Source organism: Synechococcus sp. MIT S9509 (genome assembly GCF_047303035.1).
Classification (GTDB): domain Bacteria; phylum Cyanobacteriota; class Cyanobacteriia; order PCC-6307; family Cyanobiaceae; genus Synechococcus_C.
Genome location: NZ_CP138940.1, coordinates 170,292 through 226,852, shown reverse-complemented (window position 1 = coordinate 226,852; position 56,561 = coordinate 170,292). Strand labels below are relative to the sequence as shown.

Sequence of the window (56,561 nt, the reverse complement as noted above, 5' to 3'; positions counted from 1 at the left end):
CCGAACCAGTGCTCACCACCATCGAGGTGCCAGAGATTGAACGCGCCATCGGGAGCACGGCCGATACATCCAGACCCGAAGCCACCCAACGGCATGCCGTGGTTGGGGCCGTCATCAAGATTGCTGGCATAACGAACCGTATAGGGGTTATCCCAATCCAGTCCGAACGGCCTGCTCCAGCTGGCTTGCGGCACACTCCAGGCTTCAGGACGGGGACTGCGACGCAGCAGCGAACGCAAAGCAGTCAGTCCAAGCGGGGCCATGGAGAGGCGGAAATTCGACCCAGCCTGCCAGACCTCAACCGTCTGTGCCCGTCACCCGACTAAATCGGCTCAGAACTCCCTGGAGGGCAGAACCTGTTCTGCGTCCAGCAGGGCATCCAGTGCCACAGCGGTGCGCACCAGTGATTGATAGTGCTGCAGCACCCGTCGGTTGCGGTCCAACCAGCGCGCCGCTTCCGATGCGCCCTCAACAGCACCGGAGCTGGTGAATCCGGAGGGAGCATCAGCATCCATCAGCGCCAGATCCTCCTGGCGCGCGATCAGCGCAAGCAACAGCTCATGCAGTCTTTGCCGGCGCTCAGCCTGTGCATCATTCCCAGCCACGTCCACACCGGTTGCGTTCAAAGTCTTCCCTCAGGTCGCGGTAGTTACGGGTCTGCCGCGCGAGCAGTTCACTGGCTTGCTCAGCCTGAGCCTTGTTGTCTCCGGTCTGTTGCGAAGCCGCGATCAACATCCGATTGCGAGCCATGGAGGCACCGAGTGTGTTCATCAGTCGTTGAATCAGGCTGCAATCCTCAAGACCCCGGGCGGGAGGGGTTGCAGCCAGCGACAACAGCAACGCAACAACAACGGAGCGGAGCACAATCAAAGGACGGTTAACAGCGTCAAGGTAACTCCTGCAAGCCGAACTGATCCCGATCAGGCAGAACCACGGTCTGTTGATCGATTCATGGTCATGGTGACGCAATGGAGGAGTGCAATCCTCCGCGACCCCCTACACCCATGCACAGCTTGTTTCGCTGCAGGGTGCTGACGGGCCTCACGGTCTTGCTCGGCAGCCTCAGCGCATCCGCAGCGGTGGCCCAGGAGCTCTACACCCTGGATACCACCTGTCGCAGCGGAGGGAAAACCCACTCCTGCAAAGTCGTGGCATCCAATGTCGACGACACCACTGAATACGTCCACACATTTGGCTCAAATATCGTCAGCTATCGCGTGATCGACGATCCCTATGTACGCATTGAAGGTCGTGCCAGCGAGACGAAACCGTGGGTCTCGGTGAAGAACGCCACCATCGATTTCCAGAAAGAGGAGCTCTGTTTCAACAGCGAAGCCTTCTGCGTGAAAAACCCCACTTACCTCGCCGACGTTCTGGTTGGCAGCGGTGATGCCATGCAGGGTCGCACCAAGGCTGGAATGGTTTTCGCTGCCAATGGCCGTGTGGATGTGGCGTGTTTCGACAACGGCTGTACTCGACTCAAGGAGGCCATCAGAAAATGACAATCCATACTCGCCAAGCACCCAGCCGTCGTCTCGCCGGATTACTGGGCCTGGTTCTGACGCTGCAGCCGGCGGCAGGCCTTGCAGCCATCGGCACCGAATCAGCAGCCACCACCGGCTCCAGCGAGGAGATTCAGCTGGCCCAACGCCGCGGCGGTGGCGGTGGCGGATCACGCGGCAGCTCCAGAAGCAGAAGCAGTTCCCGTGGCTCTCGCAGCAGCTCCAGAAGCAGTTCACGCGGCTCTCGCAGCAGCTCGAGAAGCGGAGGGCGCACCGGCTTCAGCAACTACAGCGGCAGTCGCTCGGGTAGCCGTTCGAGCAATCGCGCGAGCACACGCAGTAATCGTTCGAGCACGCGCAGCAATCGCCAGGGCAGCAGGCAAAGCACCCGCTCCTCGCGTCAGGGGCAGGCACGCACCAATACGGCCAACCGCCAGAGCAACCGCCAGGGCAACAGGAGCAACCGCCAGAACCAGGTGCGCAACAACAGCTCCAACCGCCAGAACAATCGCAACGATCGCTTCAACACGCGCCAGAACAATCGCAACGATCGCTTCAACACCCGCGCAGACAATCGGCGTAAGGCGATCAACAACTGGGATCGTTACGGCCGCGGCTGGTACAGCGGCAACAACTGGTACAACAACCGCCCCTGGAACAGCGGTTGGTACGGTGGCTCCTACTGGAACAACTGGGGTTGGTATCCCGGTAGGGCAGCAGCCTGGGGCGTTGCAAGCCTGGCAACCTTCGGTGTGATCAACAGCCTGGTCAACACTGCCCAGAGCAACGAGGTCAGTTACATCGTAGTGCCCGATTCGGAGTACTCGCTCTACTACCCCAGCGTCACCGCCACCGGTGACACGGTAACCTTCGAAGCCGACGACGGCGGTTCCACCGCGAGGTTCTATGCCGATTGCCGGCAGGGAACCCTCAATGGAGGCACACCAGGCAGCAGCAACGAAGCCCAGCTGCTCAATGCTGCCTGTCAGGTGGCGTTTGGTCAGTAGGTCTGATCAGCAGTAGAGGCGTCTGCAGGGGGCAAAAGCTCCTGCAGACGCCTTTCGGCCTGAATCTCCAGCATCACCTTGTCAGGGCTGTAGGTTCGCGCCCGTTCAGCCCTGGCTTTGATGGCGTCACGCGCCTGGTTCCAACCATCAATGGAAAGTTCCCGATAGATCCTTTCAACCGCGGCCAAGGGTGAGCTGATCAAATCATCAAACTCCACCTCCACAAGCTGACCTGCAGGAATCATTGGGCGCGCTGATTCGAAGGCTTCCAGCAGCAAGCGGTGCGCCATCGCCGTTTCCTCCACCTGCCGGTACTGATCAGGAGCCGGCTGCAACCCAACCAGATCCGCCAGTTTCTGCTTCACCAGTGTCAGCGAGCGCACTGCATCGGCAGGCTCGCGTTTCATCAAGACAAAACGCGCCCGAGGGAACAGATCCAGCAGTAAGGGAACCCGTGCTGAATGGGCCGGATTCTTGATCAACAGGTGGCGCTTCCCTTCTCCATCGTGGGCCCAGGTGATCCGGGTGAAGTGGAGCAGCTGTTGTCGAAAATGGCGTGTGGTTGACAGCGTGCAGCGATGAAAATGTCTGAGATAGTCCTGCGGAAAAGCCACTCCTGCCATGTGGGAATCAACCGTGAGGCGAGCCAGACCGATTTCGTCTTCCTGTGGGTCGCAGGCACTCCACGGCACCGCATCAATTGGACGTGTTGCGGTCATCACAGGGCCAAGAACGTGCCCGATCAGCGGCTTCAGCACAAGAGCCGCCTGGGGAGCCACTGTGAGAACGTTTCTGGCCGTGGCTGCGCCAGGATCCGCGCTCATCAACTGGTGCAGATAGGTCGTGCCGCTTCTCCAGTGACCGATCACAATGACCGGGTCATCGGGCAACTCCAGTCGGCTCAGAGCCCGGCCCCACAACAGGGACTGAAGCCAGGCGAACGGCTGCAGCACCAAACCACCCAGACCGAGCTGCAGTCCGCACAACAGCCTGTCTGGCCTAGGCCTGGTTATCGCCAAAGCCGAAACCAGAGTGAAAGGAGTAATACATCCACCGGCAATTTGCCGATCGACGCAGCGCTGCATTGGTCTCCTGCACGCGATTAATTATTTAGGCTAGCCGAAAGAAAAACACATATGGTGGTCGTCGATCTTGACGTCCTGTGACCACTTCCATTGCCAGATCTGGAATAAGCCCCCAGCTGTCAGTGGCTGGTGAGTCGCAGCAATGTATCAACGCGGTTTTTCAGTCCGCCACTGAACTCAAACATCTCTTCAGTCTGATCGGCAAGTCCTTCGATGCTGTTCAGCTCAGCCACGGGCGCTTGCGAGGGAACTTCAAAGTCGCCAATCTCGGCAACATTGTGCTGCTTGAGCTGCAGACCAACCAGCACTTGCTGCTGAATGGAGAGAGGGGGCCCGACTGCATGAGTTTCTGCCTCGAAGCATCAGGCAGAGCTGATGAATGTCGATTGTTTAACATCCCAATCGCACCATTCTCCCTCAACGGCTTTCGTCAGGGGCAAATTGAATCTCATTTTCAACTCTCAGCAAACACCACAACATTTCTGGCGATTTTGTCAACAAGACGCTTCAATGCATTTTTAAGTCATTGCGATTCAGAGCACATTATAGAGAAGCTTCAAAGCAACAACGCCTTGCAAATTGACCCCTCACTGCATGCAGATTTTCGCAAAAAATTCCAATACTTGCTCGAGTGCCAACCTCGCACGCCTCAACAACGCAGACAAATAACCAATCACTTGTATACTGCATTTTTGAATGCTATTACCGAAAAATCAAAACCAAAATACTTAACTTTTTCCCCATCACCCCGGCAAAAACTTGCCAAGGAATTTGTGGATTGGGGATTTAAAAACGCTGATCAGAACTTCAATCTCGATCAAATCAGCGAATCTCTGTTTGCCTCAAGGCGCACATTGATCCAGGGAACCAAAGAATCATTCAACATGGGGCCGATGGAGATGATGAAGAGGGTGCGGCTTGAACAGGTGAATTGGATTCTCCGAACACCGGAAGCAAGGTTGGAAAAAAATTTCAGAACGATTTCCGAAATTGCCCAGTTCTACGGCTTTCAGAGTCGGGGTCATTTTGCCAAGGCTTATCAGCAGGCTTTCGAAGAAAGTCCAAGTGAGACCTGGTTGAAGTCAGCAAGTTAGTAGCAATTGTTTCAGATCCCCTTTGTGCACATTTTCAATCCGGATCAAGTGCTCTGACAGAGAGAATGGCTATTAACGAAGGGTTGGTCCTACCACCAAAACCCTCACATTCATGACAACAAGCCAACAAGTCGACGGGTCGATCCTGCCCTTCCCCGCCAAACCGTCGGGGAGCAAGGCTGGCACGACGATGCAGGACTCGACGTACAGCCCACTCCCCGATCCCAGGTACCTTCCAGACGATGCACCCAACATTCTTGTGGTGCTGATCGACGACGCCGGTCCAGCAATGCCGGAATGCCTCGGCGGTGAGATCCACACGCCCACGCTTCAGGCGGTCAAAGACGGTGGCGTTGGCTTCAATCGCTTCCACACCACAGCGATGTGTTCTCCGACACGCTCTTCGTTGATGACCGGTCGCAACCACACCTTCGTGGGTAACGGCCAGATCTGTGAATTAGCCAACGACTGGGATGGTTACTCAGGCCGGATTCCTGAAAGCTGTGCCCTGCAGGCCGACGTTCTGCGCAACTATGGCTACGCCACCGGAGCATGGGGCAAGTGGCACAACACACCTTCGACGGAAACCACGGCTGCAGGTCCTTTCGAAAACTGGCCAACCGGACTCGGCTTTGAATACTTCTACGGCTTCCTCGCCGGCGAATGCTCCCAGTACGAGCCCCATCTGGTGCGCAACACAACAGTCGTATTGCCTCCGAAACAAGAGGGCAAGGAATACCACGTCAGTGAAGATCTGGCCGATGACGCCATCACCTGGCTGCAGACCCACAAAGCTCTCCGCCCGGACGCACCCTTCTACATGTACTGGGCATCCGGCGCCCTGCATGGTCCTCACCATGTGAACAAGGAGTGGGCTGATAAGTACAAGGGCAAGTTCGACGAGGGTTGGGATGCCTATCGCGAGAAGGCTTTCAAAAATGCCAAAGCCAAAGGCTGGATTCCCGAGAACGCCCAGCTCACGCCACGCCACCCCCGCTTAGCAGCTTGGGATTCCATCCCCGATCATCAGAAACCCTTCCAGTCGCGCTTGATGGAAGTGCTGGCTGGCTTTGCCGAACACACGGATCATCAGGTTGGTCGCATCCTTTCCGAGATTGAACGACTCGGATATGAGGAAAACACCCTGGTTGTCTACATCTGGGGAGACAACGGATCCTCCGGTGAAGGTCAGGATGGCACCATCTCAGAGCTGCTTGCTCAGAACTCCGTGGCCACGGAGATCGATGAGCACATCAAGGTGCTCGACGACCTGGGAGGTCTCGATGCCCTTGGCTCCGATCTGGTCGACAACATGTACCACGCAGGCTGGGCCTGGGCGGGGAGCACGCCTTATCAAGGCATGAAATTGATGGGGTCTTACTTCGGTGGCACCCGTAACCCCATGATGGTCAAATGGCCCAAGGGCATCAAGCCGGATCCCAAGCCTCGTGCTCAGTTCCACCACTGCAACGATCTGGTGCCAACGATCTACGAGCTGGTGGGAATCACGCCACCCAAAATGGTGAACGGTGTCACGCAGGATCCCATTCACGGCACCAGCTTTGCCTACGCCTTCAATGCACCAGATGCACCGGGTGAACTGAAGACCCAGTTCTTCGACATCTTTGGATCACGGTCCATCTATCACGAAGGCTGGATGGCTGGCGCCGTTGGTCCTCGCCTGCCCTGGGTGAAAGGCGTCGACCCCGACATCCTCACCTGGTCGCCGAACACTGACGAGTGGGAGCTTTACAACCTCGAGGAGGACTGGAGCCAGGCCAATAACCTCGCAGATCAGCATCCCGAGAAGCTGCAGGCGATGAAGAATCAGTTCCTGGTGGAATCGGCCAAATACAAGAATCTTCCCATCGGAGGAGGACTCTGGACCGTCATCTTCCACCCGGAACTGAAGGTTGCACCCGATGCCAAGTCCTGGGAACTTCCAGGCAACATCACCAGAATTCCAGAGCCCTGCGCACCTCGGCTTGGTTGCCTCAACAACAAAGTTGTGCTCGACCTTGAGATTCCAGAAAATGGAACTGGTGTGCTCTACGAATTCGGTGCCAATTCAGGTGGTCTCACCCTGTACATGGATCAGGGAGTGCTCATCTATGAGTACAACCTGTTCATCATTGAACGCACCAAGCTGCGCTCCAGCCAGCCGCTGCCAACCGGTCGCCACAAACTGGAGATCATCACCCAGCACACCGACGACAATCCAAGGGGCGCCATTTCCATCAAGGCATCCCTCAATGGCACACAGGTGATCGACGGCATTGTGCCCCGAGTGGCTGCGTTGCTGTTCACCGCCAACGATTGTCTTGATGTCGGTCAGTCACTGGGCTCGGCGGTTTCCATGGACTACCGCAAGCGTGCTCCGTTCAAGTTCAACGGCACCATCCATCAGATGAACGTGGACTACACCGACTGAGACAGCCAGTCACGATCGCTCAAACGATCAACAACGGCAGCAAGCAGACTTCATCACGGAGTCTGCTCTTTTTCTTTGAGCTCCAGGCTCAAAAAGTAATTCAGAAATGTACGCACCAGTGCCACTGCACCCAGCTGAATCAATGCCGATGCTTCACGGCTGATGGTGGTCTGCACCACATCGGCGCCAAGCTGAAACTCCAGAGCCAGAGCCACCCATCCACCGAAGGTCAGGCGTGCTGCGGTCAGCGGTCCCCGCTGCATGAGATGCGGTGGAATCGCCCGCAGGCGCAGCGGCCCACCGCGACTGAATACCGCAACCAGGCCAACCGCAACAGAGAGCACCGAAAGGCACTCAAGAATCAAGCGCAATCCGTTTGCTGAATGTGTCAGCAGATGTTCAGCCCATTCCATCAATCCTCGAATGCAGAGATCCGATGATTGTGAATGGAGGCTTAGAGAATGGCCAGGCTTCGAACTTCCAGACACTGCAATTGAGCACGATCGGGAGCTTTCAGGGGTGACTAAATCAGCAGCGATTTCTACCCTGTCTGCAGTGGTCAGGCCTTCCACTTCGGATGAGCAATCCCAATACGGAACTGGCCAAAACGCGTAATCGAGCTGCAGCGGAACGCACAACCCTGGCTTGGATCCGAACGGCCCTTGCCTTGATCAGTTTCGGATTCGGTCTCGACAAAATCATCAGCGCCATCCGGGTCGCTGGCGGCGACGCCGACTCCAGTAACGACATGGGTCTGCAACTGATGTCGATGGGATTCATCGGCATCGGGATCTTCACGCTGCTGATCGCCATGCGTCAGCACAAACGCGAACTGATCAGGCTCCGTAACGACCCCTATCTCTACCGCGAAGAGCCATCGCTTTCGATTGCGGCCGCATCAGCTGTGCTGGTGATCGGAGTGATGGCCTTTGGGCTGTTGCTGGCCGGATTCATCTGAGCCCCACTCCATTGTCAGCTCACCACCGAATTTTTTCATGTTCCGATGTCACTCCTGATTTCACTGGCCCTGTTTTTCATCATGGTGTCGCTGGGCCTCAATCTGCCCAACCTCGAGTTTGGGGTGCTGCGACACAGACCGGCACTTGTTGTTCGCGTTTTGCTGGCGACCTGCGTCGCCATGCCGCTTGCCGCACTGCTGTTGCTGCGAACTCCGATCGGCCAGAGCCTTCCTGCCTCCATTGCCACTGCAGTGATGCTGATGGCAATCTGTCCCAGCGCTCCAATGATTGCTCTGAAGAGCAGAAAACTGGCGCAAAACCCCGAACTGGCAACCAGACTGCAGTTCTGGTCAGCCACTGCCGCCATCATCAGCGTGCCGCTGTGGGTCAGTCAGCTACCGGTGGAAGCCGGGGAAACCATCTGGAGCGTTGCCGCCAAAGACGTTGCCTATCAGGTCTTCACCGTGCAGCTGATTCCGCTGCTGGTCGGCGTGTCGTTGCGGCGTTGGTGTACGGAGTGGGCTGAACGCTGGAATCCGGTCATTCAGAAAGGCGCGAGCATCCTGCTTCTTGTGCTGCTGGCCCTGATCCTGATCGTGGCCCTGCCGAAGGTGACGCCGATGCTGATGGCCAATCTCAGGGGTGCGCTGGTGATGTTCATCCTCACCTGGATCGGCCTGGGGCTTGGATTCGTCGTCGCCGGCGATGACAGCGAGGAACGCAGCACTCTGCCGCTGGTGCTGTCCATGCGCAATCCAGGCCTTGCACTGCTCATCATTGAAGGCATGGCTCCTGATGCGATCGACCTCAAAGCCGCCGTGGTTGGCTATGTGGTCGTGACGGCGATCGGGTCTGCTCCGTTTATGAAATGGCGCCAGGCCAATCCATCCCTGAATGCAATCACAGGAGAGAGCTAAACCGAGTCAATGGAGAACCCATCAGATCCGAGGCAGCTGCTGAAACAGAACCCTCGCAAGGGGTCCGATATGGCTTCCTTGCTGCTGGGAGCTGGGCTTGGTTACGCCATCAATATGCACTTACCGCTGCTCGCGGACGTCACGATCAGCTGCATCTTCCTGATTCTGCTGAGCCGATTGCGCAATCGTCTCAAAACACCAGCGCAGTGGTGGGGAAGCATCGGGCTCTGCTCTGGAAGTTACCTGGGAACGGCATCCGCGATGGTGAAGCAGATGCAACTGGCCGGCGAAACTGCAGCCGCCTATTCACCCTGGGAACGACTGGCTCTGGTGGTGATTCTGGGAATCACAGGTGTTCTGGCGGGGCGCCACATCGGCATCGATCCCGATGCTGTGGAAGGCCGCTCGATCGGCGACCTGCTCAAGTCACTCAGCGGAACATTCACCGGTGTCTTCGGAGTTTTGGTCTCCATCGCTTTTGTGTTCAACGGACTGGAGGAAGCAAGAGCACTCTCCAGTCGTCTCACCACAACACTCACGATCATCATTCTCGGTCTGGTGGGTCCTGGCTGGATCAGCCATCGATTGAAAACCTACCAACGCAATCAACCGCATTAATCCGTTCAGAAGCCCACAAAAAAATGGTGATGCCGCTTTGAAGAGCAACATCACCATCCAACAGTGAGCAACTCAGATCAATCAGCCCTGCTTGGCATCAGTCTCCTTGGGGTAGATCTCAAGGGTGACCTTGTCAATCTGTCCGCCATAGGCGCTGTAACGACGCGGACCAATGGTCTTGACCGTAACCGCCGAGCCACGGTCAAGACCAACATCAGCACCTTCATCAATCGAGAATCGTGAAGCAACGGTCTGATCAATGCGACCAACGGCAACCACCTGATCGTTGATCTTCATCCGCACATCGGCACCTTTGCCTGGACCGCCACCGTCGTAATCAATCTCAAAACGAAGTTGTGATTGGCCGACTGGCAATGGCTGGTTACTGGTGAAGGTGTACAACTTACCCATATAATTGTAGGTGTAAGCAGGCACATTGTTCTCCACGTAGAGAGACCAGCCACCAAATCGACCGCCCTGGGAGAAGATCACTCCGTTCTCTTTCTCACCAGGTTTCACATCCAACTGAGCCGTGATGCTGCTGGACGTGTTCTTCACGTTGAGGATCGAATCCTCGACCATATTCCAGGAATAGGGATACAAATCCATCGATGTCCGATCACCTAACAATGTGGGGCGACCGGCAACAGAAGGGACAAGACGCTCGAGAAGACGATCATCCAGCGGTAACACCTGATTTTCAACGGCCTCCTCCATGAACTTCTTCTTCATGGCCACAAGACGTTCCGGCTCCTGATCGGCAAGATCATTCGAGAGGCTGAAATCCTTGGTGGTGTCATACAGCTCCCAACCAGAGTCGTCTGCAACCGGATTCATTCTTTCCGGCGCCATCCAGGGATACATCACTGTTGTCCGCGCCATCCAGCCGTTGTGGTAGATGCCACGGTTGCCGATAATCTCAAAATACTGGGTATTGTGCTTTTCTTTGGCATCTGGATTGTCAAAGGTATAGATCAGACTGGTCCCCTGCATGGGAATCTGGGGAACGCCATTGATTGTCTTGGGCATCGGCAGATTGGCCGCCTCAAGAATGGTTGGAGCCACATCATTCACATGCGAGAACTGTGTGCGTAGACCGCCACCTTGCTTGATGCGTTTCGGCCAATGAATCACCGTGCCGTTACGTGTTCCGCCGAAATCACCGGCCACTTGCTTGGAGAGAGCAAAGGGTGAATTGAAGGCGATCGCCCAGCCCATGTGATACATGGGATAAGTGGTAGGCCCTCCCCACTCCTCAAGCTTGGCCTCCTGTTCGTCAGGCGTTTCTTGAACGCCATTGAGGTAGTGATTCCAATTCCACTGACCAGTTCGATCCCCTTCGGGACTTGCACCATTATCACCAGTGATATAGATCACCAGCGTGTTATCAAGCTCGCCAAGATCGTCGATCGCCTGAACCAACCGGCCAGCCTCATAATCTGAATACTCGGTGAAGGCAGCAAAAACCTCGGCCTGACGTGCATAGATCTTTCGCTGTTGTGGCGTAAGGCTGTCCCATTTCGGAATACTGTCTGGCGCCTCAGCCATCTGAGTGCCTTCAGGAACCACGCCGGCCTTGATCTGATTCTGAAGATTCCGCTCTCGCAGAACATCCCAGCCTTCGTCGAACTTGCCTTTGTATTTAGCAATCCATTCCTTGCTCACATGGTGAGGGGAGTGGGAACCGGCAGATGAGTAATAGATAAAGAACGGTTTGTCAGGTTTGATCGCTTTCTGCTGCCGCATCCAACCGATCGCCTGATCGGTCATGTCTGCAGTGAAGTGATACCCCTCTTTCTTCGGTGCATCCACAACGGTGACACCATCGTGGATCGTTGGATCCCACATGTTGTCTTCCGCGCCAACAAAGCCGTAGAACTTCTCGAATCCCTGCCGTGTTGGCCAACGGGTCTGAGGGCCGGCTGCCGTGGTCTCCCGACCCGGCGTTTCATGCCACTTGCCGAAGGCCGCCGTGTTGTAGCCATTGAGCCTCAGAATCTCTGCAACCGGCTGGGCATAGTCCGGCACCACGGTGGAATTTCCCGCGTAACCGGTTGCGATCTCTGGGATCGAGCCCATATTCACCTTGTGGTGATTGCGGCCGGATTTCAAAGCCGCCCTGGTCGGCGCACAGAGGGCTGTGGTGTGGAATTTGTTGTAGCGCAGTCCATTATCAGCCAGCTTTTCCGCCGTCGGCATGTTCACCGCACCACCAAAGGCGGAGGGTGATGCAAAGCCCACATCATCGAGAAGGATGATCACCACATTGGGGGCATCGGCAGGTGCCGTCACCTCCCACTGCGGAGGCAATGGAACCTCTGAAGGGAGAGCCTTGGTGACCTTTTCAGGCTTTGGCTCGGCAATCGGCAAATTGGTGCGATCCAGGCTTCCGCTTAAGGCCTGCTTTTGATCCGTACAGGAGGTGGAAAGGCCAGAGAGCAACAGCAATCCACTACCCACAGCGAGATGGCGGATCAGTTTGGACACGTTGACTTGATCAAGCATGCTGATAACGCGAATGAAGAAGTGAACAGGCGAACAAGTCAATGAATGACTCGCCTTCAACTCAACGGACACAGCCGGTTGGAGGAACCTCTAAGGAGGCGCGAATCACAAAAGTCACATAGCGATAGAGACAACACCCTCTGCTAGCTGCAGTAGCGAATGGTGAACCACTGACAACGCAGAACTGCACAATCGGTACCAGCTCACCGGTCCATGAGTCGGCGCAGGTCTAACTTTCCGAATGATTGTTGATTGAGGCTGATGCCTTGACCACTCGCTCCACGCTCTACCGCCTCTCCAGTGCCATTGAACTGATCACTGGCATCACGCTGCTGTTGCTTCCGTCTCTGGTGGTGCCTTTGCTGTTCAACGCAGCATCCTCTGCAGCCGCTGAAGCACTCATGCAGCTCTACGGCCTGGCGCTAATCGGACTTGGCGTGGCCTGCTGGGAATCTCCCTGTGCATTACCAGCAAAACGTGGACTGCTGGTTTACAACTGCAGCGCCGCAGTGTTTCTGATCATTCTTGGCTCTCAGGAGCTATCGGGCGGGGCGGCCGTCTGGGCCGGTGCCCTCATTCACCTGGTGCTCGGCGCACTGATGATTCGCGATCAGACCAGCCATGCCTCAGGCTGAATCGGCTGCACAACGGAACCCCATGTGACAGGTTGCCGTATCGGTGGTCTGCCCCATCAAAGCCGCCGGCCTGAAGCGGTGGCAGTAATTCTCAGCGCAGAGAAAGGATCCACCCTTGATGATGCGGCGTTCCTGTTCACCTTTGGCAACAGGGAACACAGTGGAGGTCCACTCCCACACATTCCCGCACATATCAACCAATCCGTAGCCGTTCGGGGGGAAGCTTCCCACCGGAGATGTCCAGAACCAGCCATCGACCTGTTCATTCGACCAGGGGAACATGCCTTGCCAGACATTGGCCAGCCACTGACCATCAGGCGTCATATCCTCACCCCAGGAGTAGTCCTGCTGCACCAGGCCACCTCTGGCCGCCACCTCCCATTCTTCGGCGGTCGGCAGGCGTTTACCAATCCACTGGGCATAGGCAAGCGCATCCTCGTAGGCCAGATGAACCACAGGGTGATCCATCAAATCGTCAATGCCGGACTGCGGCCCCTGAGGATGTCTCCAGTCAGCGCCTTCAATCAAGGCCCACCACGACATGGGTTGATTGCGATCAACGGATGCCGGAGGCGGAATGAAAACTGCGGATTCAGGCTTCTGCTGATCGGGTGGAAGATTCGGATACAGAACAGGATCGGGTGGCTTCTCCGACACCGTGAGATATCCGGTCTCAGAGACAAAACGAGCGAATTCAGCGTTTGTGATCGGCGCTTGATCGATCGCAAATGATTTGATTTCAACAGAGCGCACAGGCGCTTCCTCCGGATAGAAGGAATCAGATCCGAGCGAGTATTCACCTGCGGGAATCGTGATCATCTGATCGCGTTGGTCAGTCATATCAATCGATTAATAAACAGAGGATATTCAAAAGAAGAGCCTTCGACGTTGAGGATCACGAACTGTGATCAGTTTGAAAACATTGAACATAAAAATAAACCCATTGAAGCCATTAAGGCTTCGATGGGTTGCTTGATTCAACTGAATTTCACTTCGGCAGTGATTCAACCACCGGTGGGGAACAGGAACTGCGCCTGAAGCCTGAATGTCCAGTCACCGGTCAGGGTCTGGCCAGCAATTTCAGGCTTGACAACGTTGTAATAAGCGCTGAGAGAGGTGTTGATCGGCTGTGTCCCCAGCGTGAAGACACGTCCTACGCCCGCACCGATGGGTACTGTCCATCCCTTGTTGTCTTCATTCATCCAGTTTGCGGTGATGATCGGCGCACTGGTGAGATACCAACCCTTCGGCAAGTTGTAGTTCAGGAATGGTTGAATCAACATCTTGTTGACGTCTTTTTTTCCTCCTCCGGCGAACGACCAGACGTTATTGATCAGACCACCTGTCACAACCTTGCCTTTGCTGTAGACGATCACTCCCGTAGGCCCTGCACTCCAGCGACCGGAAGCAAGCCGGTTATCGGTCGCAGAAGGGATCACCAGTGTCGGACCAAGGCCTATGGTCCAGTTCCCCTTCATGGTGGGCACGAAGAAGACAGAGGGGTTGATGTCCCCAAGCGCCTGAATGTTGGTTCCACGAGCCCAAGGCTGGGAGATGAGAGGAACAATCGTTCGCGTCACCAGGGTCAGGCCTTCGCTCACCTTGAAGGGAACGACGGGCTGAATGTTGACAACATTCTGCGTCTGATTGCGCTTGAAATTGGTGTAACGCGTTGGCTGATCAGGATCCGCTGAGGGAATGGCAACGTTGGGTGCCCATTGAGAATTAGGAGTGCTGTTCCACTGAATGGGCAGGCTGATCAAACTGGCGATCGGGTTCTGTGCCGCCTTGGCCAGTTCAGCATCTTCCTGGGCGGGGGATTCACCGGGAGTGACTGTGACCGGTTGGTTGTCCGTGCCGGGCTCCTGAGAACCTGATTGAGCCTGAGCGACTTCAAGTTCGCTCAAGACCAGCGGTGTGAAATCAAAGTCGACCGCTTCATCGACCAGAAAACCTGATTGATCTCGCGCCTCAGCAGTCGAGGGGATCAGAAGGGCCGCGAAGCTCATCAGCCCGACAAAGCGGAGGCTTGCACGGAAAATTGATCCCATCAATCTGAAACAAAAACAGGCGATCTTTAATCCCTTTCATCAACAAGGCCAAGGCTGCGCCGAAAAAGTCCGCACGATCGGGATCAGATCGAGCTGCACGACTTCGGCCATGCCACTACGGTTCGCCCAATCTCCATTTTTCCTGTGGTTCGGTATTTGCCTCTCGCATTCCTCACACCGCTGAGCGTCCTTTGCGTCGAGGCCGTCGCACATCCTCAGGGTGAAGCTGCAGAAGTTCACATCAACGACTCCGGTGTGTCTGAGCTGATTGAACACGGCAACAGAGCCGAAGTCAGCGCTGACGATGCTTCGGCCAATCAAGTTGAAGATGAGCTTCCGGCTGTGAGCATCAGCGATGAAAGCAATTCTGAGGGTTCGATGGCTATGGAACCCCTGGTTCTGAGTCAGTCAAATGACAGCGCTTCCGAAAGCGCTGACGATGAAGAGGATGAGGAAGATGAATGGCGCTTTTATCTTGACCTCTATGCATTTGCACCACTGTCAACCGACACAACTACTCAACTCAATGGCGGAGATCCTATTAATGCGAATTCATCCCTGGCGGATGTCTTTGCTACGACTAGAGCAGGACTGACCTTTAAAGCTTCTGCTGAATATGGGCGATTCGGTATTTATTCAGGAGTCAACTATGGCGCCGCCTATCAATCAGAAACCGTCGCCAAATGGAAATCAACCAATCGCGTCCGTAACGCACTTGGTTTCTCGTCTGATCGGATCAGGGTTGATACAAAGAACAAAATTGATGCCACCGTCGAGACCAGTCAGTTCATCTACGACCTGGCTGTTCGCTACCGGGCAGGCGACATCCAGAAACCAAAAATGGAAAAAGGCAGTGCCAGTTTCGTGGGTTTCGTAGGCGCCCGATTCATTGATGGCTGGATGACCACAACGATCGATGTGGAAAGAAAAACCAAACTTTCCGCAGACGGACGCTTCCTCAACAGGGAAGAGACCAGGAAATTTGAAAAATCAGCCAGTGGAACATGGGCAAACACCTGGGTGCAGCCTCTGATCGGCATGCTTGCCACCTACGCACTCAGCGAAGACTGGCAGGCCTTTGCCTATCTCGATGCCGGTGGTTTCGGGCTGGCCGGCGAACGTGATCTGACAGGCACAGCACAGGCAGGAATCGCTTATGCCCTGGGCAACTCTGCCCAAGCATCACTGTCCTACAAGTATTTCGGACTCGACTATGCCGGTGGATCAGGGAATGGGTACACCTCCAGGCAGAGCGGCATCAATTTCGGCCTGCGCTGGCTGTTCGATTGATCAAGGCTGTTGATCGTTCAGGGCTTTTGATCGGTCAAGGCTGTTAACTCATTAACAACCCTGCAATGATTGGTGATTTCAGTGGTTGAGGCTCGCTGCCACAGCCACTGCGGTCTTGGACCCGCTGGAAATCGCTCCTTCGATGAAGCCGCGCCAGCCTTCACCGTGGTCACCGGAGGCGAAGTACAGATTGCTGTCGTGCTTCGGTAGTTCATCCGCGAACCGAACAAAAGTGCCTGGTCGATAGGTGCACCAACTCCCCTGGGAGAGAGCGTCATCGCCCCAGTCGTGCCCGAATGTGGAAAGCAGCCGAATCCCGGGCACAAACTCCTCAAGAACCGGTTGCCAGTATTCAACGGGTTTCTCAAGTGCGCCTGGTTCCAGACTGAAACCGGCCAACACCGAACGCTGCTCACCGCGTTGATAGGTGAAGCTGCCGATCAGCGCAGAGTCGGTTGATCTTGACAGGGTCATCACCGCACCTGGATCACCCTCCACTTCGAAAAAGACCTTGGCTCCACCGCCCACATGCTTGAGCTTGGAGGCCTCCACTTTCACTGGCTTCAGCGGTGGATCGAACTCCACACTGTGCAGCACATTGAGCGGCACGGTGACCACGGCGCGCTTGGCGGTCAGCTGCTCACCAGTGGTCGTCGTGACGGAAACACCATCGGCCGTCTGCTGAACAGACGCCACAGTGGTGTCGAGCATCACATCAAAACCACCATCACTGACCATCGCCTGCAGCAGAGCGCCGGTGCCACGCTTGAGCTTGTAGCGGGCTGCAGAGTCGTTGAACAGTGAATAGTTCCAGCCTGTGAGCGACCAGCAACGCATCATCTCCAGATAGGAGGCGTTCTCGGGCTGATTCATCGACAGAATCTCCAGAAAGCCGCCAATACTGGTGCGCTGCAATGGGGTGAGATCCAGGGAAGCGAGACGATCGGCCACACTCAGGGAATCGCGTTGCTCAATCGCGGGCCAGTTGTAATGGGAGTCGTAGGGGCGCTCCCACACCTGTTGAGCTTCAGCGAAGAACTGCTCAAAACCAGACACAAACTCAACGAGTTGATCCTCACGCAACTCCTGAACCTGCCCATCCACTTTGATCGCCACCCGCTCAGCGACACAGCCGGGGGTTTCCTGAATCTCGAGGCCGTAGCGTTCCTTTTCGGCCCACACAAAGGGCTGAGTCCAGTGAATCCAAGTGCCACCAAGCTCCACATGGAATCCATTGCGATCGGTGCTCCAGGTGCGACCACCCAAACGATCGCGCGCCTCAAGCACCAGCACCTTGAATCCACGCTTCTGCAGATCCCGGGCAGCGGTGACGCCGGCAAAGCCGCCACCGATCACCACAACATCAACGGTTTTCATCGTTTTCATCCAACAATCAGAACAGGGTTCTGACTGAATCCCCTCGGGCGATAGGCATTCACCCGAAAGCATTCAGTTCAGAGTGTGAACAGGAAAGCAGCTCAGACCTTTTCGATGTCGCCGAGTTTCCAGGTGCGATCAAACCACTCCTGCCCAGGGCCGTAGAGACGGAAAATGCCGAACCATCCCTTGCCAGGAACGGTCTTCACCCAGTTGGCCTCCATCCCAGCCGGTGCTTCCGGGCCGAAATAGAGGTCAATGCTGCCATCGGCGTTCTTGACCATATCGGTGTTGCGCTTGTTGTTCTTGCTGGGATAGGGCATGTCGCCGCTCTGCAGCATCGAACGGGTCTGCGGGTCATAGACCACAAATGACCAGAATTTCTGTGCTGGCGGATTTGCCGGAATATTCAGTTTGTAGGTGTTGGAACCATTGAGATAGGCGCCACTGCCGTCCCTTGAACTGAAGGCGTACTGGGACCCCACACCCGGAATTTCCAGAGCCATGGCCGGTGTATTCACCGTCGCCAGGTAGAAGAACAACGTGCGGCCATCCATGTCACGACCACCATTGCCCTGATTCACCAGGTACTCATGACTGCCCCCGGGGAAGCCGGTTTGCCAGTAACCCGCCTTGCCGGGGTAGATGAAGTTCTTGGGATCCTGAGGCCCGAACAGAATCGAACGGGCCGTGGCGTTGCCGATGGCAACAGCTTCAGTCAGCAGTGCCTTCTGCTCCGGTGAAGGATTGAAGGGCTTGCCTTTCTCAATCCCGATCGACGATGCCATTCCCAGCAGCTCAGGCGAGAACAGATCGGAAGGCTCGCGTTGAATCACCTCATCAAGTTCCTCGAAGAACTTGAAGTTGTTGGCATGAATCGTGTTGGTCTCCCAGTCTGTGAGGTTCTTGAAGTTGTTGGCTGGTGGATTGGCGCGCTGTGAGTAGGGATAGACCTTCAAACCACCCTTGAAGGCATTTCTAGCCGTGTCAGTTTTGCCCTGATCGTCGAGGAAACCACGCAGGATCAACCAGTTGATCTTGCTCGGTGTATTGGCAACGAAATAGCCATCGGTGTTGGAGGGAGCAGTCTGCCCAGGTCCGATGATCAGATATTTACCTCCCTGACCTTTGTCGGGCCCGGGGCCACCCATATCCACCACAAAGCGGAAAAAGGCATCGTTGACCGTACCGGGGCCCGTGCCAGCAGGAACCTCAACCACAACCGGACCATTGGAGAGATCCAGGAAGGCAGTAGCGTAGACGGTGTCGGTATTGCCGGTCAGCCAGAGTGATTTGGAACTCATCAGCTCTTCAAACAAGCCGATATCCAGGTTCTCCCGCATGCCGTAGCCATCACGGTGCCCCACGTAGAGCATCTCGAGTGATGCCGCCGGCATGAAGTTCAGGAAGGTCTGCACACCGCGGCCAAGATCCACCTGGCGGCGGGCTTTGACCATGGTGTCGTCATCGGGGAAACCATCGAAATACTTGAATGTGCCGATCCGGGTCTTCACCCTGTCGGGTGTCAGCACATCTTCAGGAATGGTGGTGTTGTAACCCTTGGGGCGCACATCAGCGGCCTGCAATGCTGAACCACTGACAGCGAGAAACAACGCGGAAAGGAGAACAGAAGGGAAGCGGGTGAAAACAGTCATGGCTGAGAATGAATCGTGGTGTTGATGGGTTCAGGTCTCAACCGAGAGGCTGAATGTCGTTGAGCTGCCAGGTCTTGTCGAACCATGGCTCCAGCGGCCCGTAGAAGCGGAAAATTCCAAACCATCCCTTACCGGGAACGGTCTGGATCCAGTTGGCTTCCTTGCCCTGCGGTGCAGTCGGCCCGAAATAGAGATCGATGCTGCCATTGGCGTTCACCACCATGTCTTGATTGCGCTTGCTGTTTTTGCTGGGCAGCAATTGACCGGTCTGCAACTCGGAGCGCGTTTGAGGGTCGTAGACCACCATCGACCAGAAATCCTTGGCGGGCACGTTGGCATCCACTGTGAACTTGTAGTTCTTGCTGCCATCGAGGTAGACACCGTTGGCATCGGTGGCCACAACGCCGTACTGAGACCCTGCTCCGACCATCTTCAACACCATGGCCGGCGTGTTGACGGTGTAACCCCAGAAAAAGTTGCTTCTGGCATCAAGATTGCGGCCACCTCTGCCGCCATCCACGAGCCATTCATGGCTTCCACCGGCAAATGGACTGAACCACTGCTTGTCGTCGTAGAAGTAGACGTCGCGATTACGAGGCTTACCCATATCGGAGCGCACGTAGGCGACTCCCACCTGAACAGCTTCTTCCAGGATCTCCCTGTCCCGAGCACTGGGATTGAAGGGTTTGCCTTTCTCCAGACCGATCGCCGAAGCGAGACCGAGCAGTTCAGGGTCAAACAGATCGAGTGGCTCCCGCTGAATCACGGTGTTCAACTCTTCAAAAAAGTGATAATTATTGGCATGCACCGTGTTGAAAACGCGATCACCTCCCTGCACAAAGGTCATTGCCGGAGGATTGTCTTTCATTGAGAGGGGATAGAGACGCACCCCGTTCTCATAGTTGGCAATGGCCTGGTCAGGCTTGCCTTGATCATCCAGAAACGCTCGCATGATCAACCAGTTGGAGTAACTGGGTGAGCGAAACACGAAATATCCTTCGGTGTTTGAGGGCTCTGCGTCGTCAGGGCCGAGGATCAGATACTTGCCGCCTTTGCCCCGATCCGGACCGGGAGCACCCGTATCGGCCACAAATCGGAAATAGGCATCGTTGATCGTGCCCGGGCCCAGCCCTGCAGGGATTTCGATCACCATCGGACCCGTGTCCTTCAGATTGAAGAAGGCAGAGCCATACACCGTGTCGGTGTTTCCGGTCAGGAACAGAGGGTTGGAATTCAAAGGGGCCATCAACATGACCTTTGTGTAGTCGTCGACCCCTTGCTGAGCATGCCCAACGCGCATCATCTCGATGCTGGCGGCCGGCATCAGCGTGAGAAACGTTTCATAGGCGCGAATGAATTTGAGGTAATCAAAACTGGCATCAACCGTGTCGGCATCCGGCATGCCGTCGAAAAAGCGGAATGTGCCAGCGCTCGTATCAACCCGGTCAGGAGTCAACAGCTCCGCAGGAATCGGGGTGGTGTAGCCCTTGGGCACAGATTCTGAGGAGCTCATGGTGTTCTGCGCCAATACCGGAGCACAGAGGCTGGTCGCCATCGCTGAAGCGAATAAAACAGCGGAGGACCTTTTGCGCAAAGTGCTCGTAAACCCTTTCATTGACTGCGGTATCAAGCGTTCTTTTTTTGTTTAAAGAAAATAGAGTCGAGCGACTGCGCGGAAAAAAGAATTTCGCCCAAACGGGACCAGCCGCATCGCCACTGCATTGCGATTGACCTGTTAAAAACCATAAAAAACGTGCTGATCTTGCCAGCACGCGCTTCAGTCCAATGATTGTTTTCAGCACAAGAAAGACTTACCTCATCCAGAATTCCGTCTGACTCGGCGAAGAACTTGGCCGCAAGGGCACGAGAGAACGTTCATTGGGCCGGCTTGAATTGAGGGGGAGTCCATGAACCATCAAAATATGCCTTCGTTGGCGAATAAATACGAATCGCCGCATTCCAGCCGGGATAAATATCAAGATAATTATCCTGATTTTTATCGCCACCCAGATGAATCACATAGTCACCCTGCTCATTTTTTTTGGCAAAAGCGCTGTTGATATTATAACTTTCACCAACGGCAAATCCATCCCGATCGTAAACAGTGACCGACCAGAATGCTCGGGGGTCAATCGGAACATCCGTGAGCGTCAATGTCTGCGGCTCTGTTGAATCGACAACCCTGGGAAATGGATAAACAGCGCCTTCCTTGGGAAGACCGCCCCAGCCAATGGCCACCCCGAAGTTGCGCATCTCGGAACTGATTTGCCCTTTTTTGCCAAAAGCCATTTCCGACGTAATCCCCTCCGGTTGACGTCGCGCGTTGTAGTCAGCGCGCAAGGCCAGGATTTGCTTCATGTCGTACTTGTTGCCGACCACAAAGGTTCCTTTGGCGTTCTGCTGGAGCTTGATCTGGTCCTGCACAGCTGCCGCCTGCTTGAGATCCTCAGGATCCTGCATGTTCACCTGTGTTCGCACGAAGGCAAACACATAGCGACTACCCATGGAGTCTTTGGTGAGGGTGTATCGCCCAGGCTTGTCGGTGACCAGAGGGATCCAGTGTTCATCATCGACCACCTGGAGAATCTGATAACGATTGGTGTTGGGCAACACCACAGTGGCCGGATTGTTGAGATCCAGCACTGCGAAGGAATACAGCGTGTCGAAATTCGGGCGCAGAATGGAACGCTCTTTGGGGTCCATGGCGGTCCTCTGGTGGAGGAAGACACCCATGCCATCACTACAGGTTCCTTTGGCGATCTTGCGAACGTAGTCAGCGAGGATCACCTCCGTTTCTGCAAAGGCATAATTGGCCTTCGACACTGGGGTCACCGCCGTGGCGGTCTGTTCAATCCCCGCTGCAGGGCAGTCCTGAGCATTGGAAGCCAACCTGAGGCTGTCTGCTCGTCCGCTGAGACCCGACAAGGCAGCGCACCCGATTGCTGAAACGAACAGACAGGACACTCCCAGACGAAATGGTTTGCTCACAGCCAACGTTCAGGTACTAAGCAGCTCCTAGCAATGCGGCTCAGACACTGCAATACAGGCCGCGACCTGAAAACTCAAAGAATGGAGCGATGAACTTTCCGATACACGATTCAGCAGAAACCGGAAACCAGCAACATCAGCCAACCACGCACATCAACCAAAACTGTGGCAGAAATGCCCTCTGGGACACTTGAAACGGCTGGATCAATCCAACGAAAACTCTTTCACGAGACTGAGCAGATCTCGCATATCTCTTTCCGATAATCGGCAGACATTTTCAACCCACTGTTCCATCATGTCTTGAATTTCCTGTCCCTGGAAATCATCACTGAAGGTGGAATGCGCTTGTTTCAACATCGCGCCGATATCCTTATGCGGCAACCACCAGTGGACGCTGGAGATTCGATCGACCCGTCCCGAGGTCATTCATGATCATTCGTGTAAATTTATCGTATGCAGTTTTAGCATGCGTACATACATGAATGCGTCAAAAGCGAGTAGTGATTGATGCCAACAGTGATGACACTGTTAACGAAGCGCTCCACGTCTAGTGATCATCGGTTGACCACACAACTCTTCTTCAATAATTCCGTGAAGTCCACTCACACCGCAGGAGTCTGGCGACAAGCGATCAGTTGACAGCAATCAACTCATCAACAATCAAGCACTGTTGGCAGCAGATTCCGTTGTTCCCAGCAGCTCAGCCAGGCGCGTTGAGCCCCTTGCAAAATTCATTGCACCAGCCATCGTCATCGAAATTGGCTGAAAAGCTCGAATCCAACGATCACTCGCTTCATATTCTTCATCGCGACATTCAGATAGAAATTGAATTAATCTGAGATCCATTGCCGTAATAAATCTCCGGAAATAATGCAGGCAACTCTCAGCGAACCCTGATCAATTGTTGCTGCGCAGAAGCCCAAAATGTATCCGAATGAAGTGATTGAGTATTAGTTTCCCAAAACCATAAAAACCGCGTCAATGCCCCGATCAATCTGCCCCGTTCAATCGATCTCATCTCCGGTTCTGGGCATCACCGTGACAACAGCAGGATCAGACCATCAGGTGTGCTGAACTGAGCTGAGCAGGCCCGCAGCCTTCGGTGCCAGAGGGAGAACGAGACAATGATTGACGTGATCGGCACCGATGCCGGAGCTCCTGACTCGCTTTCTGAAGCTCTCCAGACTGTGCTGCAACAAGCCGAACTGATCGCTGCACCGCAACGCATGCGGCCGGCACTCAGGCAATGGCTGCAAGATCACCGCAGCTCGGCCAGCTGCATCAACAGTGACGATCCAATCGCTCTCTGCCAGAGCCTGACAGTTCTGAGCCCTGAGCAGAACACCGTGGTTCTGGCCAGCGGCGATCCTCTCTGGTTCGGCATCGGCCGGATTCTGGTTGAACGCCTGGGAACACAACGCCTGCGCTTTCATCCAGGCCCTTCATCACTGCAACTTGCTTTTGCACGACTGGGGAGACCCTGGCAAAACGCTGAATGGATCAGCCTTCACGGACGGGATTGCGCACCACTGACGCAACGACTGCAACAACGCCCCTCAGCCCTGGCCGTGCTCACAGACCCCAGTCGCGGCGGCGTTGATGATGTGCGACGGATCCTCAGCAGCAGCGGACTTGAGGCCACCTATGCACTCTGGCTGTTCGAGGCTCTGGGCCACAGCGATGAGCGCGTCCAGTGCCTCAGCCAGGCAGATCCCACTCCTCCGGATCTCAACCCTTTGCACCTTGTCGTGTTGCTGGCGGTGCCTCCGGCCGACCCCAGCCCTGAAAGCTTGCCTCTGTTTGGACTGGACGATGGCCTGTATCTGCAACACCGGGACCGTCCAGGCCTGATGACCAAGCGGGAAGTGAGAATCCAGCTGTTAGCTGATCTGCAGCTGCCGCGACAGGGAGTGCTCTGGGACCTGGGCGCCGGAACCGGCAGTGTGGGGCTGGAAGCCTTAAGGCTGCGACCGCAGTTGCAGCTGTTTGCCGTGGAGCAGCGCAGTGGCGGCGGCACGCTGATCGAGGCCAATGCCAGACGGCTTGGTGTGCAGCCAGCCGCCGTGATCGAAGCCGATGCACTGACTGCTCTTGGGCAGATGCCGAGACCCGATCGCGTGTTTCTGGGTGGAGGTGGTCGACAGAGAGCCCAGTTGCTGCAGGCTGTGATCGATTGCATGAACCCTGGTGGGGTGGTGGTGATCGCCATGGCCAACGTTGAAGCACTGGCGGAGTTGCGGCCACTGCTTACCAACGCCGGATGGTCGATCCAGATCAGTCAGCAGCAGGCTTGTCGGGGTCAACCTCTGGCCGACGGCACACGACTGGCACCGATGAACCCTGTGATGATTCTCAGCGGCAGCAAAGCGAAAGGCTGACCTGCAGAATCAAGGCCGTTCCAATCCCGAACAATGCCGGTCCAGAAGGAGAAGCAGGTATCGCCCCTGCGGATGAAAATCACACTGCTGATCGCTGGATTCGGTCCGCTGCTGGCCGTTGGACTGTTTCTACAGTCCAAGGGATTTTTTGGTTAATCAGAGACCGAAACACCACGCTTCACTGTCAATCAGGATTTACCAATAGCAATTGATGATATTTACCTGATTTCATCACTCTCAGGTTTAAGAATGGTCAGCTTACGCTCGAGTTCAAAATCCTCAAAAAGCGCTGCAGCGTCATAGGCCTGTCCATTACCGATCAGATAACGGATCCTTTCCTGCCACCACTGCTCTACTTCACGGCAATAATGATCATCCGCTTCGTAAAAATAGGATGACATAGGAGATGCCATAGCAGTGACGCTATGGCAGATACAAGCCCGGCCGGCATGCCAATCAGGCATGATTTGTCACAGAAGCAAATATCACATGACGCAATTCTATTTTTAATTGTTATTCATCGAAGTGTCGATCGGCTCGATCAATACGCTTTATCGCGCGTATCGATTAATCAACAGGGTCATATTCGAGCTGTAAAGCCTTGGAAGTTTATTGTCGTGAATAAGACCTTTATCAATCGCTTTCTTATAAGCAGCGGCTTGTCTTCTGTAGCGATCTTCAAGAGCCTGAACTTTTTTGAGGCAATATTTGGTTTTCCGACCTCTTGAGGCCGCTTCAAAATTGATTTCAAGGTCAGAAGCGAGAGAGGCCACTTCTTGAAGCCAGGCTTCTAAGGCCGCATCTCCGCCAAACTCAATGACGTCCTTGAGGCGGAACCACTCTTCATTGGGTTTCGTTTTGATTTGTCCAACGAGCTTCTGCAAATAACAGGAAATCATTTTTTACGTCTCCGATTGATTTCAATATAGCCCTGCCACCCAAAATCCGCACCATCTGATTCAAGAAGTGAAGTGATTGATGCAATTCGATGGGAGCCGAAAGATCGACAATGGCACAACAAACTCCTGTCAACCTGAATTACTCAGCCAGCTCTCAATTGAGCGGGGCAATAAGGAACAAAACTTGCTTTTGTGACTCCACAGATTGGACAACACCAATCATCAGGAATGGCTTCAAAAGGAGTGCCGGGAGCAATGCCTGAATCAGGATCACCGGTGTCAGGATCATAAATCATCGAACATTTTCGACAGATCCATTGATCAGAAGCTGGTTGATCCGATCTACCCCATTCTCCATCGCCGTTCAGTACGGAAAGAGCCACTCCGTAGCACTCAGCATGATGTTTTTCGATCGCAGTCAGCAGTCCAAAATTCCTGGCAGCTGCATGAAAACTGATTGCGTGGTCTTTGGATTCGCCAGCCTGCTCGTTGAATTCATCAGCTGCAGCGTGATCTTCTTCGTTCAACGCATCAGCAGCAAATTCTGGATACATCGTGGTGAATTCATACACCTCTCCTTCGATCGCCAGCTCCAGACATCGAGCGAGCAACATCTGTTTGAAATCTTCACTGAGAGACTCCGGATGATCAAACACCAGCTCTGGATGCAAAAGCCGAAAATGTGCAAACGCATGCTCTGTTTCCTGCGCTGCAGTCTCTCGAAATAAACGGGCAAGGTCTGGATTGCCAAGCTGTTTCGCAACGTCTGCAAAAAACAGATATTTGCGGCTCGCCATGCTCTCACCAGCAAAAGCCGCCTCCAGATTGGTCTGAGTCGACGATTGAATGTTCAGTCCGTTCATCAACACCTCGATGGGGGACCTTTTTGGTCTATTGCGCTGATATCCACCGCTAAAGGGAGGGAAACCGTCATCGAAGGTTCGGCTAAAGGAACAGGTCTTTCAAGATCTCATCAGCAGCAATCAATCAATGCTTCCAAGCTTTGTGATCAGCAGGTTTGATCCACGCAAGTAATTGGAAAACCGTTATTTGCCCTTCAGGGATTCAATCGTCACGGCATCACCCACTCGAACACCCAGGCGCAACGCTTCACCCGAACCGATCTCGATCACACCATCGGCAAAATCAGCGCGACCGTTGCCGTCGGCATCAGCCCAGTAGGACGGACAGGGCAAAGCTGGACAAACAGGCACATCCGAGGCGATATCGAGCACCGTGCCGTCGCGGATGAACACCATGTCCAATGGAGCCAGCGTGTTGTGCATCCAGAAACGCAACGGCCGGGAGGGGCGTGATGGAAACCACATGCCACGGAGCGGCGGCAGAGCAGGGCGTTGCATCAGTCCGAGTCGCTGCTCATCAGGCTGATCAGCCACCTCCAGCTCAATGCAGAGCGAGTCACGCTGCGTCAGGCACCAACGCGCCTCGATCGGCAGGATCTGGGGAGGCAGCGGCGGCTGGTCCATCAGTGAATCCCAGGCCCGGGGATGCCGTCATTGAGGCAATAGCCACGTCCGCGGATCGTGTGGATCAAACGCGATTCCCCATACTCCTCGAGCTTCTGACGCAGATAACGCACATACACCTCGATCACATTGCTGGAGGAACCCTGGTCATCGTTCCAGACATCCCGCAGGATTCGCTCTCGGCTGACGACCCTGCCCCGCTCTTCCAGCAGCAGCACCAACAGCGCATACTCCCGTGCGGTGAGAGCCAGCGAGCGATTCCCGCGACGAACCTGCCGGCAGCCGATGTCGACGCTGAGATCGGCAAGCTGGAGTAGTGGAGGTCTCAGGTCACTGCGCGATTGAATCGACAGATGCAAACGCAGACGCTGCAGCAGATCGCTCGGGGCACTGAAGGGGAACCAGAAATCATCAGCGCCACAAGCCAACACCGACTCCCGGGCGGCAACGCTGTCGTCGTTGACTCCGATCAGCATGGGCAGTGCACCGAAACGGGAACGCAGTTCAAGGACCCGTGCTCCCTGATCGCTGGCCAGGATCACTGCAACAGGAGTCGGTTCAGAGCCTCTCGCCATGCTGCTGTCAGCGCCGCTGCTCCACTCAAGCGGTACGTATCCGGAAGCCCTCAGACGATCCCCGAGTGCCGCGGCCTCCTGGCCCACCAGGAGCACAACAGCATCCTGCGGGCTGCCTGCCATGGAGTCAGGCCCGACGGTCATGATCGATCGGGTTTGGCCACGTGGGGAAGTCCCCAGCCGAGCTTGTTGCGCAGAACCTGGAAAAACTCGTGGTCACTGAGACGCACGAAGCGAACGGGATGGTCGCTGCGGCGAATCAGCACGCGATCTTCAGGCCACACGTAAGAACCTGCACAACCATCCACCACCATCATCAGCCGCTCAGGCGTGGCTGGAAACACGGTGACCGGCTCAGCATCACTGAACACCAGCGCCCTGGAAGCCAGGGAATGGGGGGCGATCGGGGTGAGCTGCAGCACCGGACAGTCGGGCGTGATCACCGGGCCACCGGCACTGAGCGCATAGGCGGTGGAACCCGTTGGAGTGGACAGAATCACCCCATCTGCGGAGATGTCCACCGGAGCATGCCGCCCGATGGCGATCTCGAAATGGCACATGCTGGTGAGCGGTTCCCGGTGCAACGCCATCTCATTCAGTGACAAGGCCTCCCAGCGGCGCTGATCACCGCGCATCACACTCACCACCAGATTGGCCCGCTCCTCAATGGTCCACTGCTCGGTGAGCACCTGCTCCAGAGCCCGATCGAGATCATCGAGGTAAGCCTCGGCAAGAAAGCCCAGATGCCCTGTGTTGATGGTGAGAAGAGGAACTCCCACCGGAGCGGTCTGACGCGCTGCGGAGAGCACCGTGCCATCCCCACCGAGCACGATCGCCAGCACCATGGACTGATCAAAACCCTCCGGGACGCAGGCGTTGTAGCCGAGCATGCGCAAATGCTGATCGGGATTGGCGAAACCCACCATGCCTCCCGAACTGCTGGCGCGGATCACGTCGTGGCCGAACCGCTCGAGACGCGAATGGATCACGCACGCGGTCTCAACCGCCAAAGGCTTGCCGTCATTAACGATCAGTCCAACCCGGGGCACCGATCGCAGCATGCAACAGCCAAGTCATTTTATGAGAAGGATCCCGCTTTGACATGCAGGCTGAGACTTTTTGATCAAGTGTTGATGAACGGCCTGCTGATCAACGTTTGCTGGATCTCAGCAGCGACACGATCAACCAGATGCCGAACAAGGTCGCCACGATGAACAGCGCCTCACTCACCTTGCGCAGCAGCTGCTGTTGAGCAAGGGTGGCCATCAGTGTGGCGCTGAGCAACAGTGCAGCCACAAGAATGGCCAGAGACACGCGCCGCGACAGGCGGTCCAGGGTTCTGCGCAGGGATTCAAGGCCCTCGACCTGCAGAGCGAACGTCAGATCATCACTGCTGAAACGACGCAGCAACTGACTGAGCTGTCTCGGCGAATCGATCGAGAGGTTGCGCAGATCCAGACCGAACTGCATCAGACGCTGCTGCGGCAACATCACCGATCGCGCCAGCAGCTTGGCCACCAGTGGCTGCATCTCACCGGTGAAGCTGAAGGCGGGATTGATCGAACAGCCCACACCCTCCAGATTCGTGACCGACTTCACGAACAGGCCCAGGGTGCCCGGTACACAGAGGCCCGTGCGGTTGGCCAGCTGCAGCAGCTCCGCCAGGAAGAGTGCGAAATTCAACTCCTGCAGCGGCTTGGAAAAACTGCGGGAAATCAGTTGGTCCAGCTGGCGCTGCAGCTGCTGACGATCCACGCGAACACCGCGTGCCGGTGGTGCGATCTGCTCGAGAAGATCAGTGGCACGGGCGGCATCCTGATTGATCAGCGCCAGCACCAGATCCAGCAAGTTGCTGCGGGTGCGTGGGTCGAACTGGCCGACCATGCCGGCATCCAGCAGGATCACGGTGCCATCGGCCTGAACCTTGAGATTGCCGGGATGGGGATCGGCATGAAAAAACCCCTCAACGAAGTACTGCTCGACAAAGGCACCCAGCAAGGCGCTGGTGGTGGTGGCGATACCGGGTCCAGCCTCCAGAAATTGCCGTGCGGCTCCCGTGAGAATCGGCTCGCCGTCAACCCACTCCAGCACCAGCACGCGCTGGCCCGAAAGAACTTCCTCCACCTGCGGAAGCCTCAGCTTTCCGTTGGGCACAAAGCCGGAGGCCGCCAGACACCGCTGAAGCCGCATTGTGTTCTCAGCTTCAATCCGGAAATCCAGCTCGCGGCCGAGAGCTTCCAGCACCTGGTCAGCGAGCCCAACAAAGTCGTACTGGCTCCCAAGCGAACTCGCCGAGGCCAGTGCGGCGATCTTGCGCAGAAGGCGACCATCCTCCTTCACCTGTGCCTCGATGCCAGGCCGCAGCACTTTCACCGCCACCTTCTGCCCGTTCTTGAGATGGGCGCGATACACCTGGCCGACACTGCCAGCCGCAATGGGAGCTTCCTCAAAGCTGCCGAAAGCGGTGGCCACATCGCAACCGAGCTCCTGCGCCATCTGATCACTCACCTCTGGCCAGGCGGCGGGAGGAACGTTGGCCTGAAGCTGACTGAGCGCCTCGATGTAGTCATCCGAGAGCAGGTCGGGACGAGTGCTCAGCAACTGACCCAACTTCACATAAACAGGTCCGAGCTCAGTGAGCAGATTGCACAGCACCGATGGCAAGGGCAGACGCGTCTCGGCAGCGTGACCACGACGCAGCAACTGCGACAGGAACGACCACTCATGGCGGCTGACGATCCGCACGATCTCCAGCGCCCGCGTGGAACCATCGAACACAGAAAGCACGGACATGCCTCAAGCCGACCCAGAACGTTTCCTGCATCTTGAGCCGTGTACGGGCGCAAGTCAGCGCTCAGCCATCAATCCGGAATTATCGGGGTCAGCGACCACAGATTGATTGCCTCGACGCGCGTCGGAGGCTTGGCCTTGAACCTGCCTGCGTTTCAGAACTGCTCCAGGAAGCGCAGATCGCTGGTGTAAAGACGACGAATGTCGTCGATGCCGTGGCGAACCATGCAGAACCGCTCCACACCCACGCCCGCGGCGAAACCGCTGTAGCGCTCAGGATCAAGGCCAAGCCCCTCCAGCACGGCGGGATCGACCATGCCGCAGCCCATCACCTCGAGCCAACGGCCACGCCACTGCACATCGACTTCGGCAGACGGCTCAGTGAACGGGAAATAACTGGCGCGGAAGCGGACGGGAAGATCCCCGAAAAACGCCTTGAGGAAGGCCATCACCGTGCCGCGCAGATGGCTGAAGTCGAGGCCTTCATCGATGGCCAGCACCTCCACCTGATGGAACACCGGTGAATGGGTGGCATCCACAGCATCACGGCGATAGACGCGGCCTGGCGCCACGATCCTCACCGGTGGCGCATGAGACTCGAGATGGCGGATCTGCACCGGTGATGTGTGGGTGCGCAGCAGCAGGTTGTCCTTTAAATAAAACGTGTCCTGCATGTCCCGTGCGGGATGGTCCGGAGGAATGTTCAGGGCGGTGAAGTTGTGGTGGTCGGTTTCCACCTCGGGCCCCTCCACCACCCGATAACCAAGACCGCAAAAGAGATCCACAATCTCCTCTGTGGTGGTGATCAGAGGGTGGCGATGACCCATGGGCACCCCCTGTGCTGGGGCTGTCACATCAAGGGTCTCAGCGGCGATCCGGGCTTCCATCGCCACCTGCTTCACGGCCTGCAGGCGGTCGCTTAACAGAGTCTGAACCTGGGATTTGAGCACATTGGCGCGCTGACCCACGAGGGGCCGTTCGTCGCCGGGCAACTTGCCCATGGCTCCGAGAACGCCTGAAAGCCGGCCTTTCTTGCCGAGCAATCCGATCCTCAGCTGCTCCAGTGCCTCAGCATCGGCAGCGGAGGAGATCGCCTCAGCAGCCTCGGCTTCCAGCGCATCCAGCTGGTCGGTGAGCTGCTGCAGTGACACGGTGGCGCTCACGGCTTTGACATGACGGCAGCTGACTGTAAGCAGTGAACACGACTAGGTTCGCCCCACCGGTACGCAACCCCATGGCCCCGCTGCGGATTCTGATCAGCAATGACGACGGCATTTTTGCCGATGGCATCAAGGCCCTGGCCCTGGCCGCCGCCGCCAGAGGCCATCAGGTGGCTGTGGTCTGCCCCGACAAGGAACGTTCGGCAACCGGCCATGGCCTCACCCTTCAGCATCCGATCAGAGCGGAGCGGGCTGACCAGTTGTTCGGCGAGGGCATCACGGCCTGGGCTTGCAGTGGGACCCCAGCCGATTGCGTGAAGCTGGCCATCTGTGAACTGCTGGAGACCCCGCCGGACCTGGTGCTGTCCGGCATCAACCATGGACCGAATCTCGGCACCGACGTGTTCTGCTCGGGCACGGTGGCCGCTGCGATGGAGGGAACCCTGGAATGCCGTCCGGCCATGGCCGTGAGCAGTGCCTGCTTCAAATGGCGGGAGTTCGAAGGTGCCGCTGTCATCGCCATGGACACGGCTGAATCAGCGCTGAGGGAGGGATGGCCCGACAACCTTTTGCTGAACCTGAACTTGCCCCCCTGCAAGCCTGAAGCCATGGGACCGATGCGCTGGACCCGGCTGTCGATTCGTCGCTACAGGGAACAGTTCAGTCCGCGAATCGATCCGCAGGGCCGGTCGTACTACTGGCTTGCTGGAAAGGTGGTCGAAGATCTGGAGTCCGGTGGGGATGGTCCGCGCGACTGGCCCACGGACGTGGCTCAGATCGGAACCAATTCTCCCTCTCTCACACCGATTGAACCTGAACTGTTCTGGCGTGGATCACTGGGTGGCCTGCCAAAGGTTGAACTTGCCGGTCAGCGGGTGCGGTAGATCCGCTGCAGCATCCAGAGCGAAAACAGCAGACCGATCAGGTGTGCGAACAGCACTTGTGTGTTGCTCAGCACCGAAAGCATTTCAAGCGAGGTGATCGCCAGATTTTCCGCTGCTCCGGAACCACCGATCGCAATTCCGGGAGTCTGCGAAGACGCCTGTACAAACAGGGCACCAGCCAGTGACTGATACCCAACCGAAGCGAAGACCAAACCCAGCAGGTCAGCAAAAATTCCGCGTTTCAGCAGACGGCTGGCCTCACCACGACTGGGGCGGGCTCCACTGTCGAGTGCACGGCCGAGACGCACGATCAGCCAGCCCTGCCAGAGACTGAACAACAGCACGAAAAACGAGAGTGTGGTCAGCGAAAGACCGGGACTCAGACCGACGGCCCGATCCGCGTTGCGGGACAGGCTGCCTCCGATGTTGTTGAACATCAGCACACCCACCACCACCACGCCGAGGGCGGTCTGAATCCAGAAGCGAATCCAGGCGGTGCGCCGCAGGCCAAGGGCCAGCAACTGGAAGTCGAGCCGGTCAGCCATGCGGGCGTGGAGGTCTGTCGTCCAAACTTGCCATCAACCACTGCACCGTGCACGGCCCGTTGATTCCTCTTTGCTCCCCCGAAGAGGCCCGCATGCCCACCGCCCTGGCGCTGGGCAGCTTCGATGGGCTGCATGCCGGCCATCGGCGGGTCATCGAGGCCATCTGCCGCAATCCGGCAGGCGGAATCCCCACGGTGGTGAGTTTCTGGCCGCATCCACGCGAAGTTCTGCACGGCGAACCAAGGCTGCGCCTGGATTTACCTGAGGAAAAGCTGCATCTGCTCGAACCGCTGGGCATCCATCAACTGGTGCTGGTGCCCTTCGATCGCCAACTGGCCCGGCTCAGTGCCGCGGAATTCGTCGATCAGATCCTGCTCGGCACCCTGCAGGCCCGTCACATCGCCATCGGCGCCAATTTCCGCTTCGGGCGTGGTCGCGAGGGTGGCGCCGACACGCTGCGCAGCCTTGCTGAGGCGGCCGGCGTGACCGTCAGCGTTCTGCCGATCCTGGAAGACCCCGTTGGCCGCATGAGCAGCAGCCGCATCCGTGAAGCCCTCACAGCCGGTGACCTCACCACCGCCAGCGAACTTCTGCAAAGGCCCTATCGCTTCCAGGGTGAGGTCGTGCAGGGCCGCGGCCTCGGACGACAACTGGGGTGGCCGACCGCCAACCTGCAGGTGGACGGCAGAAAGTTCCTGCCCGGCCTGGGGGTGTATGCGGCCCGGGCCTGGGTCGAGAACGAGTCTCAGGCGCTGCCTGCCGTGATGAACCTCGGCCCTCAACCGACCGTGGATCCGGGGTCACCTTCTGCTGTGGAGGTGCATCTGCTTGATACCCGCCGCGAGCTGGTGGGGCGGATCCTGCAGGTCGAACCGGTGGAACGCCTGCGCGGTCAACAGCGTTTTTCAGGTCTGGAAGAACTCAGTGCCCAGATCAGTTGCGATGCCCAGCAGGCGAGGGAGCGGCTTCAGGACAACGCCGGATAGGCGTTGGTGAGCCCCCAGACGATGAAAAAGCCGATTCCACCGAGAAGCACGACGCCCCACACCAGAACATGCATCGTGCTTTCTGACCCACCGTTCTCCATCGCAGCACCAACATGAGATCCTGCCCACAGTGCCATGGAATGGATGCCCATTGACCCTTGCACTGACGAGCGTGTCGCCAGGCTGATCGATGCCAATCTCGACCGGGCCCGGGAAGGGTTGCGGGTGATCGAGGACTGGTGTCGCTTCGGCCTGGACCGGCAGGACCTGGTGATTCCGCTGAAGGACTGGCGACAGCAACTCGGGAAGCGGCATGACGACCGTTACCGACAGGCACGGTCCACCGCCACCGATACCGCTGCCGGACTCAGCCATCCCGCCCAGCAGATCCGAACTGACTCCACGCTGGTGCTGAAAGCCAATGCCAGCAGGGTGCAGGAGGCCTTGCGGGTGATCGAAGAATTCGCGCGAATCGGTGACGCCGAACTGGCCGAGACAGCTGCCAGCGTCCGCTATGCCCTCTATGACCATGAGGTGCGCATCCTGGAGGCCTGCGGGGAGAACCGGAGACGTCAACGTCTCAACAGTTCCAGGCTTTGCCTGATCACCGATCCCGGCGACAGCGACAGCAGCAGTGCGATGGTGAAACGGGTCGAACTGGCTCTGATCGCCGGAGTCTCACTGGTGCAGTACCGACGCAAGAATGGAGGCGATTCTCTGCGACTGCAGGAAGCACGTCAGCTTGCCGAGCTGTGTCAGGCCCATCAGGCCTTGCTGGTGATCAATGACAGGATCGATCTGGCCTTACTCGTGGATGCCGACGGAGTGCATCTCGGCCAGGACGACCTTCCACATACGGAAGCACGTCGGTTGATGGGCCCGAACAAACTGATCGGTCGCAGCACTCACCGGCTCGATCAACTTGACCAGGCGCAGCGAGACGGTGCCGATTATCTGGGTGTGGGAGCGGTGTATGCCACCGCCACCAAAGCGGATCGCACGGCGGCAGGGCTTGACTGGGTGAAGCAAGCCAGCGGTTCAGCCACGATTCCCTGGTTTGCCATCGGCGGCATCAAGAGCCACAACATCGCGGAGGTGCTGGAAGCCGGCGCAACCCGTGTCGCTGTGGTGAGCGCAATCATGGGAGCCAACGATCCGGCTGCCGCCGCTCGCCAGCTGCTGAGCCAGCTCTGCTGAGCATCAACATCGGGCAGGGTTCATCCAGAGTCGCGATCTGGTTTCATTCATCCATATGGTTCAGCCCATGCAGCTCACGGTGAACGGCGAACAGCGCAACCTGGAGGCAGGCCTCACGCAACTGGATCAGGTGGTGGAAGCACTCGGCCATCACCCCAAGCTGGTTGTGGTGGAGTTCAACGGCCTGATCCTCACCCCCGACCTTTGGGCGGAGCAGCAGGTCAACGACGGTGACAGCCTCGAGATCGTCACCATCGTTGGCGGGGGTTCCTAGGATCATTTGAGTTTCCAACGCCGTTTTGGCCCAATTGCCGAATCGTTCCGCCTTCGTTCCGCTGCGTCGCTGGCTTTCCGGCCTGATGGTGCCGGTGCTGATGATCGGACTGCTGGTGTTTCATCCCCTGCCGAGTGATGCGGCACGTGGAGGTCGCATCGGCGGCGGCAGTTTCCGGGCACCCACCATGCCTCGCAGCGGTGGTTATCGCGGCGGCGGCATGGGCGGGGGATACAACCGGGGCTACGGCGGCGGCATCGGATTTCCGTTCATCCTTCCGTTCTTCGGATTCGGCGGCGGCGGCCTGCTGGGCTTCATGGTTTTGATGGCATTTGTCGGAGTGCTGGTGAATGCCTTCCGGGGCGCTGGGGCAGGGGCTGGTCGGCCGGCCATGGGCGGCTATGAGCGTCCTCGTGAAATGGCGATGGGACCGGTGTCTCTTCTGCAGCTGCAGATCGGTCTGCTCGCCAGCGCCAAGGATCTGCAGAACGACCTGCGTCAACTTGCCAGCAGCGCCGACACCAGCAATTCCACCGGTCTCCAGCGTGTTCTGCAGGACACAACCCTCGCCCTTCTGCGTCAACCGGATCTCTGGGTCTACGCCAACGTTGAGTCAGGAAGCGTGCCGTTCAACGCAGCTGAATCAACCTTCAACAGACTCTCGATGACGGAGCGCAGCAAGCTGCGCGAGGAACTCACCACGAATGTGGGGGGTGTGCGCTCCAGCGGTGGTGAACTCAGTTCCCGTGGAGATGCCGATGCGACCAGCGAATTCATCGTTGTCACGGTGCTGGTTGCCAGCAGCAGAACAGTCAATCTCAAGCAGGCGGAAAACGGCGAACAGCTGCGCGAGTCATTGCGCATCCTGGGTTCGACAGCCTCCAGCGATCTGATGGCACTCGAGGTGATCTGGCAGCCGGATGGTGTCGGCGATGTGCTCAGCGCCGATGAACTGGTGACCGCTTACCCGAATCTTCGCCATCTCTGATCAGAGCAGTCGGCAAAGGGATAGCTCGGCGACGCAGATGATCACAATCCGGAACCTGAATCGTCCCCACTTGTCCTGGGCACAACCTTCGCGCAAGGTGCACATGTCGCTCCTTCACGATGCGCGCGCGTTCACCTCAATGGGTTAACTCCACCGTTCTGGTTGAGGCGCTGCAACGCTACGAACAAAACCTGTTGCCGCGATCGATGCGGCTGTGGGTTGAGGCTATGCTGGACATTGATCCCGATGCCCCGATGCAACCACTGTTGCCCGGGCAGCCCCACTCCTCTCAGGTCTGAGGCGAAGCTCCTCTGAGGATGCGCAAGGCCGCCATGGCAGCGCCGTAGCCGTTATCGATATTCACGACACTCAGGCCTGGAGCACAGCTGGCGAGCATGCCATCGAGAGCCGCCCGACCACCGGCACTGACCCCATAGCCCACCGACACCGGGACGCCGATCACCGGCTGAGGCACCAGACCGGTGATCACCGTCGGCAGCGCTCCCTCCATGCCTGCACAGGCAATCAGAACCCGCATCGATCGGAGCTCTGGCAGAACATCCAGCAGGCGATGCAAACCGGCAACCCCCACATCGAGGAACGAGGCGGTGGCAACTCCATGCACCCTCAGTGCCAGAGAGGCCTCTTCAGCGACACGGCGATCACTGGTGCCACCACTCAAAACCGCCACCGCTGCAGCTTCTGCAGCGGCTGGAATCTCGCCCAGGGTGAGACAGGCCGCATGCTCATGCACCTGAACAGCAGGGCAGAGATCCCGCACAGCCGCTGTCTTGATTGCATCCACTCTGGTCACCAGAGCAAGTTCGCCGGCCGACTGCATGCTGCGCAGGATGGCCACAATTTGATCAGCACTCTTGTGCTCACCCCAAATCGCTTCAACCATGCCAAGCCGATGGCGGCGCGTTAAATCCAGGCGTGCCTCCCGGAGCGTCACGGCGGCAGCAACTCTCCTTCAAACACCAACGGGAAGGGATTGCCTTTCGTCTGCCCAGTGGATTCACGGGCCAGTTGCTCGAAACGCTCCTGAACCGCCTCTACCTCATGTTCTGGAATGGCTTTCCAGGCATCGCGGCTGCTCCAGCGGATCAACAGGGTGCCTTCCTCAGTCTCTGGATCCCAGAGCAGATCACGACCGATGAATCCTTCCTGCCGGGCCAGCCAAGGTTCCCAGCTGCCGCTTTCGGCTTCCAACCAGGCCTTGCGTCCTTCACTGGGTACCTGAATGCGCAGGTGCTCGATGATGGCGACGTCGTAGCCACCATCAGGATCCGGGAAGGCCGCCAGACTGATATCGGGATGGCCGGAAAGCAGAATCAGCACCGCCAGACAAGTGGCGACCACATTAAGGAGATTTCCGCATCGATGCTGCTGGCTCATGGTCTGGTCAGCAATGCAACGGCATGGCACGACATGCCCTCTTCCCGCCCCTCGGGTCCAAGCCGCTCGTTGGTGGTCGCCTTCACCCCCACCTGATCAGGATCAAGACCCATGCGCAGGGCGATCGCCCCACGCATGGCCTCAATATGCGGCTTGAGCTTGGGGCGTTCAGCGATCACAACGGAATCCACATTCACAATCTGCCAGCCGCGTTCCTTCACCAGCGCCACAACCTGCTCCAGCAGCTCCAAGCTGTCTGCACCCTTCCAACGTGGATCGGTGGGAGGGAAATACTTGCCGATATCGCCGAGCGACAACGCACCGAGCAATGCATCCATCACTGCATGGACGAGGACGTCGGCATCGCTGTGACCATCGAGCCCCAGACCATCCGGATGCTCCAGAAGCTGACCACCCAGGATCAACGGGCGCCCCTCGACCAAACGGTGGGTGTCGTATCCGTTGCCGATGCGGAGGTTCATGCGTGCTGGCGGTCAGTTCATGCCGTCATCGTCATTCTCAACGTTGGAGCGCCGGTTCCAGCGATCCAGCAGATCCGGGCGACGATTCGCTGTGCGCTGTTCACGTTGCTGCTGACGCCAACGGGCAATGGCGGCGTGGTCTCCACTGCGCAGCACATCAGGCACGCTCATCCCCCTGAAGTCGGCCGGGCGCGTGTAATGCGGGTGTTCCAGCAGCAGGTCGCTGTGGCTTTCATCCACCAGTGACGCCGCTGTTCCCACGGTTCCAGGCAACAGACGCACAACGCCGTTGATGATCGTCATGGCCGGCAGCTCCCCGCCCGTAAGGACGAAATCGCCAAGCGACACCTCCTCATCCGCCAGGGAACGAATGCGTTCATCAAAACCCTCGTAGTGACCGCAGAGCAGCACCAGCTGGTCGTGGCTCTCCGCCCAGCGCTGCAGATCAGCCTGGATCAAAGGCCGACCCTGCGGCGTCATCAGCAGCACCCTGCGCTGAGAGCAGACAGGAATTGACTCGAAGGCAGCGAAAACGGGCTCCGGCTTGAGCACCATGCCGGCACCGCCGCCATAGGGTTCATCGTCAACCTTGCGGTAGCGGTCCGTGGCGTGATCTCGAGGATTATGCAGATGCAGCTCTGCCCGCCCGGCAGCAAAGGCTCTGCCGATCACCCCAAGCTCACCGAGCAGCGTAAACGCCTGAGGCGCCAGGCTGATCACATCCAGGCGATAGGCCGCCACGATTCAGCTCTGAGGGGATGACACGCGCCGGATCTCTGAGCAGAAGCGCGCCTGAAGTGGGGTCCCGTCCATCGCGATGGCTGTGGTGCTGCGCAGACGCAGATTGGGCTTGATGAACCAGATCCGCTCCAGCACCGTGGCCGCCGAGTCAACGTCGTTGAGTTCGAGCTCGAGGCTGGAATCTGCACGCAGTTGCCAGCGGCCGCTGCGCTCTCTTTCGTCGGCGGCAACAACAAGATCCCCATCGCCGCGGAAACGCAGCTTGCTTGCTGCTCCATCAGCAGGCTGAACCGACAGGACGGTGTCATCAGCCTGACCATCGAGGCTCACGGTCACCTCACCACGATCGCTTGAATGCCAGTCATCCTCAGGGCCATTGAGGTCAAAACGGCTGCGCAGGCTCATCCACGACCCCACACACAGCGTGAGGAATGCATGCAGATCAGCTGGTGGGAAAGCGGTCTCATCCATCAGCCCATCTTCGCAGGGCAGGGCTCTGCTCCACAGGATGGCCACGCATCAGAGGCGCTCCTCGGCGTAGCCAAGCTCCGCCAGCCGCTGGGGCTTGCTGCGCCAGTCCGCCACCACCTTCACGAACAGCTCCAGATACACAGGCCCGTCGATCAGGTTCTGCATCTGCAGGCGTGCGCCCTGGCCGATGGTCCGGAGCATGGCGCCGCCCTTTCCGATCAGAATGCCCTTCTGGCTCTTGCGCTCCACCAGCACGGTGGCCAGAACGGCGGTCCGCGCCTTGCTTTTCCCGCGCGCCGGCATGTCTTCAACCCGGTCGATACTCACCGCCACGCTGTGGGGAATCTCTTCACGGGTGTGCATCAGCACCTGCTCACGGATCAACTCAGCCATGAGCAGCTTTTCGGGCTGATCACTCACCATCTCAGGGGGATAGAGCTGCGGGCCCTCCGGCATCAGAGCACTCACGGCGGCCACGAGTTCCGGGCAGCCACCACCGTTCAGAGCTGAACAATGGTGGACTGGCCAGTTTGTCTCCTCAAGCAGATCGCGATAAGCAGCATCAGCCTCAGGCTTGCGATCCAGGGGAACTCGGTCCCACTTGTTCAGCACCACCTGCACAGGCAGTCGCTGCTGACGCAGAAGATTGACGATGAAAGCATCACCACGGCCTGGGGGTTCGCAGCCCTCCAGCAGGAGCAACACCTGATCCACTTCCCCGATGGCAGCTCGCGCGCTCTGAACCAGGCGCTCTCCAAGCAGATGATGCGGCTTGTGGATCCCTGGAGTATCGACAAGGATCAGCTGAGACTCGGGCGTGGTGAGAATCGCTCTCAGCCTGTTGCGGGTGGTCTGTGCCACTGGTGACGTGATCGCCACCTTGTTGCCCACCAGTTGATTCACCAGCGTCGACTTACCCACATTGGGGCGTCCGATCAGGGCGACAAAACCCGAGCGGTAGCTGTCCGACAGCAATGTTGAGGCTGCATCCATCTCTTCAGCATCGCCTGCAGTCGGCAACCTGCCCATAGGCTTGTGGTCCCAGTCAGTTGCTGCTCATGACCCAGCGAGAACCGAGCTTCCAGGAAGCCATGGAGATCGCCGCCGGCTGGATGAAGCAATGGGACCTGGACGAAATCAGCGATGAAGTAATGGCTGACCGGGTCGGAGCACTCGTGGCCAGCCGTGATGGAGCCAGAGGCTTCTTCGTGGTGAGTCTTGCCGGTGACAGCGCCCTGATGGACAGGCTTCCGGATGCGTTGGTGATCAAATTGCGCGAGGCTGGAGACAGTGTTGTGGATCTCACTGCACGCAATCTCGCCATGAGCGCAGCCATGGCTGTGCACCACCGCAACAACAACGACGACGAGCAGGCAGCCGGTTCAGAGCGGGTGAATCAACGCTGCTCGGAACTTCTGCGTCAGCTTGATTCCCATCGCGTCAAGGACCGACTGGAGGTACTGCTGGAAGCAGCGCACCACAGTCGCGGCGAGGATCTGGCCTTTCTGGAGCGCTGGGGTTACGACGATCACCAGAAACGAGCCATCGGCGATGCCGTCCAGGCCGTTGCAGAGTGACTCCCTGCAGCACAAAACCCGAACAATGCAAGGGGGGATGGCGGGTGCCCACCAGATCTAGTGTGACGAACCATGAAGAATCCGCTTGCGACACTATTAGAGCATTCTGAAGTTGAGACAACTTCCGTCGCACCCTGATTACTGTTAACGCCATCGGCCGGGTGATGGGGATCAACCGATGTCGATGCCCCGGAGATAATCCGGGGTTTTTTATTGGCCGAAGCAGGTTGACCAACGCTTCAAGCCATCTCCTCCAGCTCCTTGCCTCGCGTCTCCCTGACCAGGAACAGCACGAAGAAGAAGGAGATGGCAGCCGCTGTGGCATAGAGGCCGTAGGCGAGAGCTGGTCCTGAAGACTTCAGCAACATCGGGAAGGTGGTGGAGATCAGGAAGTTCGCGAGCCAGTTCACCGTGGCCGACAATCCCAGCGCGATCGCCCTGATGCGGTTGTTGAACATCTCACCGAGCAGGACCCACATCACAGGTCCCCAGGAGAACCCAAAGGCAAACACGAACACATTCGCTGCAATGAGCGCGAGCCAGGAGGAGACTCCGGTCAACTGAGGCATGCCAGCCACCACCGGGGCTCCGGAGAACGTCGAGCTCATCAGCCCCAGGCTGATCGTCATCACCACCGAACCAAGCAGCAGCAGTGGCCTTCGCCCGAGGCGGTCGATGGTGGCGATGGCCAGAAACGTGGTCACCACATTGGTCACCGCCGTGATCACGCTGACGCTGAGGCTGTCGGTGGTGCTGAAACCAACCGACTGCCACAGATCACTGGAGTAGTAGAAGATCACATTGATGCCAACCAGCTGCTGGAAGATCGCCAGCAGGACACCAGTCCACACGATCGGTAACAGACCGGATCGGCGGCTGAACAGTTCCCTGATCGAGCCACCGCCGCCCTCTCCCTGGCTGGTCTGAATGCGGTCGATCACGGTCTCGGGTGATTCACCGATCGTGCGAGAGATCACCGTTCTCGCCTGATCCAGATCACCGATCCGCACCAGATAGCGAGGACTTTCGGGAATCCGCAACACGAGAAATCCATACAACAGAGCAGGAACCACCTCAGCCATCAACATCCAGCGCCAGGCCGCCATCGGACCCAGCTGAGACATGGGGTCCTGATCGGGAGTGGCCAGGACAATCAGATAGTTGAACAGCAGTGAGAGAAAAATCCCCAGCACAATCGCCAGCTGCTGGAGAGATCCGGTGCGCCCTCGCATCGACGCTGGAGAGATTTCAGCGATGTAGGCCGGAGCGAGCACACTGGCGAAGCCCACGGCCACTCCACCGAGCACACGCCAGACCACAAGGTCCATCAAGTTCGGTGCCAGAGCCGAACCGACTGAACTGAGAAGAAACAGCACGGCTGCCAGCAGCATGCTGGGTCGACGCCCGATGCGGTCCGCCAGCCATCCTGCCCCGATCGCTCCGGCCGCAGACCCCAGCAGGGCCGATGACACGGTGAATCCCAGCACTGACGCCGAGATCTGAAACGTTGCCTCAATGGATGAGACCGCACCGTTGATCACGGCCGTGTCGTAGCCGAACAGGAAGCCACCCAGGGCCGCGCTGATCGCAATGCTCAGGATCGTGAAAACCCGCTGTTGATCGGCTTCAGTGCGATGTTGCATGCCCGTAGGAGAACATCAATGATCTCAATTCAGCGAAAGATTCTGTTGTTGTCCGGTGAATGTCACACCCTGAGATATCGGACATCAAAAAACCCCGGTTGTTGCCGGGGTTTCTCTGTAATTAATTCAAAGGCTCTGAATCAGTCGCGTCGATCACCACCCTGAATGGCAATGATCAAACGCAGAATGAACACGAAGAGATTGATGTAGGTGAGATACATCCCCAGAGCGCCTGCCAGATACTGATCATCCCGGTAGGTGCGAGGCATCGTGTAGAAGTCAACGAAGGCCATTCCCACGAAAAGGACCGTTCCAAAGCCGGCAATCATCAATTCAAAAGTGCCCTGCTGGAACATCGCCGGTGCGAAGAATCCACCGATGAATTGCACCACCATGGCAATGATCAAGCCGATGAGGCCAAGACCAACAACTCCGGACAGGGCCTGACCCACGCTGTCACTCATGTTTTTGCCGACAACCGAGGCGATCACAAAGGTCAACCCTGTCGCGATGACAGCCGTCGCAATCGAACCCATGCCCGCAACCTGATAAGCGAGCCCAACAATTCCGCTGAGTGTGAAGCCGGTAAGCAGACTGAAGGCCGAAAGCAGCGGCAGAGCCTTGGCGTTGTTGGCGTTATTGGCGGCGCTACTTGCCAGGAAGAAAAGAACAATCTCCCCAATGAAGGCAGCAATAAACAGAGGGAAGAACAGAGGGCTGCCCGCCTGACCGATGGCGGGCATGGGCTGCATTGAGAGACCACCGAGGACCCCCAGAGCGGTCAACACCATGCCACCACCCACATAAGGGAGTGCTTTATTGACCACATTGGGGCCAATCAGCGCACTGGACTGGGCCTCGCGGATGGCGTTTTGGAAATTGCTGCTGGCTGGCATATCACCCCAGATCACTGTCCATATCTTGCCAGTTTCAACCAGGTTGTGGTTTTCAGCCCGGTGCGGATCTCCCCATCGAACGCCGCATCGGTCTTGCCTCCCGACGGGGATGGCTCTTGTCTCGCCGTGCGTAGGCATCCACCACTCGCTGCACCAGCGGATGACGGACCACATCAGCCGATGTGAGACGGCATACGGCCACACCCTCAACCCCATCCAGCACCTCTGAAGCTTCCACCAGACCGCTGAGCTGGCCTGGTGGTAGATCCACCTGGGTGATGTCTCCAGTCACCACCATGCGGGAACGCTCCCCGAGACGGGTCAGCACCATGCGCATCTGGGCAGGCGTGGTGTTCTGTGCCTCATCGAGGATCACAAAGGATTCCGCCAGGGTTCTGCCGCGCATGTAGGCCAGGGGGGCCACCTCAATCACCCCTTTTTCCAGCAATGCTGCTGTTTTCTCCTGTCCGAGCAGCATGTGCAGAGCGTCGTAGAGCGGACGCAAATAGGGATCCACTTTCTGCTGAAGATCACCGGGCAGAAACCCCAGACGTTCGCCAGCTTCCACTGCCGGCCTGGTCAACACCAGCCGCTCCACCCTGCGCTCGGTGAGCATGCGGACGGCGAGAACTGTTGCCAGAAAGGTTTTACCGGTGCCGGCTGGACCCAGCGCGAAGGTGAGGTCATGCCGCTCCATCGACTCCACATACGCCTTCTGGCGCAAGGTGCGTGGACGAAGCAGACTGCCGCGCTGATTGCGCGCCAGCACCTGCTGGCCCATGGCCTCATGTTCTTGATTGCGACCGGTGTCCAGTGCCTGGAGCGCCGACTGCAGGTCCACCGGTGAAATCGATTCACCCTCCTGCCAGAACTTGCGAAGCAGCTCAACGACAGCGGCGGTGCGCTCCAGCTGATTTGGCCGGCCGCTGATCTCGAGCTGCAATCCACGCAGAACAAGCTTGGTGCCTGTCAAAGCCTCCAGTTGTCGCAGGGTTGCTGAAGAAGGGCCACCCGCTAGAGCAAGGGCGGCTTCGGCATGCGGCAGATCGAAGACGAAGCGACCAGGTGAGGTTGCTTCGGACATGCTGTCAATCAGCCTTCCGCACCGGCGGCTTCATCACCCGCTGTCTGCGCAGAGGCAGCTTTGGCCTCTGCAGCATCCTTGGCTGCCTGTTTGGCGTCGGCTTCGCGCTTGAGAGCCTGTTTGGCCTTGCCGACCACTTCTGCAGGTCGGATCTTCTTCTCAATCAGGCCGCCCTTTTCAAGCAAGGTGCGAACGACGTCGGTGGGTTGAGCTCCCTGGCTCAGACGTTCACGCAGAGCTTCGGCATCAAGGCGGGTCTCCTTGGTGCGAGGGTTGTAGTACCCCAGCTCCTGAAGAGGACGGCCGTCACGTCGCGAGGTGCTGTTGCAGGCCACGAGGCGGAAGCTGGCTTCCCGCTTCTTACCGAACCGCTTCAGGCGGAGCTTGATCATCGTGGCGCTGGCTGTGGGTTTGAACTGTTCGGCGCAGCTGAAAGTCGCGCCAAAGGACCAACTTAACCTGCCGCCGGTCAGAGATCGCCGAAGCCCTTCTTCTTCTTGACCGGGCGCTGTCGGCGAGGCGGTCCACCGCCACGACCGGCCGGCATGCCACCTGGCATCCCCGGCATTCCGCCTCCACCCATTCCAGGGAATCCGCCCATCCCCGGCATGCCGCCCATACCTGGCATCTGGCCCTGAGACATCTGCTGCATGAAACCGCGCATCTTCTGAAAGTCGGCCAGCACTTTGTCGACGTCGGCGGGCTGATGGCCGCTGCCACGGGCGATGCGGCGTCGACGGGAAGGCTCGCCGGCAAGCAGGTCGGGATTCTCCCTCTCCTGCTGCGTCATCGAACCGATCATCGCTTCGATCTTCTTGAGCTGCTGCTCCCCCTGCTTGAGCATGCCGTCATCGATCTTGTTCATGCCCGGGATCATCTTCATCAATCCGCCAAGCGATCCCATGCGCTTGATCAGGCGCATCTGCTTCACGAAATCCGAGAAATCAAACGTGGCCTCCTGCAGCTTTTTCTGCATCTGCTCGACGTCAGCGAGCTCCACCTCCTTCTGAGCTTTCTCCACAAGGGTGAGCACATCCCCCATACCGAGGATGCGACTGGCCATCCGTTCGGGATGGAAAGGCTGCAGGGCCTCCACCTTTTCTCCCGTACCGATGAACTTGATCGGTTGCCCGCTCACCTTGCGGATCGAAAGAGCGGCACCGCCGCGGGAATCACCGTCGAGCTTGGTCAGCACCGCTCCGGTGATCCCCACCTGGTCGTGGAAGGCCCGGGTGAGATCAGCCGCTTCCTGACCGATCATCGAATCGACGACGAGCAGCACTTCATCCGGCTGCACGGCGGTGCGGATCCGCACCATCTCCTCCATCATGTCGGTGTCGATCTGAAGGCGACCGGCGGTGTCGACCAGCAGCGTGTCGAAGCCTTCCTGCCTGGCCTTGGCAAGACCTGCCGCCGCGATGTCTTCGGGTTTGGCATCAGCACCAAGACTGAACACCTCAACTCCGATCTGTGCGCCGAGCGTTTTCAGCTGATCGATGGCGGCGGGACGGTACACATCAGCACCGACCATCAGCGCACGCCTGCCCTGGTCCTTGAGGTGGAGTCCGAGCTTGGCCGTCGCAGTGGTCTTGCCTGCGCCCTGCAGACCCGCCATCAGCACCACCGTGGGAGCCTGCTCCGCCTGCGCAAGAGGAGCGTTGTCACCACCCATCACCTCCACCAGCTGGTCATGCACCACCTGAATGAACTTCTGGTCTGGACTGACCCCGCGCACCACCTCCGCGCCTACGGCCTTTTCGCGCACCTCGGCGACAAAATCCTTGACAACCGGCAGACTTACGTCCGCTTCCAGCAGAGCCCGGCGCACATCCTTGAGCGCGCCGTCCACATTGGTGTCGCTGATCTGATCCTGGCCTCTCAGCCCCTTGACCGCGTCTTCAAAGCGGGCTGACAGCTCATCGAACATCGGCCGGGCATCAGTTTCAATCCACTGATCGTAAAAGTGGCAGGGACTGGAGGTGCAATCCGGATCTCCGCAACGCTGATCGGTCGATCAGACCGGTGCATAGGCCTGCAGACGCCAGCCGTCCTCATCCCTGCCGAGGATGTACTTCACCTTGATCGACTGTGGCGCGGTGCTGTTCACCACCGTTCCAGCAGCATTGACCGTCTCGTCGCTGTAATCCACATCGGCACGCAGCTCGATGCGATTCGGCGTACGGCTGATCACCCTCATGAAATCCACTGAGGCTTCAACCTTTTGGGTCAGCCCCGCTGACTGATCGTCAGCTCTCTGCAGACCCACCTGCTGGATCAGACCGGCCCGGGCGATGGGCTGAAGTTGTTCATCTGCGGTGCCCTTTCCGCCCAGAACAGAGGCTTTGCGATCCAGCCAGGCCTGAAGCAGAGCTTCCAGCTGAGCTTCGGAGGGACTTTCAGAACGAAGCACCGGATCTGCTTCCGACGCAGTGGCGGCAACGGGCTCCGGATCAGGCTCCTGTACGGGTTCAGGCACTGCATCTACAGCCGCAGTTTCCGTTGAGTCCTCTGTGGAATCCTGCTCTGATCCCTGCTGCAGCGTTTCTGCAGCAGGCTGTTTCGCCGGAGCATCGATCGATGGCTCACCAGCCAGCTGGGGCTGTTCGGCTTCACGACGAAGACCGACGACACTGAAGACGCCGATCACCACCACCACAGCGAGAAACACCCCGGACCCGATCCAAGTGGAACGGCTGGGTTGGGGCAGATCAGGCCATTGCATCTCAGGCCATCGCAGCTGCGGCATGGACGGAAGCGAGGGACGAGGCAGCGCCGGCCATGCAAAACCGGAGGCTGCCTCAACATCGTCGTCGTGCTCCGGTTCATCGCGCCTGGACCCGGACTCCACCGTGGGCAGCGGCAACGGCAGTGTTCCGTCGGGATCCACGGTCAGAGACGGCAAGTCATCCAGGGACCAGTCCCCGGGCTGCTCCTGACGCTCCAACCTCTCGACATAGGCCTGAACATCGCGATCGGCGAACCAGGCCTCAAGATCGATGGCTTGAGCATCGACATCCCGATACCCAGGTAGAACGTCCCTTCCCAGCCAGGTGCGGCAGTAATCACAGAGCGCTGCCAGAGCATCTCCGGGATGGGCTGACAACCAGGTCTTCAGGGCCGGATCAGGGCTGCTTGCAAAGTGTCGCTCGGCCCGATCCACATCACCGAGAAGCAGATCAAGACATCCCTGCAGAGGCAGGGTGTCGAGACCCTCCAGATTCAGGTCCTGGAGTCGGGCGCGGGCGTCGTGAACCCGTTCGGGCTTGCGCTGGGAAAAACCGGCAGCCGCAAGGGCCATCACAACCAGGAAGGAGGCATCAGCCGAGCCGGCCTCCTGCAGGCGTCGGTAGAGATCCACCTGTTCCTGCACGGTCAGGAAGCGACGAATCTGCTGAAAGAACAGTTCAAAGGCACCCTGGTCCATCCCCGCGGGCAGGTCAGCGGTCTGCAGCCCTTCAAGCGCGCTCCCCTCGAGTCCGCCCCGGTCACTGATGAAGCTCTCCAGCATCATCAAGCCCTCCTGACGTGCCGATTGTTCCGCCAGATCACGACTGAGCAGATCGAGGATTCGGAACGGTCTGAGCCTGGAGAGATCGGTTTCCAGGACCTGTCTCTTCTCCGGAAGCTTGCCCATCCGCTGCAGCAGCTGCATGCCCTCCTGAAGCAGGTTGGCTGCTGACTCGTAGCGGCGCTGCTCCTGATCCTGGTCTGCAGCATCTCGAGCGGCAAGAGCCGCCAGCAATGCCAGGTCCGACTCCCTGCCACTGCCCAGAGCAGGAGCCTGAGGCGGCTGCAGGGCCTGACGGGCCAGCTGGAAGGCCTCGTGAGGCGCATGCGCCTCCCAGAGAAGCATCAGGCCAGCAACTTCCAGATTGGAAGAGAGTTCCAGACCGGCCATCTCCCCCGGATGATCCTGGCTGAGCTCCAGCAGCATCGCTTCGTAAGGCCCCCGGCGCTCCGGATCGGTGAGCAGGTCAGCGGACAACCGGAGCAGCTCAGCCCTCTGATTGAGTGACTCGTGGGTGAATCCCTGAGCAGGACAACGATCAAGACGCAGCTGAAGTGCGCGCAACACGGCATCAGGTTCAGCCGATGGACTAACCCCCAGCAGACGGAAATGGTCGATGGGAAGGTCCACCAGCGTTGCAGCTATTGGCAGCAGACTGTAGGCAGTGTCAGGGATTTTGCCCATCCATCCGCCATGGACCCTTAAAGTCGGTGGTCAAACAGGTGGTGCCATGGGTCAGGACATCGCAATCGGCACGGAGTCGCGCAGCGCCTCCACCACCGACGGACAGTCTCTGCTTGGTGCACATGCGGAACGGCTCTCGACCCTGGTGACAGCTCAGAGAGCCAGCGTCGACCGGGACACCGGACTGGCGCTTTACCGCGACATGACCCTCGGACGACGCTTCGAGGACAAGTGCGCGGAGATGTACTACCGCGGCAAGATGTTTGGCTTCGTGCACCTCTACAACGGTCAGGAGGCCGTGAGCACGGGAGTGATCGGCGCCATGAAGCGTCAACACGACTGGTTCTGCAGCACCTACCGCGATCACGTCCACGCCCTCAGTGCCGGAGTTCCTGCCCGTGAGGTGATGAGCGAACTCTTCGGCAAGGAAACCGGTTGCAGCAAAGGGCGCGGAGGCTCGATGCACCTGTTTTCAAGAGAGCACCACCTGCTGGGCGGTTTCGCCTTCATCGGGGAAGGCATTCCGGTTGCCCTGGGTGCAGCCTTCACCAGCCGCTACAAGCGGGATGCCCTGGGCGACTCCAGCAGCAATTCCGTCACCGCGGCATTCTTCGGCGACGGAACCTGCAACAACGGGCAGTTCTTCGAGTGCCTGAACATGGCCCAGCTCTGGAAGCTGCCGATCATTTTCGTGGTGGAGAACAACAAATGGGCCATCGGCATGGCCCATGACCGTGCCACCAGCGATCCGGAGATCTGGCGCAAGGCCGGTTCTTTCGGAATGGCCGGAGAAGAGGTCGACGGCATGGACGTCCTGGCTGTTCGGGCCGCAGCCCAGCGGGCCGTCGAACGTGCACGGGCGGGAGAAGGCCCCACGGTGCTCGAATGCCTCACGTATCGCTTCCGGGGCCATTCACTGGCCGACCCGGATGAGCTGCGTGCGGAAGAGGAAAAACAGTTCTGGGCCAAACGCGATCCTCTGAAAGCCCTTGAACGCGATCTCGTCGGTTCCGGGCTGACCAGCAGTGAAGACCTGCGAGCAATTGAGAAGGAGATCGATGGCATCGTGCAGGACTGCGTCGACTTCGCCCTCAGTGCACCTGAGCCGGATGGCTCTGAACTGACCCGTTACATCTGGGCGGAAGACTGATGACAGGCTGATCAGAGCCCATGCAACCGGGCCTGGTCAGCTGCTGCCCTGAACACCAGCGCATGTCGTTTCACAAGAGGCGTCATCGCGTCGTACCCACCGCCAATCACCGTGGCAATAGGGATGTTTCGACGCAAACAGGACTCCAGCACCAGGTGATCCCTCTGCAGAAGCCCGACATCCGTTAATGCCAGTCGTCCCAGCCGGTCATCCCGGTGAGGGTCAACACCGGCGTTGTAGAGAACGAGCTGTGGATTCAGCCTGTCCAGCAGGTCGGGCAGATGGTCGCCGATCAAGGCGAGGTAATCCTGATCCTCCACCCCATCAGCGATCGGCAGGTCCAGATCACTGTTCTGCTTGCGAGCAGGAAAATTGGACGCGGCATGCGCTGAAAACGTGAACACCCGAGGCTCGTGCTGAAAGATCAGCGCGGTGGCATCGCCCTGATGCACGTCGAGATCCACCACCATGATTCGCGTAAGACCTTCCTGCTCAAGAAGCACACGGGCACAGATCGCTAGATCGTTGAAAATGCAGAATCCACTGCCATAACCAGGGAAGGCATGGTGGGTTCCACCGGCGAGGTGGCAGGCCAGGCCATGCTGCAGAGCTAATCGAGCTGTGAGCAGCGAACCACCGACGGCAAGAAATGTGCGCTGTACGAGAGGTGGAGTGGCAGGAAGCCCGATACGTCTCTGGGCCTGGCGATCCAGCTGGTCCCTCGCAAACGCCTCGTGATAAGCGCGGTCATGAACCAGTTCCAGCCATCGACGAGGCACTGGAAGCGGTCGATGCAACTGTTCGTCACAAGCCAGTCCTGTCTCTCTGAGACAACTGTTGAGCAAACGGAACTTTGCCATCGGAAATCGATGACTGCTTGGCAATGGAGCGCTGTAAAGCTCGTGGTAGACGAGCGGTGGTTTCAACGAGTCAAAGGTCTACTGAACTCTGAGCAATCAGAAGCTGGGTGCCACTCGGCGGGTGAGATTACGCAGTTTGCGCAAGGCCTTCAGTTCCACCTGACGGACACGTTCACGGGAGACATCGAGCAGACGACCGATTTCAGCCAATGTGTGGCGCTCATTGCCGTTGAGACCGAAACGGAGCGTGAGAACGTGCTGTTCCTGTTCACTGAGATGGCTCATCCAGCGCCCGAGCTGTTCGTGATGGATTCGCTGCTCAATCTTGTCGAGAGGCTCTCCCAGTGAAGAGTCAGCAATCAGGTCACCAAGGAAGCTGCGACCCTCTTCCCCATTCACCGGCGCATCGAGGCTGCTGGTGGTGAGAGCCTGTCTCAGCAGAGAGTCAAGCTCTGCAACGGGCATATCCATCGCTTCAGCAATCTCCAGCCGGCTTGGCATGGCACCAAGCTTGTGGGCCAGATCCAGGCTCACCTTGCGAATGGTGGTGAGACGTTCACTCAGATGCACCGGCAAGCGAATCGTGCGTGACTGACAGGCAATGGCACGCGTCATGCTCTGACGGATCCACCAGAAGGCGTACGTCGAGAACTTGTAACCACGGGTGGGGTCAAATTTCTCGACAGCTCGCTCAAGCCCGAGCGAACCCTCCTGAATCAGATCGAGAAGTTCAAGACCTTTTCCCTGATATTTCTTGGCAACACTGACAACCAGGCGCAGATTCGCTTTCATCATGCGCTGTTTTGCCCGCAGACCAACGCGAATAATTCTCTTTTGCTTGCCCGTGAACGTTTCACTGTCGGAAGGAATCGTTCCATCCTCGGTGAGTTGCATCAGCTGCTGAACCTGATTACCGAGCTCAATCTCCTCAGCGGGAGTGAGAAGTGGAATCCTGCCGATTGTGGCGAGGTACCAGCTGATCGGATCACTACTTCGTCGTTTCTGGGTTTCTGAAACCCCTGCCGCCGCTGAGACCATGGGGATGGATCTGTGTAGTACAGCGACTGTCCTATGAATTTCTCGATAAACGATGTGTTTTCAGCAACCCTTCAGATTCATGCGTGGAAAACGACACAAACCCCGCGAATCGTGTAAAAAATGTAGAAAAAACGACGCCAATCGAGCCTCGAATCAAGTTCGCAACACGAAACGCGTGAGACTCGCTAATTCATCCGAAATTGCACTTGCATCACTGCTTCGTGAGGATTGTTGAGCAGCGATGGCGTGCAGCAAGACGGATGCGGCGAGGTCCTCGGAGCTGACATCACCCTTGGCCGCCAGGCAGCGCGATCCCCAGCCGGCAGCGTGGCCGGCGAGAAGATCGCCAAGACCCGTGCGTGCCACGGCGGGGTCGGTTTCCGTGAGTTGCCTCACGTCTCCGCCAGGCGAGGCAATCACACTGTGAGCCCCCTTCAGCAACACCACAGCCCCTGAACAATCCGCCGCGGCCGCGGCCTGGTCCAGTGGAGAGTCATGCCAGCAATTGGGAAACAGACGCTCAAATTCAGTGGCATGGGGCGTGATCCAGGTCGGGCCGGATCGTTCCAGCAACCAGCGCCAGCCGTCATCAGCGGCAGCCAGTTGATTGAGGCCATCGGCATCGAGCACCAGCAGACCGGCGAATCTCAGCAGGGATTCCGCCCACTCCAGCCAATGCCCTTGCACCATGCCCAGACCAGGTCCGAGCAAGACGGCATCGAGACGGGTCAGAGCACACCGCTCAAAGGCTTCTCCCCAAACCAGTGATCCTTCGCGATCCGACGGGAGAGCCGATCTCAGAACCACCTCCGGAGCCTGCTGCCAGAGATGCTCCGCAACGCTTTCAGGCAGACAGGCCTCGACACTGCCGGCACCGCTCGCCAGGGCTCCACGCACCGCGAGGTGGGCTGCACCCCGGTAGCGCTCACTGCCAGCGATCAACAACAGACGCCCACGCTGATATTTCATCGCCGCGGGCAACTCCGGCGGCCGCGGCAGATCAGCAAGATCAATGGTCTGAAGGCGCAGCTTGGCTGGTGAGGAGAGCGACTGAGTGAGCGGAACGGGCACCGCAGGATCGATGCGGTGCAGGCGGCCCACATGCTGCAGAGCAGCGTCCTGCACCAGTCCGCGCTTGATCAATCCCACGCAGAGCGTGTCCGAAGCCATGGCGGCGCGTCCCTCGATCGGACAGCCCGTATCGGAATCCAGGCCAGCAGGAAGATCCAGGCTCACCAGGCGGCCGGGGCAATCACGCTGTCTGGTCTGAAGCAGATCGGCCAGATCCGCAGGCAATGGACGCTTCTGACCCAGACCAAACAGCGCCTCGATCCACAGGCCTCGTTCAGCTGGATCAGGGGGGGACTGCACTGCATCAGCACCGAGCCAGAGCAGATGGCGCCAGTGCTGCTGGGTGAGGGGCTGACGCGGTGGCATGGGCGCCCAGACCCGCACATCCACGCCGGCTTCCAGCAGCTTTCTTCCAACCACCAGTCCGTCCCCGCCGTTGTGGCCTGGCCCCACCAGCACCAAGACGCCGGAAGCCAGTAACTCAGAACGCGCCAGAAACCAGTCAGCCATGCGCTGACCCACCGTTTCCATCAGGGCCGCAACCGGCAGTCCAGTGGCCAGCCACTCCCTTTCAAGAGCGAGCATTTGATCGGCGGAGACCAGAAGATGGTCGGCATCAGCGGGTGGCCAGATCACTGCCGGGGACCATGGCACCTCACTATGGAAAGAGATTCCCGTTCATGCCCGCCCATCCATGTCGGCAGCGACGCCCAGCATTGCCGCCACCTCGGCCGGTGCCCAGGCCCTGGCTCGCCTGCAGGCCTGGCCTGGTGAGCACCGAACCGCGGTGGGCCTCTCGGGAGGAGTCGACAGTTCTCTCACCGCTGCCCTGCTGGTGGAGGCGGGCTGGGAAGTGGAAGGGCTGACGCTCTGGCTGATGAGCGGCAAAGGCGCCTGTTGCTCTGAAGGTCTGGTGGATGCGGCAGGAATCTGCGAACAACTGGGCGTGCCCCATCACGTCGTCGATTCACGCGACAACTTTGCGCGCGAAATCGTGGAGGGCTTGATCGAGGGGTATCAAGCTGGAATCACGCCCTTGCCCTGTTCACGCTGCAACCGATCGGTGAAATTCGGTCCGATGCTCGCCTGGGCACGGCAGGAGCGTGGACTTGAGCGTGTTGCCACAGGGCATTACGCCCGCATACGCCTGGATGAACGCACAGGTCGCTGGAAGCTTTTGCGGGGTCTGGACACCCGCAAGGACCAGAGCTATTTCCTTTACGACCTCAATCAGGAGGTGCTTTCCCGAGTGGTGTTTCCTCTGGGCGAACTCACCAAACCCGATACCCGGCTGGAAGCGGGTCGCCATGGGCTGCGCACCGCGGAGAAACCCGAAAGCCAGGACCTCTGCCTTGCCGATCATCACGGCTCGATGCGTGCATTCCTCGACGCCTATCTGCCGCCGCGACAAGGGGAAATCGTGCTTCGCAACGGCAAGGTTGTGGGCAATCACGATGGAATCGAACATTTCACCATCGGTCAGAGAAAGGGACTGGGTGTGGCGTGGAGCGAGCCTTTGCACGTCGTGCGCCTTGACGCGGCGATGAATCGTGTGGTGGTTGCACCCCGGGCCGAGGCAGGCCGCGCTTCCTGTGAGGTGGGTGCGATCAACTGGGTGTCGATCGCACCACCGCCCCCAGGATTCAGCAGCAGGGTGGAAGTGCAGGTTCGCTACCGCAGCGCGCCGGTGATGGCCGATCTCACCTGCATCGAAGCCACTGATGTCGATCAGGCCAGGCAACGCCCCCATCGATGCCAACTCAGATTCGACGAGCCCCAGTTCTCGATCACTCCTGGCCAGGCGGCGGTGTTTTACGAAGGCGAGTCCGTGCTGGGGGGAGGCCTGATCCAGACCTAGCCCTGAGCAGTAGACCAACCGCGACCATCAGCATCAGCCAGAGCGGCCACTCACGCCAGAGCGCATACAGCGTCAAACCATGTGCAGGCTCCGGCCTCACCTGCAGAAGCCCGGGCAGCATGGAGGGAAGCTCCGCCTCAACCACCCCTCTGTCGTCAAGGAGAGCGGTTGGGCCTGTGTTCGCAACCGAGACGAGCGACCTTGCGTTCTCAAGGCTGCGCAGTTGAGCCAGTGCCAGAAACTGTTGTTGCAACAGCAGCGGATAAGGATCGAGATTGGCTGCAGCCAGAATCCATTCCGCGCCATCGGCCACCGCTCTGGCCAGAGCCGTTCCATTACTGATCTCGTAACAGATGGCTACTGCAGCGGGTGGGCCGCCCCATTGCCAGAGCCTGGAGGGCTCACCCGACTGCAGGCCTCCGACCGCCGACAGTCCGGCAAGACCAGGCCAGGTGGGCATCCATTCGCCAACAGGCACCAGGCGGTGCTTGTCGATGCTGTTGGACGGCGCCTGCTTCTCCGAGCTCAGCAGCATCAGCGAACTGCGCTGCTGACCCGCCACAAAGCGGAAACCACCACTGATCAGAGGAATGTCCCCTTCGCGTTCACGCTCAAACTTCAGCGGGAGCGTCCCCTCAGGGGCGATCAACAGCTGAGCACCGGCTTGTTGGGCGCTCTCCAAGGCCCTTTGCAGGCGAAGGGGCAGCTCTGTCTGCCGACGATCGCTGAATTTCTCTCGAGTCGGAATCGCCGGTTGCCAGAGAGCCATCGGCAATGCCGCTTCAGGCTCCCCCGGGCCTTGAGCCACTCCCATCAAGGCCAAAGCACCCAGGCCATGGGCCACCAGCAGGGCCAGAACACCCCGGCGCAGCAGGCTCCAGCGCTGCACTCCATCAACACGCACCACGACCCAGATCTGCCAGAGCCACCAGCCCAGCAACAACTGAACGGTTGCCAGGCCTCCGGCACCGAACCAGGCGGCCAGACCTGCAAGCCAGCGATCAGCCGGCAGAACGCTTCCGCCAACACCGATCCAGAAGAGAGGCCCTCTGGCGAGAAGTGTCTCGCTCAGGCCCCAGATCAGAGACAGAGCCAGTGCCTGCCGCAGGCCGCAACGGCCAGGCAACCAGCGCGCCAACAGGCTCCATCCCCCCACGAGCAGCGCTGCGGCAAGAACACAGGCCAACCAGACCATGAGCGCAAGCGGAAGACTCAAGGGCGCTGGAACCCCTAGCCAGGTCAGCGGATGAAGGGCGATCAGCCAGCGATGGCTGATGCCGACAGCCATCGAGGCCCAGAGCGCTGCTGCCAGTGGTGATCGCACGACCGACCACAGCAGGGCAAGGGCGGGAACCATCCACCAGAGGCCTGAAAAGCAGAGGCCGAGTCCCGCCAGAACACCACCGCTCAGGCCCCTGAGCAACAGCAGGGATCGGTCATTGCCCATGGTCAGCACCATTGGATGCCGTCATCCTGAAATCAGACTGAACTGCGATTCTCGATGGAGACCGCTAATCCCCTCCAGCAATTGCTGCTGCGTGGCCTGGGAACCACAACACTGGTGACCGACCGGCTGCGTTATGTGACCCAGGAATGGGTCAGCAGTGGGCGCCTGGACGCGAGTCATGCCTCCGCACTCGTGGATGACGTCCTGAAGGCTCTGCGCGGCGAGACTCCAGAGCTTGAGCAGCAAATGGGACGCAATCTCGAGCGCAACCGCGACAACCTGCTTCAGGATCTGGGTCTGGCCAGTCAGAAGGAACTTGATGAACTGCGCGGTCGTATCGACCGACTCGAGCAACAGGTTCGCCAGCGTGAGCGAC

Annotated in this window: 59 protein-coding genes (2 of these 59 cut by a window edge); 20 read left to right on the top strand and 39 right to left on the bottom strand. The window is 58.3% G+C overall.

Annotated elements, in window-relative coordinates; genetic code table 11:
* From SIB73_RS01230 to SIB73_RS01220, 3 genes are all read right to left on the bottom strand, one after another.
* Nucleotides 1–263 carry the 5' end (the start) of a GH116 family glycosyl hydrolase gene (locus tag SIB73_RS01230; protein WP_413403587.1) on the bottom strand. 2,251 nt of this gene lie to the left of the window's left edge, so 263 of the gene's 2,514 nt are visible here — the first part of the coding sequence; it begins with the start codon at nt 261–263; its stop codon lies beyond the left edge, outside the window.
* Between the two features lie 69 nt (nt 264–332).
* Nucleotides 333–626 (bottom strand): hypothetical protein, encoded by a 294-nt coding sequence (locus tag SIB73_RS01225; RefSeq protein ID WP_413439676.1) that lies wholly within the window; start codon nt 624–626, stop codon nt 333–335.
* Nucleotides 592–864: a hypothetical protein gene (locus SIB73_RS01220; protein ID WP_413403589.1), complete on the bottom strand. Its 273-nt coding sequence runs from the start codon at nt 862–864 to the stop codon at nt 592–594. The genes SIB73_RS01225 and SIB73_RS01220 overlap by 35 nt, the downstream gene beginning before the upstream one ends.
* 140 nt (nt 865–1,004) lie before the next feature.
* Here SIB73_RS01220 and SIB73_RS01215 point away from each other — a divergent pair, with 140 nt between their 5' ends.
* Nucleotides 1,005–1,502, top strand: a complete 498-nt coding sequence (locus SIB73_RS01215; RefSeq protein WP_413403590.1) for a hypothetical protein — start codon at nt 1,005–1,007, stop codon at nt 1,500–1,502.
* Nucleotides 1,499–2,509: a hypothetical protein gene (locus SIB73_RS01210; protein WP_413403591.1), complete on the top strand. Its 1,011-nt coding sequence runs from the start codon at nt 1,499–1,501 to the stop codon at nt 2,507–2,509. Before SIB73_RS01215 ends, SIB73_RS01210 begins: the two co-directional genes overlap by 4 nt.
* On the opposite strand, the gene SIB73_RS01205 is transcribed toward SIB73_RS01210, so the two are convergent.
* Nucleotides 2,503–3,528, bottom strand: a complete 1,026-nt coding sequence (locus SIB73_RS01205) for a sulfotransferase family protein (RefSeq protein WP_413439675.1) — start codon at nt 3,526–3,528, stop codon at nt 2,503–2,505. The two genes, SIB73_RS01210 and SIB73_RS01205, sit on opposite strands and share 7 nt — an antisense overlap.
* Before the next feature lie 143 nt (nt 3,529–3,671).
* Here SIB73_RS01205 and SIB73_RS01200 point away from each other — a divergent pair, with 143 nt between their 5' ends.
* Both SIB73_RS01200 and SIB73_RS01195 read left to right on the top strand, forming a co-directional pair.
* Nucleotides 3,672–4,688: a helix-turn-helix transcriptional regulator gene (locus tag SIB73_RS01200; protein ID WP_413403593.1), complete on the top strand. Its 1,017-nt coding sequence runs from the start codon at nt 3,672–3,674 to the stop codon at nt 4,686–4,688.
* Nucleotides 4,689–4,800: 112 nt separating this feature from the next.
* Nucleotides 4,801–7,119 carry a sulfatase-like hydrolase/transferase gene (locus SIB73_RS01195; RefSeq protein WP_413403594.1) on the top strand — a complete coding sequence of 773 codons (2,319 nt, stop codon included), beginning with the start codon at nt 4,801–4,803 and terminating at the stop codon, nt 7,117–7,119.
* A gap of 53 nt (nt 7,120–7,172) precedes the next feature.
* Here SIB73_RS01195 and SIB73_RS01190 read toward each other — a convergent pair whose 3' ends face one another.
* Nucleotides 7,173–7,532 (bottom strand): DUF1622 domain-containing protein, encoded by a 360-nt coding sequence (locus tag SIB73_RS01190; RefSeq protein ID WP_413403595.1) that lies wholly within the window; start codon nt 7,530–7,532, stop codon nt 7,173–7,175.
* A gap of 164 nt (nt 7,533–7,696) precedes the next feature.
* Between SIB73_RS01190 and SIB73_RS01185 the strand changes: the two genes are divergently transcribed.
* From SIB73_RS01185 to SIB73_RS01175, 3 genes are read left to right on the top strand one after another with little or no spacing between them, the layout of a single operon-like run.
* Complete coding sequence (locus SIB73_RS01185) at nt 7,697–8,077, top strand: YidH family protein (protein WP_413403596.1); 381 nt, start codon at nt 7,697–7,699, stop codon at nt 8,075–8,077.
* Nucleotides 8,078–8,122: 45 nt separating this feature from the next.
* Nucleotides 8,123–8,995 carry a bile acid:sodium symporter family protein gene (locus tag SIB73_RS01180; RefSeq protein WP_413403597.1) on the top strand — a complete coding sequence of 291 codons (873 nt, stop codon included), beginning with the start codon at nt 8,123–8,125 and terminating at the stop codon, nt 8,993–8,995.
* A 9-nt stretch (nt 8,996–9,004) separates the two neighbouring features.
* On the top strand, nt 9,005–9,613 hold the full coding sequence (locus tag SIB73_RS01175; RefSeq protein WP_413403598.1) for a hypothetical protein: 609 nt from the start codon (nt 9,005–9,007) through the stop codon (nt 9,611–9,613).
* 81 nt (nt 9,614–9,694) lie between these two features.
* Here SIB73_RS01175 and SIB73_RS01170 read toward each other — a convergent pair whose 3' ends face one another.
* Complete coding sequence (locus SIB73_RS01170) at nt 9,695–12,100, bottom strand: arylsulfatase (RefSeq protein WP_413403599.1); 2,406 nt, start codon at nt 12,098–12,100, stop codon at nt 9,695–9,697.
* 284 nt (nt 12,101–12,384) lie between these two features.
* On the opposite strand from SIB73_RS01170, the gene SIB73_RS01165 reads away from it, so the two are divergent.
* Nucleotides 12,385–12,753 carry a hypothetical protein gene (locus SIB73_RS01165; RefSeq protein WP_413403600.1) on the top strand — a complete coding sequence of 123 codons (369 nt, stop codon included), beginning with the start codon at nt 12,385–12,387 and terminating at the stop codon, nt 12,751–12,753.
* On the opposite strand, the gene SIB73_RS01160 is transcribed toward SIB73_RS01165, so the two are convergent.
* A complete protein-coding gene (locus SIB73_RS01160) occupies nt 12,745–13,572 on the bottom strand; it encodes a formylglycine-generating enzyme family protein (RefSeq protein WP_413439674.1) in 828 nt (275 codons plus the stop codon). The genes SIB73_RS01165 and SIB73_RS01160 overlap by 9 nt on opposite strands.
* 185 nt (nt 13,573–13,757) lie before the next feature.
* Nucleotides 13,758–14,804, bottom strand: coding sequence for a neuromedin U (locus tag SIB73_RS01155; RefSeq protein ID WP_413439673.1), 1,047 nt, complete (start codon nt 14,802–14,804; stop codon nt 13,758–13,760).
* A gap of 156 nt (nt 14,805–14,960) precedes the next feature.
* Between SIB73_RS01155 and SIB73_RS01150 the strand changes: the two genes are divergently transcribed.
* Nucleotides 14,961–16,094 (top strand): hypothetical protein, encoded by a 1,134-nt coding sequence (locus tag SIB73_RS01150; RefSeq protein ID WP_413403604.1) that lies wholly within the window; start codon nt 14,961–14,963, stop codon nt 16,092–16,094.
* A gap of 78 nt (nt 16,095–16,172) precedes the next feature.
* On the opposite strand, the gene SIB73_RS01145 is transcribed toward SIB73_RS01150, so the two are convergent.
* The 5 genes from SIB73_RS01145 to SIB73_RS01125 form a co-directional block, all read right to left on the bottom strand.
* Nucleotides 16,173–17,480 carry a flavin monoamine oxidase family protein gene (locus tag SIB73_RS01145; RefSeq protein WP_413403605.1) on the bottom strand — a complete coding sequence of 436 codons (1,308 nt, stop codon included), beginning with the start codon at nt 17,478–17,480 and terminating at the stop codon, nt 16,173–16,175.
* A gap of 92 nt (nt 17,481–17,572) precedes the next feature.
* Nucleotides 17,573–19,126: a DUF1254 domain-containing protein gene (locus SIB73_RS01140; protein ID WP_413403606.1), complete on the bottom strand. Its 1,554-nt coding sequence runs from the start codon at nt 19,124–19,126 to the stop codon at nt 17,573–17,575.
* A 37-nt stretch (nt 19,127–19,163) separates the two neighbouring features.
* Complete coding sequence (locus SIB73_RS01135; RefSeq protein ID WP_413439672.1) at nt 19,164–20,639, bottom strand: DUF1254 domain-containing protein; 1,476 nt, start codon at nt 20,637–20,639, stop codon at nt 19,164–19,166.
* A gap of 362 nt (nt 20,640–21,001) precedes the next feature.
* Entirely contained in the window at nt 21,002–22,051 is a 1,050-nt protein-coding gene (locus SIB73_RS01130) for a DUF1254 domain-containing protein (RefSeq protein WP_413439780.1), read from the bottom strand.
* 267 nt (nt 22,052–22,318) lie between these two features.
* Nucleotides 22,319–22,540 carry a hypothetical protein gene (locus tag SIB73_RS01125; RefSeq protein ID WP_413403609.1) on the bottom strand — a complete coding sequence of 74 codons (222 nt, stop codon included), beginning with the start codon at nt 22,538–22,540 and terminating at the stop codon, nt 22,319–22,321.
* 698 nt (nt 22,541–23,238) lie between these two features.
* Here SIB73_RS01125 and cbiE point away from each other — a divergent pair.
* Nucleotides 23,239–24,492 (top strand): precorrin-6y C5,15-methyltransferase (decarboxylating) subunit CbiE, encoded by a 1,254-nt coding sequence (gene cbiE, locus SIB73_RS01120; RefSeq protein WP_413403610.1) that lies wholly within the window; start codon nt 23,239–23,241, stop codon nt 24,490–24,492.
* 218 nt (nt 24,493–24,710) lie between these two features.
* Here the strand turns inward: cbiE and SIB73_RS01115 are convergent, their stop codons facing one another.
* From SIB73_RS01115 to pheS, 8 genes are all read right to left on the bottom strand, one after another.
* Nucleotides 24,711–24,956, bottom strand: coding sequence for a hypothetical protein (locus SIB73_RS01115; RefSeq protein ID WP_413403611.1), 246 nt, complete (start codon nt 24,954–24,956; stop codon nt 24,711–24,713).
* An 87-nt stretch (nt 24,957–25,043) separates the two neighbouring features.
* Nucleotides 25,044–25,376, bottom strand: coding sequence for a hypothetical protein (locus SIB73_RS01110; RefSeq protein WP_413403612.1), 333 nt, complete (start codon nt 25,374–25,376; stop codon nt 25,044–25,046).
* A gap of 158 nt (nt 25,377–25,534) precedes the next feature.
* Entirely contained in the window at nt 25,535–26,254 is a 720-nt protein-coding gene (locus SIB73_RS01105) for a rubrerythrin family protein (protein WP_413403613.1), read from the bottom strand.
* A 183-nt stretch (nt 26,255–26,437) separates the two neighbouring features.
* The gene (locus SIB73_RS01100) at nt 26,438–26,878 is read right to left on the bottom strand and encodes a DUF192 domain-containing protein (protein ID WP_413403614.1); all 441 of its coding nucleotides are present in this window, start codon (nt 26,876–26,878) and stop codon (nt 26,438–26,440) included.
* Nucleotides 26,878–27,576, bottom strand: a complete 699-nt coding sequence (locus SIB73_RS01095; protein WP_413403615.1) for a winged helix-turn-helix domain-containing protein — start codon at nt 27,574–27,576, stop codon at nt 26,878–26,880. Before SIB73_RS01095 ends, SIB73_RS01100 begins: the two co-directional genes overlap by 1 nt.
* 17 nt (nt 27,577–27,593) lie before the next feature.
* On the bottom strand, nt 27,594–28,502 hold the full coding sequence (locus SIB73_RS01090; RefSeq protein WP_413406531.1) for an NAD(+) kinase: 909 nt from the start codon (nt 28,500–28,502) through the stop codon (nt 27,594–27,596).
* 100 nt (nt 28,503–28,602) lie between these two features.
* On the bottom strand, nt 28,603–30,246 hold the full coding sequence (locus tag SIB73_RS01085; RefSeq protein WP_413403616.1) for an ABC1 kinase family protein: 1,644 nt from the start codon (nt 30,244–30,246) through the stop codon (nt 28,603–28,605).
* A gap of 152 nt (nt 30,247–30,398) precedes the next feature.
* On the bottom strand, nt 30,399–31,406 hold the full coding sequence (gene pheS, locus SIB73_RS01080; protein ID WP_413403617.1) for a phenylalanine--tRNA ligase subunit alpha: 1,008 nt from the start codon (nt 31,404–31,406) through the stop codon (nt 30,399–30,401).
* 71 nt (nt 31,407–31,477) lie between these two features.
* Between pheS and surE the strand changes: the two genes are divergently transcribed.
* Entirely contained in the window at nt 31,478–32,287 is an 810-nt protein-coding gene (surE, locus tag SIB73_RS01075; protein WP_413403618.1) for a 5'/3'-nucleotidase SurE, read from the top strand.
* Here the strand turns inward: surE and SIB73_RS01070 are convergent.
* Nucleotides 32,272–32,832, bottom strand: a complete 561-nt coding sequence (locus tag SIB73_RS01070) for a DUF3611 family protein (protein ID WP_413403619.1) — start codon at nt 32,830–32,832, stop codon at nt 32,272–32,274. The two genes, surE and SIB73_RS01070, sit on opposite strands and share 16 nt — an antisense overlap.
* A 59-nt stretch (nt 32,833–32,891) precedes the next feature.
* On the opposite strand from SIB73_RS01070, the gene SIB73_RS01065 reads away from it, so the two are divergent.
* Entirely contained in the window at nt 32,892–33,818 is a 927-nt protein-coding gene (locus SIB73_RS01065) for a bifunctional riboflavin kinase/FAD synthetase (RefSeq protein ID WP_413406533.1), read from the top strand.
* On the opposite strand, the gene SIB73_RS01060 is transcribed toward SIB73_RS01065, so the two are convergent.
* Nucleotides 33,800–33,955 (bottom strand): hypothetical protein, encoded by a 156-nt coding sequence (locus SIB73_RS01060; protein ID WP_413406581.1) that lies wholly within the window; start codon nt 33,953–33,955, stop codon nt 33,800–33,802. The genes SIB73_RS01065 and SIB73_RS01060 overlap by 19 nt on opposite strands.
* On the opposite strand from SIB73_RS01060, the gene SIB73_RS01055 reads away from it, so the two are divergent.
* From SIB73_RS01055 to SIB73_RS01040, 4 genes are all read left to right on the top strand, one after another.
* On the top strand, nt 33,954–35,015 hold the full coding sequence (locus SIB73_RS01055; protein WP_413403620.1) for a thiamine phosphate synthase: 1,062 nt from the start codon (nt 33,954–33,956) through the stop codon (nt 35,013–35,015). The two genes, SIB73_RS01060 and SIB73_RS01055, sit on opposite strands and share 2 nt — an antisense overlap.
* A gap of 67 nt (nt 35,016–35,082) precedes the next feature.
* Nucleotides 35,083–35,289, top strand: a complete 207-nt coding sequence (gene thiS / locus SIB73_RS01050) for a sulfur carrier protein ThiS (RefSeq protein WP_413406535.1) — start codon at nt 35,083–35,085, stop codon at nt 35,287–35,289.
* 25 nt (nt 35,290–35,314) lie between these two features.
* Nucleotides 35,315–36,277, top strand: coding sequence for a DUF1517 domain-containing protein (locus tag SIB73_RS01045; RefSeq protein WP_413403621.1), 963 nt, complete (start codon nt 35,315–35,317; stop codon nt 36,275–36,277).
* A gap of 119 nt (nt 36,278–36,396) precedes the next feature.
* On the top strand, nt 36,397–36,576 hold the full coding sequence (locus SIB73_RS01040; RefSeq protein WP_413403622.1) for a hypothetical protein: 180 nt from the start codon (nt 36,397–36,399) through the stop codon (nt 36,574–36,576).
* Here the strand turns inward: SIB73_RS01040 and larB are convergent.
* From larB to era, 6 genes are read right to left on the bottom strand one after another with little or no spacing between them, the layout of a single operon-like run.
* Nucleotides 36,567–37,232 (bottom strand): nickel pincer cofactor biosynthesis protein LarB, encoded by a 666-nt coding sequence (gene larB, locus SIB73_RS01035; protein WP_413403623.1) that lies wholly within the window; start codon nt 37,230–37,232, stop codon nt 36,567–36,569. The two genes, SIB73_RS01040 and larB, sit on opposite strands and share 10 nt — an antisense overlap.
* Nucleotides 37,229–37,675, bottom strand: coding sequence for a TIGR03792 family protein (locus SIB73_RS01030; RefSeq protein ID WP_413403624.1), 447 nt, complete (start codon nt 37,673–37,675; stop codon nt 37,229–37,231). The genes larB and SIB73_RS01030 overlap by 4 nt, the downstream gene beginning before the upstream one ends.
* On the bottom strand, nt 37,672–38,157 hold the full coding sequence (gene ispF, locus SIB73_RS01025) for a 2-C-methyl-D-erythritol 2,4-cyclodiphosphate synthase (protein WP_413403625.1): 486 nt from the start codon (nt 38,155–38,157) through the stop codon (nt 37,672–37,674). Before ispF ends, SIB73_RS01030 begins: the two co-directional genes overlap by 4 nt.
* A gap of 12 nt (nt 38,158–38,169) precedes the next feature.
* Nucleotides 38,170–38,898 (bottom strand): tRNA (guanosine(37)-N1)-methyltransferase TrmD, encoded by a 729-nt coding sequence (gene trmD / locus SIB73_RS01020; protein WP_413403626.1) that lies wholly within the window; start codon nt 38,896–38,898, stop codon nt 38,170–38,172.
* Between the two features lie 3 nt (nt 38,899–38,901).
* On the bottom strand, nt 38,902–39,414 hold the full coding sequence (locus tag SIB73_RS01015; RefSeq protein ID WP_413403627.1) for a phycobiliprotein lyase: 513 nt from the start codon (nt 39,412–39,414) through the stop codon (nt 38,902–38,904).
* 3 nt (nt 39,415–39,417) lie between these two features.
* Complete coding sequence (gene era, locus SIB73_RS01010; RefSeq protein ID WP_413406536.1) at nt 39,418–40,362, bottom strand: GTPase Era; 945 nt, start codon at nt 40,360–40,362, stop codon at nt 39,418–39,420.
* 65 nt (nt 40,363–40,427) lie between these two features.
* On the opposite strand from era, the gene SIB73_RS01005 reads away from it, so the two are divergent.
* The gene (locus tag SIB73_RS01005; protein ID WP_413403628.1) at nt 40,428–40,946 is read left to right on the top strand and encodes a hypothetical protein; all 519 of its coding nucleotides are present in this window, start codon (nt 40,428–40,430) and stop codon (nt 40,944–40,946) included.
* Nucleotides 40,947–41,185: 239 nt separating this feature from the next.
* On the opposite strand, the gene SIB73_RS01000 is transcribed toward SIB73_RS01005, so the two are convergent.
* The 6 genes from SIB73_RS01000 to SIB73_RS00975 form a co-directional block, all read right to left on the bottom strand.
* Nucleotides 41,186–42,589, bottom strand: coding sequence for a sugar porter family MFS transporter (locus SIB73_RS01000; protein WP_413403630.1), 1,404 nt, complete (start codon nt 42,587–42,589; stop codon nt 41,186–41,188).
* A 140-nt stretch (nt 42,590–42,729) separates the two neighbouring features.
* Complete coding sequence (locus SIB73_RS00995; protein WP_413403631.1) at nt 42,730–43,485, bottom strand: Bax inhibitor-1 family protein; 756 nt, start codon at nt 43,483–43,485, stop codon at nt 42,730–42,732.
* Between the two features lie 52 nt (nt 43,486–43,537).
* Entirely contained in the window at nt 43,538–44,569 is a 1,032-nt protein-coding gene (locus tag SIB73_RS00990) for a PhoH family protein (RefSeq protein ID WP_413403632.1), read from the bottom strand.
* A gap of 8 nt (nt 44,570–44,577) precedes the next feature.
* Entirely contained in the window at nt 44,578–44,961 is a 384-nt protein-coding gene (gene rpsP / locus SIB73_RS00985) for a 30S ribosomal protein S16 (protein WP_413403633.1), read from the bottom strand.
* A 77-nt stretch (nt 44,962–45,038) separates the two neighbouring features.
* Entirely contained in the window at nt 45,039–46,496 is a 1,458-nt protein-coding gene (ffh, locus tag SIB73_RS00980) for a signal recognition particle protein (protein WP_413403634.1), read from the bottom strand.
* Between the two features lie 87 nt (nt 46,497–46,583).
* The gene (locus tag SIB73_RS00975; RefSeq protein ID WP_413403635.1) at nt 46,584–48,761 is read right to left on the bottom strand and encodes an IMS domain-containing protein; all 2,178 of its coding nucleotides are present in this window, start codon (nt 48,759–48,761) and stop codon (nt 46,584–46,586) included.
* Nucleotides 48,762–48,807: 46 nt separating this feature from the next.
* Here SIB73_RS00975 and pdhA point away from each other — a divergent pair, with 46 nt between their 5' ends.
* Entirely contained in the window at nt 48,808–49,911 is a 1,104-nt protein-coding gene (pdhA, locus tag SIB73_RS00970) for a pyruvate dehydrogenase (acetyl-transferring) E1 component subunit alpha (protein WP_413403636.1), read from the top strand.
* A gap of 11 nt (nt 49,912–49,922) precedes the next feature.
* Here pdhA and SIB73_RS00965 read toward each other — a convergent pair whose 3' ends face one another.
* The 3 genes from SIB73_RS00965 to SIB73_RS00955 all read right to left on the bottom strand — a co-directional run bounded on the left by SIB73_RS00965 (nt 49,923) and on the right by SIB73_RS00955 (nt 53,534).
* The gene (locus SIB73_RS00965; RefSeq protein ID WP_413403637.1) at nt 49,923–50,837 is read right to left on the bottom strand and encodes a histone deacetylase; all 915 of its coding nucleotides are present in this window, start codon (nt 50,835–50,837) and stop codon (nt 49,923–49,925) included.
* A gap of 30 nt (nt 50,838–50,867) precedes the next feature.
* Nucleotides 50,868–51,809 carry an RpoD/SigA family RNA polymerase sigma factor gene (locus tag SIB73_RS00960; protein ID WP_413403638.1) on the bottom strand — a complete coding sequence of 314 codons (942 nt, stop codon included), beginning with the start codon at nt 51,807–51,809 and terminating at the stop codon, nt 50,868–50,870.
* 153 nt (nt 51,810–51,962) lie between these two features.
* Complete coding sequence (locus SIB73_RS00955) at nt 51,963–53,534, bottom strand: NAD(P)H-hydrate dehydratase (RefSeq protein ID WP_413403639.1); 1,572 nt, start codon at nt 53,532–53,534, stop codon at nt 51,963–51,965.
* Between the two features lie 40 nt (nt 53,535–53,574).
* On the opposite strand from SIB73_RS00955, the gene mnmA reads away from it, so the two are divergent.
* Nucleotides 53,575–54,738 carry a tRNA 2-thiouridine(34) synthase MnmA gene (mnmA, locus tag SIB73_RS00950; protein ID WP_413403640.1) on the top strand — a complete coding sequence of 388 codons (1,164 nt, stop codon included), beginning with the start codon at nt 53,575–53,577 and terminating at the stop codon, nt 54,736–54,738.
* On the opposite strand, the gene SIB73_RS00945 is transcribed toward mnmA, so the two are convergent.
* Nucleotides 54,668–56,185 carry an apolipoprotein N-acyltransferase gene (locus SIB73_RS00945; RefSeq protein WP_413406538.1) on the bottom strand — a complete coding sequence of 506 codons (1,518 nt, stop codon included), beginning with the start codon at nt 56,183–56,185 and terminating at the stop codon, nt 54,668–54,670. The two genes, mnmA and SIB73_RS00945, sit on opposite strands and share 71 nt — an antisense overlap.
* A 54-nt stretch (nt 56,186–56,239) precedes the next feature.
* Between SIB73_RS00945 and SIB73_RS00940 the strand changes: the two genes are divergently transcribed.
* Nucleotides 56,240–56,561: the 5' portion of a phasin family protein gene (locus SIB73_RS00940; protein ID WP_413403641.1), read on the top strand. 8 nt of this gene lie beyond the right edge of the window; only the first 322 of its 330 coding nucleotides appear in the window; its start codon is at nt 56,240–56,242; its stop codon lies beyond the right edge, outside the window.

Excerpts from the sequence above, each read along its gene's own strand:
- SIB73_RS01215 (WP_413403590.1), top strand. The coding sequence starts at position 1,005 with ATGCACAGCTTGTTTCGCTGCAGGGTGCTGACGGGCCTCACGGTCTTG.
- SIB73_RS01210 (WP_413403591.1), top strand. The coding sequence starts at position 1,499 with ATGACAATCCATACTCGCCAAGCACCCAGCCGTCGTCTCGCCGGATTA.
- SIB73_RS01195 (WP_413403594.1), top strand. The coding sequence starts at position 4,801 with ATGACAACAAGCCAACAAGTCGACGGGTCGATCCTGCCCTTCCCCGCC.
- SIB73_RS01190 (WP_413403595.1), bottom strand. The coding sequence starts at position 7,532 with ATGGAATGGGCTGAACATCTGCTGACACATTCAGCAAACGGATTGCGC.
- SIB73_RS01185 (WP_413403596.1), top strand. The coding sequence starts at position 7,697 with ATGAGCAATCCCAATACGGAACTGGCCAAAACGCGTAATCGAGCTGCA.
- SIB73_RS01180 (WP_413403597.1), top strand. The coding sequence starts at position 8,123 with ATGTCACTCCTGATTTCACTGGCCCTGTTTTTCATCATGGTGTCGCTG.
- SIB73_RS01175 (WP_413403598.1), top strand. The coding sequence starts at position 9,005 with ATGGAGAACCCATCAGATCCGAGGCAGCTGCTGAAACAGAACCCTCGC.
- SIB73_RS01160 (WP_413439674.1), bottom strand. The coding sequence starts at position 13,572 with ATGATCACGATTCCCGCAGGTGAATACTCGCTCGGATCTGATTCCTTC.
- SIB73_RS01155 (WP_413439673.1), bottom strand. The coding sequence starts at position 14,804 with ATGGGATCAATTTTCCGTGCAAGCCTCCGCTTTGTCGGGCTGATGAGC.
- SIB73_RS01145 (WP_413403605.1), bottom strand. The coding sequence starts at position 17,480 with ATGAAAACGATGAAAACCGTTGATGTTGTGGTGATCGGTGGCGGCTTT.
- SIB73_RS01140 (WP_413403606.1), bottom strand. The coding sequence starts at position 19,126 with ATGACTGTTTTCACCCGCTTCCCTTCTGTTCTCCTTTCCGCGTTGTTT.
- SIB73_RS01135 (WP_413439672.1), bottom strand. The coding sequence starts at position 20,639 with ATGAGCTCCTCAGAATCTGTGCCCAAGGGCTACACCACCCCGATTCCT.
- SIB73_RS01125 (WP_413403609.1), bottom strand. The coding sequence starts at position 22,540 with ATGACCTCGGGACGGGTCGATCGAATCTCCAGCGTCCACTGGTGGTTG.
- cbiE (WP_413403610.1), top strand. The coding sequence starts at position 23,239 with ATGATTGACGTGATCGGCACCGATGCCGGAGCTCCTGACTCGCTTTCT.
- SIB73_RS01115 (WP_413403611.1), bottom strand. The coding sequence starts at position 24,956 with ATGCCTGATTGGCATGCCGGCCGGGCTTGTATCTGCCATAGCGTCACT.
- SIB73_RS01105 (WP_413403613.1), bottom strand. The coding sequence starts at position 26,254 with ATGAACGGACTGAACATTCAATCGTCGACTCAGACCAATCTGGAGGCG.
- SIB73_RS01100 (WP_413403614.1), bottom strand. The coding sequence starts at position 26,878 with ATGGACCAGCCGCCGCTGCCTCCCCAGATCCTGCCGATCGAGGCGCGT.
- SIB73_RS01095 (WP_413403615.1), bottom strand. The coding sequence starts at position 27,576 with ATGGCAGGCAGCCCGCAGGATGCTGTTGTGCTCCTGGTGGGCCAGGAG.
- SIB73_RS01085 (WP_413403616.1), bottom strand. The coding sequence starts at position 30,246 with ATGTCCGTGCTTTCTGTGTTCGATGGTTCCACGCGGGCGCTGGAGATC.
- surE (WP_413403618.1), top strand. The coding sequence starts at position 31,478 with ATGGCCCCGCTGCGGATTCTGATCAGCAATGACGACGGCATTTTTGCC.
- SIB73_RS01070 (WP_413403619.1), bottom strand. The coding sequence starts at position 32,832 with ATGGCTGACCGGCTCGACTTCCAGTTGCTGGCCCTTGGCCTGCGGCGC.
- SIB73_RS01055 (WP_413403620.1), top strand. The coding sequence starts at position 33,954 with ATGGAATGGATGCCCATTGACCCTTGCACTGACGAGCGTGTCGCCAGG.
- SIB73_RS01060 (WP_413406581.1), bottom strand. The coding sequence starts at position 33,955 with ATGGCACTGTGGGCAGGATCTCATGTTGGTGCTGCGATGGAGAACGGT.
- thiS (WP_413406535.1), top strand. The coding sequence starts at position 35,083 with ATGCAGCTCACGGTGAACGGCGAACAGCGCAACCTGGAGGCAGGCCTC.
- SIB73_RS01040 (WP_413403622.1), top strand. The coding sequence starts at position 36,397 with ATGCGCGCGCGTTCACCTCAATGGGTTAACTCCACCGTTCTGGTTGAG.
- SIB73_RS01030 (WP_413403624.1), bottom strand. The coding sequence starts at position 37,675 with ATGAGCCAGCAGCATCGATGCGGAAATCTCCTTAATGTGGTCGCCACT.
- ispF (WP_413403625.1), bottom strand. The coding sequence starts at position 38,157 with ATGAACCTCCGCATCGGCAACGGATACGACACCCACCGTTTGGTCGAG.
- era (WP_413406536.1), bottom strand. The coding sequence starts at position 40,362 with ATGGATGCAGCCTCAACATTGCTGTCGGACAGCTACCGCTCGGGTTTT.
- SIB73_RS01005 (WP_413403628.1), top strand. The coding sequence starts at position 40,428 with ATGACCCAGCGAGAACCGAGCTTCCAGGAAGCCATGGAGATCGCCGCC.
- SIB73_RS01000 (WP_413403630.1), bottom strand. The coding sequence starts at position 42,589 with ATGCAACATCGCACTGAAGCCGATCAACAGCGGGTTTTCACGATCCTG.
- SIB73_RS00995 (WP_413403631.1), bottom strand. The coding sequence starts at position 43,485 with ATGCCAGCCAGCAGCAATTTCCAAAACGCCATCCGCGAGGCCCAGTCC.
- SIB73_RS00990 (WP_413403632.1), bottom strand. The coding sequence starts at position 44,569 with ATGTCCGAAGCAACCTCACCTGGTCGCTTCGTCTTCGATCTGCCGCAT.
- rpsP (WP_413403633.1), bottom strand. The coding sequence starts at position 44,961 with ATGATCAAGCTCCGCCTGAAGCGGTTCGGTAAGAAGCGGGAAGCCAGC.
- ffh (WP_413403634.1), bottom strand. The coding sequence starts at position 46,496 with ATGTTCGATGAGCTGTCAGCCCGCTTTGAAGACGCGGTCAAGGGGCTG.
- SIB73_RS00975 (WP_413403635.1), bottom strand. The coding sequence starts at position 48,761 with ATGGGCAAAATCCCTGACACTGCCTACAGTCTGCTGCCAATAGCTGCA.
- pdhA (WP_413403636.1), top strand. The coding sequence starts at position 48,808 with ATGGGTCAGGACATCGCAATCGGCACGGAGTCGCGCAGCGCCTCCACC.
- SIB73_RS00960 (WP_413403638.1), bottom strand. The coding sequence starts at position 51,809 with ATGGTCTCAGCGGCGGCAGGGGTTTCAGAAACCCAGAAACGACGAAGT.
- mnmA (WP_413403640.1), top strand. The coding sequence starts at position 53,575 with ATGTCGGCAGCGACGCCCAGCATTGCCGCCACCTCGGCCGGTGCCCAG.
- SIB73_RS00945 (WP_413406538.1), bottom strand. The coding sequence starts at position 56,185 with ATGGGCAATGACCGATCCCTGCTGTTGCTCAGGGGCCTGAGCGGTGGT.